Source organism: Agrobacterium sp. OT33 (genome assembly GCF_017313365.1).
Taxonomy (GTDB): Bacteria; Pseudomonadota; Alphaproteobacteria; order Rhizobiales; family Rhizobiaceae; genus Agrobacterium; species Agrobacterium rhizogenes_A.
In genome coordinates this window covers 458830-514657 of sequence record NZ_JAFLMZ010000004.1, presented here as the reverse complement: position 1 = coordinate 514657, position 55828 = coordinate 458830, and the positions used below count along the sequence as shown (strand labels likewise).

Annotated in this window: 55 protein-coding genes and 3 pseudogenes (1 of these 58 cut by a window edge); 30 read left to right on the top strand and 28 right to left on the bottom strand. The window is 58.7% G+C overall.

The annotated features are described in order from the left end of the window. From JZX88_RS12860 to JZX88_RS12830, 7 genes are all read left to right on the top strand, one after another. On the top strand, positions 1 to 803 hold the 3' portion of the coding sequence (locus JZX88_RS12860; protein ID WP_206913824.1) for a LysR family transcriptional regulator. Its footprint begins 151 nt before the window's first position; the window shows 803 of its 954 coding nt (coding positions 152-954); its start codon lies beyond the left edge, outside the window; the stop codon is at positions 801 to 803. 121 nt (positions 804 to 924) lie between these two features. Continuing rightward, a complete protein-coding gene (locus JZX88_RS12855) occupies positions 925 to 3267 on the top strand; it encodes a glycoside hydrolase family 3 C-terminal domain-containing protein (RefSeq protein WP_110760641.1) in 2343 nt (780 codons plus the stop codon). Then, positions 3264 to 4469, top strand: coding sequence for an acetylornithine deacetylase (gene argE / locus JZX88_RS12850; protein WP_206913803.1), 1206 nt, complete (start codon positions 3264 to 3266; stop codon positions 4467 to 4469). The genes JZX88_RS12855 and argE overlap by 4 nt, the downstream gene beginning before the upstream one ends. Positions 4470 to 4532: 63 nt before the next feature. Further along, complete coding sequence (locus JZX88_RS12845; RefSeq protein WP_206913802.1) at positions 4533 to 5603, top strand: ABC transporter substrate-binding protein; 1071 nt, start codon at positions 4533 to 4535, stop codon at positions 5601 to 5603. Positions 5604 to 5723: 120 nt separating this feature from the next. Then, positions 5724 to 7457: an ABC transporter permease subunit gene (locus JZX88_RS12840; protein WP_065116686.1), complete on the top strand. Its 1734-nt coding sequence runs from the start codon at positions 5724 to 5726 to the stop codon at positions 7455 to 7457. Positions 7458 to 7506: 49 nt separating this feature from the next. Further along, entirely contained in the window at positions 7507 to 8565 is a 1059-nt protein-coding gene (locus JZX88_RS12835; RefSeq protein ID WP_236771580.1) for an ABC transporter ATP-binding protein, read from the top strand. A gap of 8 nt (positions 8566 to 8573) precedes the next feature. After that, positions 8574 to 9491 carry a nucleoside hydrolase gene (locus JZX88_RS12830; protein ID WP_065116685.1) on the top strand — a complete coding sequence of 306 codons (918 nt, stop codon included), beginning with the start codon at positions 8574 to 8576 and terminating at the stop codon, positions 9489 to 9491. 459 nt (positions 9492 to 9950) lie between these two features. On the opposite strand, the gene JZX88_RS12825 is transcribed toward JZX88_RS12830, so the two are convergent. The 3 genes from JZX88_RS12825 to JZX88_RS12815 all read right to left on the bottom strand — a co-directional run bounded on the left by JZX88_RS12825 (position 9951) and on the right by JZX88_RS12815 (position 11188). Further along, a complete protein-coding gene (locus JZX88_RS12825; protein ID WP_206913801.1) occupies positions 9951 to 10124 on the bottom strand; it encodes a hypothetical protein in 174 nt (57 codons plus the stop codon). Positions 10125 to 10214: 90 nt separating this feature from the next. Next, on the bottom strand, positions 10215 to 10907 hold the full coding sequence (locus JZX88_RS12820; RefSeq protein ID WP_142856203.1) for a thioredoxin family protein: 693 nt from the start codon (positions 10905 to 10907) through the stop codon (positions 10215 to 10217). A 2-nt stretch (positions 10908 to 10909) separates the two neighbouring features. Further along, a complete protein-coding gene (locus JZX88_RS12815) occupies positions 10910 to 11188 on the bottom strand; it encodes a hypothetical protein (protein ID WP_246753470.1) in 279 nt (92 codons plus the stop codon). A gap of 115 nt (positions 11189 to 11303) precedes the next feature. On the opposite strand from JZX88_RS12815, the gene JZX88_RS12810 reads away from it, so the two are divergent. The 4 genes and pseudogenes from JZX88_RS12810 to JZX88_RS12795 all read left to right on the top strand — a co-directional run bounded on the left by JZX88_RS12810 (position 11304) and on the right by JZX88_RS12795 (position 14204). Beyond that, positions 11304 to 12524: a helix-turn-helix domain-containing protein gene (locus JZX88_RS12810; RefSeq protein ID WP_206913800.1), complete on the top strand. Its 1221-nt coding sequence runs from the start codon at positions 11304 to 11306 to the stop codon at positions 12522 to 12524. A gap of 9 nt (positions 12525 to 12533) precedes the next feature. Then, positions 12534 to 13184 (top strand): glutaminyl-peptide cyclotransferase, encoded by a 651-nt coding sequence (locus tag JZX88_RS12805; protein WP_206913799.1) that lies wholly within the window; start codon positions 12534 to 12536, stop codon positions 13182 to 13184. A gap of 350 nt (positions 13185 to 13534) precedes the next feature. After that, positions 13535 to 13789 carry a plasmid stabilization protein gene (locus JZX88_RS12800; RefSeq protein WP_142856673.1) on the top strand — a complete coding sequence of 85 codons (255 nt, stop codon included), beginning with the start codon at positions 13535 to 13537 and terminating at the stop codon, positions 13787 to 13789. Continuing rightward, positions 13786 to 14204 (top strand): annotated as a pseudogene (locus tag JZX88_RS12795) (PIN domain-containing protein). The gene JZX88_RS12800 and the pseudogene JZX88_RS12795 overlap by 4 nt, the downstream one beginning before the upstream one ends. Positions 14205 to 14301: 97 nt before the next feature. Here the strand turns inward: JZX88_RS12795 and JZX88_RS12790 are convergent. Further along, entirely contained in the window at positions 14302 to 14688 is a 387-nt protein-coding gene (locus JZX88_RS12790; RefSeq protein ID WP_077768067.1) for a GFA family protein, read from the bottom strand. Here JZX88_RS12790 and JZX88_RS12785 point away from each other — a divergent pair. From JZX88_RS12785 to JZX88_RS12775, 3 genes are all read left to right on the top strand, one after another. Further along, complete coding sequence (locus JZX88_RS12785) at positions 14598 to 14924, top strand: hypothetical protein (protein ID WP_206913826.1); 327 nt, start codon at positions 14598 to 14600, stop codon at positions 14922 to 14924. The two genes, JZX88_RS12790 and JZX88_RS12785, sit on opposite strands and share 91 nt — an antisense overlap. Positions 14925 to 15258: 334 nt before the next feature. Then, positions 15259 to 16656 carry a cache domain-containing protein gene (locus JZX88_RS12780; RefSeq protein WP_065116677.1) on the top strand — a complete coding sequence of 466 codons (1398 nt, stop codon included), beginning with the start codon at positions 15259 to 15261 and terminating at the stop codon, positions 16654 to 16656. Further along, a complete protein-coding gene (locus JZX88_RS12775) occupies positions 16653 to 17285 on the top strand; it encodes a response regulator transcription factor (RefSeq protein ID WP_065116676.1) in 633 nt (210 codons plus the stop codon). The genes JZX88_RS12780 and JZX88_RS12775 overlap by 4 nt, the downstream gene beginning before the upstream one ends. A 64-nt stretch (positions 17286 to 17349) precedes the next feature. Here JZX88_RS12775 and JZX88_RS12770 read toward each other — a convergent pair whose 3' ends face one another. The 4 genes from JZX88_RS12770 to JZX88_RS12755 all read right to left on the bottom strand — a co-directional run bounded on the left by JZX88_RS12770 (position 17350) and on the right by JZX88_RS12755 (position 21970). Then, positions 17350 to 18462, bottom strand: a complete 1113-nt coding sequence (locus JZX88_RS12770) for a TRAP transporter substrate-binding protein (RefSeq protein ID WP_065116675.1) — start codon at positions 18460 to 18462, stop codon at positions 17350 to 17352. A gap of 68 nt (positions 18463 to 18530) precedes the next feature. Next, a complete protein-coding gene (locus JZX88_RS12765) occupies positions 18531 to 20039 on the bottom strand; it encodes a TRAP transporter large permease subunit (protein ID WP_065116674.1) in 1509 nt (502 codons plus the stop codon). 15 nt (positions 20040 to 20054) lie between these two features. Continuing rightward, a complete protein-coding gene (locus JZX88_RS12760) occupies positions 20055 to 20603 on the bottom strand; it encodes a TRAP transporter small permease subunit (RefSeq protein ID WP_065116710.1) in 549 nt (182 codons plus the stop codon). Between the two features lie 356 nt (positions 20604 to 20959). Beyond that, the gene (locus JZX88_RS12755) at positions 20960 to 21970 is read right to left on the bottom strand and encodes a hypothetical protein (RefSeq protein WP_206913798.1); all 1011 of its coding nucleotides are present in this window, start codon (positions 21968 to 21970) and stop codon (positions 20960 to 20962) included. Positions 21971 to 22624: 654 nt separating this feature from the next. On the opposite strand from JZX88_RS12755, the gene JZX88_RS12750 reads away from it, so the two are divergent. Beyond that, the gene (locus tag JZX88_RS12750) at positions 22625 to 24271 is read left to right on the top strand and encodes a dihydroxyacetone kinase subunit DhaK (RefSeq protein WP_206913797.1); all 1647 of its coding nucleotides are present in this window, start codon (positions 22625 to 22627) and stop codon (positions 24269 to 24271) included. 145 nt (positions 24272 to 24416) lie between these two features. Here JZX88_RS12750 and JZX88_RS12745 read toward each other — a convergent pair. The 4 genes and pseudogenes from JZX88_RS12745 to JZX88_RS12730 form a co-directional block, all read right to left on the bottom strand. Beyond that, positions 24417 to 25570 (bottom strand): annotated as a pseudogene (locus tag JZX88_RS12745) (IS3 family transposase). Between the two features lie 134 nt (positions 25571 to 25704). Continuing rightward, a complete protein-coding gene (locus JZX88_RS12740; RefSeq protein WP_206913796.1) occupies positions 25705 to 26160 on the bottom strand; it encodes an ankyrin repeat domain-containing protein in 456 nt (151 codons plus the stop codon). 14 nt (positions 26161 to 26174) lie between these two features. Continuing rightward, positions 26175 to 26306: pseudogene (locus tag JZX88_RS26440) on the bottom strand (GH-E family nuclease); the annotation flags it as partial. 601 nt (positions 26307 to 26907) lie between these two features. Further along, complete coding sequence (locus tag JZX88_RS12730) at positions 26908 to 28071, bottom strand: M20 aminoacylase family protein (RefSeq protein WP_142856189.1); 1164 nt, start codon at positions 28069 to 28071, stop codon at positions 26908 to 26910. Between the two features lie 224 nt (positions 28072 to 28295). Here JZX88_RS12730 and JZX88_RS12725 point away from each other — a divergent pair, with 224 nt between their 5' ends. Both JZX88_RS12725 and JZX88_RS12720 read left to right on the top strand, forming a co-directional pair. Then, complete coding sequence (locus tag JZX88_RS12725; RefSeq protein WP_065118113.1) at positions 28296 to 29354, top strand: D-alanyl-D-alanine carboxypeptidase family protein; 1059 nt, start codon at positions 28296 to 28298, stop codon at positions 29352 to 29354. A gap of 409 nt (positions 29355 to 29763) precedes the next feature. Further along, positions 29764 to 30897 (top strand): GTP-binding protein, encoded by a 1134-nt coding sequence (locus tag JZX88_RS12720; protein WP_206913794.1) that lies wholly within the window; start codon positions 29764 to 29766, stop codon positions 30895 to 30897. A gap of 221 nt (positions 30898 to 31118) precedes the next feature. On the opposite strand, the gene JZX88_RS12715 is transcribed toward JZX88_RS12720, so the two are convergent. From JZX88_RS12715 to JZX88_RS12695, 5 genes are all read right to left on the bottom strand, one after another. After that, the gene (locus tag JZX88_RS12715) at positions 31119 to 31355 is read right to left on the bottom strand and encodes a sulfurtransferase TusA family protein (RefSeq protein WP_206913793.1); all 237 of its coding nucleotides are present in this window, start codon (positions 31353 to 31355) and stop codon (positions 31119 to 31121) included. Further along, entirely contained in the window at positions 31352 to 32653 is a 1302-nt protein-coding gene (locus tag JZX88_RS12710) for a L,D-transpeptidase family protein (RefSeq protein WP_206913792.1), read from the bottom strand. The genes JZX88_RS12715 and JZX88_RS12710 overlap by 4 nt, the downstream gene beginning before the upstream one ends. A gap of 190 nt (positions 32654 to 32843) precedes the next feature. Beyond that, entirely contained in the window at positions 32844 to 33797 is a 954-nt protein-coding gene (locus JZX88_RS12705) for an acetyl-CoA carboxylase carboxyltransferase subunit alpha (RefSeq protein WP_065117966.1), read from the bottom strand. 62 nt (positions 33798 to 33859) lie between these two features. Further along, the gene (gene xerD / locus JZX88_RS12700; RefSeq protein ID WP_206913791.1) at positions 33860 to 34855 is read right to left on the bottom strand and encodes a site-specific tyrosine recombinase XerD; all 996 of its coding nucleotides are present in this window, start codon (positions 34853 to 34855) and stop codon (positions 33860 to 33862) included. Beyond that, positions 34852 to 35025, bottom strand: coding sequence for a histidine kinase (locus tag JZX88_RS12695; RefSeq protein ID WP_065117968.1), 174 nt, complete (start codon positions 35023 to 35025; stop codon positions 34852 to 34854). The genes xerD and JZX88_RS12695 overlap by 4 nt, the downstream gene beginning before the upstream one ends. Positions 35026 to 35214: 189 nt before the next feature. Between JZX88_RS12695 and JZX88_RS12690 the strand changes: the two genes are divergently transcribed. Both JZX88_RS12690 and aroB read left to right on the top strand, forming a co-directional pair. Beyond that, on the top strand, positions 35215 to 35805 hold the full coding sequence (locus JZX88_RS12690) for a shikimate kinase (RefSeq protein WP_065117969.1): 591 nt from the start codon (positions 35215 to 35217) through the stop codon (positions 35803 to 35805). Next, on the top strand, positions 35802 to 36935 hold the full coding sequence (gene aroB, locus JZX88_RS12685; RefSeq protein WP_127755612.1) for a 3-dehydroquinate synthase: 1134 nt from the start codon (positions 35802 to 35804) through the stop codon (positions 36933 to 36935). Before JZX88_RS12690 ends, aroB begins: the two co-directional genes overlap by 4 nt. A gap of 242 nt (positions 36936 to 37177) precedes the next feature. Here the strand turns inward: aroB and JZX88_RS12680 are convergent, their stop codons facing one another. Beyond that, positions 37178 to 37459, bottom strand: coding sequence for a BolA family transcriptional regulator (locus tag JZX88_RS12680; RefSeq protein ID WP_065117970.1), 282 nt, complete (start codon positions 37457 to 37459; stop codon positions 37178 to 37180). A 114-nt stretch (positions 37460 to 37573) separates the two neighbouring features. Here JZX88_RS12680 and JZX88_RS12675 point away from each other — a divergent pair, with 114 nt between their 5' ends. From JZX88_RS12675 to JZX88_RS12660, 4 genes are all read left to right on the top strand, one after another. Then, a complete protein-coding gene (locus tag JZX88_RS12675) occupies positions 37574 to 38209 on the top strand; it encodes a J domain-containing protein (RefSeq protein ID WP_110757964.1) in 636 nt (211 codons plus the stop codon). Between the two features lie 68 nt (positions 38210 to 38277). Beyond that, entirely contained in the window at positions 38278 to 39267 is a 990-nt protein-coding gene (gene cobS / locus JZX88_RS12670; protein ID WP_003509875.1) for a cobaltochelatase subunit CobS, read from the top strand. A gap of 105 nt (positions 39268 to 39372) precedes the next feature. After that, complete coding sequence (gene cobT, locus JZX88_RS12665) at positions 39373 to 41277, top strand: cobaltochelatase subunit CobT (protein ID WP_206913790.1); 1905 nt, start codon at positions 39373 to 39375, stop codon at positions 41275 to 41277. Continuing rightward, on the top strand, positions 41267 to 42292 hold the full coding sequence (locus JZX88_RS12660) for an esterase-like activity of phytase family protein (RefSeq protein ID WP_206913789.1): 1026 nt from the start codon (positions 41267 to 41269) through the stop codon (positions 42290 to 42292). Before cobT ends, JZX88_RS12660 begins: the two co-directional genes overlap by 11 nt. A 4-nt stretch (positions 42293 to 42296) precedes the next feature. Here the strand turns inward: JZX88_RS12660 and JZX88_RS12655 are convergent, their stop codons facing one another. From JZX88_RS12655 to rpmB, 3 genes are all read right to left on the bottom strand, one after another. Further along, entirely contained in the window at positions 42297 to 42632 is a 336-nt protein-coding gene (locus tag JZX88_RS12655) for a pentapeptide repeat-containing protein (RefSeq protein ID WP_206913788.1), read from the bottom strand. Positions 42633 to 42742: 110 nt separating this feature from the next. After that, the gene (locus JZX88_RS12650; protein ID WP_206913787.1) at positions 42743 to 43381 is read right to left on the bottom strand and encodes a queuosine precursor transporter; all 639 of its coding nucleotides are present in this window, start codon (positions 43379 to 43381) and stop codon (positions 42743 to 42745) included. 155 nt (positions 43382 to 43536) lie between these two features. Then, positions 43537 to 43827, bottom strand: a complete 291-nt coding sequence (gene rpmB / locus JZX88_RS12645) for a 50S ribosomal protein L28 (RefSeq protein ID WP_003509888.1) — start codon at positions 43825 to 43827, stop codon at positions 43537 to 43539. 252 nt (positions 43828 to 44079) lie between these two features. On the opposite strand from rpmB, the gene JZX88_RS12640 reads away from it, so the two are divergent. Next, positions 44080 to 44853, top strand: a complete 774-nt coding sequence (locus JZX88_RS12640) for a DUF3108 domain-containing protein (protein WP_065117974.1) — start codon at positions 44080 to 44082, stop codon at positions 44851 to 44853. Positions 44854 to 44965: 112 nt separating this feature from the next. Here JZX88_RS12640 and JZX88_RS12635 read toward each other — a convergent pair whose 3' ends face one another. Further along, positions 44966 to 45406, bottom strand: coding sequence for a cupin domain-containing protein (locus JZX88_RS12635; protein ID WP_174034036.1), 441 nt, complete (start codon positions 45404 to 45406; stop codon positions 44966 to 44968). Further along, complete coding sequence (gloB, locus tag JZX88_RS12630) at positions 45406 to 46176, bottom strand: hydroxyacylglutathione hydrolase (protein ID WP_065118116.1); 771 nt, start codon at positions 46174 to 46176, stop codon at positions 45406 to 45408. Before gloB ends, JZX88_RS12635 begins: the two co-directional genes overlap by 1 nt. 119 nt (positions 46177 to 46295) lie before the next feature. Here gloB and JZX88_RS12625 point away from each other — a divergent pair, with 119 nt between their 5' ends. The 3 genes from JZX88_RS12625 (at position 46296) to JZX88_RS12615 (ending at position 49177) form a co-directional block, all read left to right on the top strand. Continuing rightward, positions 46296 to 47057 carry a class I SAM-dependent methyltransferase gene (locus JZX88_RS12625; RefSeq protein WP_110757668.1) on the top strand — a complete coding sequence of 254 codons (762 nt, stop codon included), beginning with the start codon at positions 46296 to 46298 and terminating at the stop codon, positions 47055 to 47057. 84 nt (positions 47058 to 47141) lie between these two features. Further along, the gene (hisC, locus tag JZX88_RS12620; protein ID WP_065117977.1) at positions 47142 to 48248 is read left to right on the top strand and encodes a histidinol-phosphate transaminase; all 1107 of its coding nucleotides are present in this window, start codon (positions 47142 to 47144) and stop codon (positions 48246 to 48248) included. Further along, positions 48248 to 49177 carry a prephenate/arogenate dehydrogenase family protein gene (locus JZX88_RS12615; RefSeq protein WP_110757672.1) on the top strand — a complete coding sequence of 310 codons (930 nt, stop codon included), beginning with the start codon at positions 48248 to 48250 and terminating at the stop codon, positions 49175 to 49177. The genes hisC and JZX88_RS12615 overlap by 1 nt, the downstream gene beginning before the upstream one ends. 160 nt (positions 49178 to 49337) lie before the next feature. Here the strand turns inward: JZX88_RS12615 and JZX88_RS12610 are convergent, their stop codons facing one another. Continuing rightward, complete coding sequence (locus tag JZX88_RS12610; RefSeq protein WP_206913786.1) at positions 49338 to 50339, bottom strand: DUF2125 domain-containing protein; 1002 nt, start codon at positions 50337 to 50339, stop codon at positions 49338 to 49340. 49 nt (positions 50340 to 50388) lie between these two features. Between JZX88_RS12610 and JZX88_RS12605 the strand changes: the two genes are divergently transcribed. Then, positions 50389 to 50940, top strand: a complete 552-nt coding sequence (locus JZX88_RS12605; protein WP_206913785.1) for a gamma-glutamylcyclotransferase — start codon at positions 50389 to 50391, stop codon at positions 50938 to 50940. Here JZX88_RS12605 and JZX88_RS12600 read toward each other — a convergent pair. The 4 genes from JZX88_RS12600 to ftsE all read right to left on the bottom strand — a co-directional run bounded on the left by JZX88_RS12600 (position 50913) and on the right by ftsE (position 54331). Beyond that, a complete protein-coding gene (locus tag JZX88_RS12600; RefSeq protein WP_110757674.1) occupies positions 50913 to 51710 on the bottom strand; it encodes a 1-acyl-sn-glycerol-3-phosphate acyltransferase in 798 nt (265 codons plus the stop codon). The genes JZX88_RS12605 and JZX88_RS12600 overlap by 28 nt on opposite strands. A 116-nt stretch (positions 51711 to 51826) precedes the next feature. Next, positions 51827 to 52543, bottom strand: coding sequence for a YdcF family protein (locus JZX88_RS12595; protein WP_065117982.1), 717 nt, complete (start codon positions 52541 to 52543; stop codon positions 51827 to 51829). A gap of 128 nt (positions 52544 to 52671) precedes the next feature. Then, positions 52672 to 53679, bottom strand: coding sequence for an ABC transporter permease (locus JZX88_RS12590; protein WP_110757676.1), 1008 nt, complete (start codon positions 53677 to 53679; stop codon positions 52672 to 52674). Beyond that, positions 53672 to 54331 (bottom strand): cell division ATP-binding protein FtsE, encoded by a 660-nt coding sequence (gene ftsE, locus JZX88_RS12585; RefSeq protein WP_003497447.1) that lies wholly within the window; start codon positions 54329 to 54331, stop codon positions 53672 to 53674. Before ftsE ends, JZX88_RS12590 begins: the two co-directional genes overlap by 8 nt. Positions 54332 to 54532: 201 nt before the next feature. Here ftsE and JZX88_RS12580 point away from each other — a divergent pair, with 201 nt between their 5' ends. Both JZX88_RS12580 and hpt read left to right on the top strand, forming a co-directional pair. After that, on the top strand, positions 54533 to 55204 hold the full coding sequence (locus tag JZX88_RS12580) for a DUF3426 domain-containing protein (protein ID WP_065117984.1): 672 nt from the start codon (positions 54533 to 54535) through the stop codon (positions 55202 to 55204). A 68-nt stretch (positions 55205 to 55272) separates the two neighbouring features. Then, positions 55273 to 55815, top strand: coding sequence for a hypoxanthine phosphoribosyltransferase (hpt, locus tag JZX88_RS12575; RefSeq protein ID WP_065117985.1), 543 nt, complete (start codon positions 55273 to 55275; stop codon positions 55813 to 55815). Positions 55816 to 55828: the final 13 nt, after the last annotated feature.

Here is a 55828-nt window from a genome sequence, read left to right as displayed (position 1 = left end):
TGCGCCGTCATGCCCAGGGGTTGTCGTTGACACCGGCCGGGCAAAAGCTTTTGCTGCAGGCAAAAGCCGTGATAGAACAGGTTCAGAACCTCTATACCGCTGCCTCCGAGGCGACCGAACAGATCCGCGGGACACTGTCGCTTGGATGCCTCTTGACCTTCGCGCCGATGTTGCTGCCGGAGGTGAGCCAGAGCTTCAAGACGGCCTATCCAAGCGTCACTATCAGGCCGACGGTTGCAGATCACCGAACCTTGCTGACGCGGCTTGAGCGTGCCGAACTCGATATCGCGCTCTCCTATGACCTTCTCGTTCCGGAAGGTTTCGAGTTTACACCGCTTGCAGAATTGCCCCCTTATGTGCAGGTCGCGGAAACGGACCCACTGGCACAGCGCTCGGCAATTTCGCTTTCCGAGCTTGAGGAACACGAGTTCATCCTGCTCGATCTGCCGCTTTCGCGGGATTATTTCCTGGGTTTGTTTGCCGCTGCCGGTGCCACGCCCAACATCGTCGCGCAGATCCAGCATCAGGAGGTCATCCGCACGATGGTGGGCAATCGTTATGGCTACACCCTTGCCAATGTCCGTCCGAAGAACAAGGCTGCATTGGATGGAAAGCGACTTGTTGGCCTTCGTCTGTCGGGGGAGCATAAACCCATGCGCATTGGTCTGATCCGCATAGGTCAGCAGGTATCTACCCGCCTTGTCCGCACCTTTGAGGACCATTGCCGCAATCTGATTTCCGACAATTATGTGCCGGGTATGGAGTCGCCGATCCTCAACCTCCGCCGCACGGACCAGAGCTAGGCTCGTTTTTTTCAAAGCACCAGTTCCGAATATCTTATTTTGTTTTTTTGTCGCTGGCTGACAGTGTGCGCGCCAAACACCGCACTGTCAGTTCGGTGATTGCCGCATTACGGAGCCCAGCATGCTAGACAAAAGCCAGTCCGCACACCAGACAATCCCATCAGTGGTCGAGGCGATGACCAATCAAGAAAAGGTCGATCTCCTCTCCGGTTTCGGTATGTGGAAGACTGCGGCTGTCCCGGCTTACGGGATCAAGCCGATCGTGATGACGGATGGCACCTACGGCGTACGCTACTCGATTCCGCAGATCGATAGTGACGAGCGCGGTGGAATGGATCTCGATGCTTTTCTTTCGGTCGTGAACCAGCGCGCCAGCGATGTTGCTATTGCGTGGGGCGAGATGAAGCCCGCAACCTGTTTTCCTAACGGCTCTGCCATGGGCAACAGCTGGGATGAAGTCCTGATGCAACGGTTGGGAGAGCTCCTTGGCAAGGAATGCCGTGCAATGGGCGTGCATCTGCTGCTTGGGCCCGGCATCAACCTGCGCCGCACGCCCCTTGCTGGCCGGTCCTATGAGTATTATTCGGAAGACCCGCTGGTTACAGGCAAGCTTTCGGCAGCCGTCATCGAAGGAATCCAGTCGCAAGGTGTCGGCACATCGCTCAAGCACTTTGCCTGCAACAATTCCGAAGTCGAACGCACAACGATGGACAGTGTCGTCGAGGAACGGGCTCTTCGGGAAATTTATCTCAAGGGTTTCGAGATCGCGATCAAGCAATCGAAGCCCTGGACAATCATGTCCTCCTATAACCGTCTGAATGGTGTCCAGGCATCCCAGGACCCCTGGCTTCTCGATCAGGTTCTTCGCAAGGAATGGGGTTTTGAAGGTGTCGTGGTTTCCGACTGGCATGGCATCAAGGATCGCGCAGTATCGCTGGTCGCTGGCGGTGATCTCGACATGCCGGAAAGCCCACGCCGCAAGGCCGACCTTCTCGCCGCACTCGATAGTGGAGCTGTTTCGGCCGATGTTGCCGACCTTTCTTGCCGGCGCATGCTCGAGCTGATCGAGCTTTGCAACGAGGGAGCAAAGGCTCCCGTACCTGTCTATACGGCTGAGGAGCATCATGCCGAAGCCCGTGCAATGGCTGCTGCCTCGATGGTGCTTGTGCGCAACAACGGTGCCCTGCCGGTCAACCCCGACATGAAAACCATCCTTGTTGTTGGCCGCGATGCCGGGACACCTGTCATCCAGGGCTCCGGTTGTGCAACCACCATCCCGACGATGGTCGATCAGCCATTGGACGAATTGCAGAAGGCCCTTGGTGTATCGCACACGCTGACATTCCGTGAAGAAGCTGACGCGGATACCCTCGCAATGGCAGGCAAGGCGGATTTGGTTCTCGTCTATACCTCGACGGAAGGAGCTTATGACGGAGAAGGTTCTGACAGAACGACACTTGCTCTCGGTCCGGGCCAGGACGAAATGATTGCTGCTCTTGCCGCGGTTTCAAAGAACGTGGCTGTGGTGATTGCGTGCCCGGATGCGGTTGAAATGCCGTGGATCGACCAGGTGAATGCCGTGCTCGTCACCTTCTATTCCGGCCAGGCGATGGGTGGTGCGGTTGCAGATATTCTGAGCGGCAAGGTCAATCCGTCCGGCAAGCTGTCGGTTACTTTTCCCAAGCGTCTCTCGGACGTTCCAGGCTTCCTGCATTATCCGGGTGAAAACGGTCGTCATGTTTATGGTGAAGGCATTCATGTCGGTTATCGTGCCTACGACCTGCGTGAGGTGGAGCCGCTTTTCCCGTTCGGTCACGGCCTGAGCTACACGACGTTTGCCTATTCCGATCTGACCGTCTCCGCTTCCAGCATCGGTCTCAAGGATGAGATTACCGTTGCTTTCACCGTTACCAATACCGGCGACCGCGCCGGTGGAGAAGTCGCGCAGCTTTATCTGCAGGCTCCGGGAAAGCGATTGAAGCGTTCGCTGCAGGAACTCAAGGGTTTCGCCAAGCCGGTGCTGGCGCCAGGCGCGAGCGAGCGTGTTGAAATCAACATCAAGGGCTCGGACCTGGCCGTCTGGGACCCGGCGCTCGGGCGTTGGGTGCTTGAAGGAGTTGAAGCGCGGATCATCGTTGGCGCATCCTCGCGCGATCCGAAGCTTTCTGCCGGTCTGACGATCAAGCCCTCGGTCCTGCCGTTCCGCCGGATTGCCTACGACACCCAGCCTGCCTATGTGCTTCCGAACGCAATCGCTTGCGAACATATCTGCGCCTATCTGACGAGCCGTTGCAATATCTCTGCGGAGGACGCAATGCGCATGCTCAACCATTGCTCGAACTCGTTTTTTGGTATCTTCACGTCGCTTGAACGGCGTCTTCGCCTTTCCATTCCTGAGGCCGAGGTTGCTGGTCTGATTGCTGAGATCAACGCGGCGATGGATGCTGCGGAGGCGAAACTGTGACATCGACGCTGGATTGGCTGGCAAGGCTGGTCGCTCATCCGACGGTCAGTTCGGACACCAATCTTCCGCTGATCGACGAGATTGAGACAGCGCTGTCGAATGCCGGTGCTGTGTGTGACCGATTTTATGATGACACCGGGTTGAAGGCAGCGCTTCTGGCCCGGCTGGGGCCGGATGTGCCGGGTGGTCTGATGTTATCCGGCCATGTCGACGTGGTTCCGGTGGTTGGGCAGGACTGGACCGTTCCGCCCTTCGCCGTCACTCAAAAAGACGGCAAGCTCTACGGACGCGGCACAACGGACATGAAGGGCTTCGTCGCGTCGACGCTGGCGCTTGTGGAAACGATTGACGTGAAGAGCCTTGCGGCCCCTCTTTGGCTGGCTATTTCCTACGACGAAGAGATTGGCTGTGTCGGCGTAAGGCCGATGCTCGAGGAGATCGCCGCACGGGATATCCTGCCCGATCTGATCGTGGTCGGGGAGCCGACATCGATGCAGCTAGGCCTTGGTCACAAGGGCAAGATGGCTTTCCAGGTCAAGGTTACCGGGGTTCCCCGCCATTCGGCCGAGGCGCCGCTGGCACTGAATGCATTACACATCGCGGCTGATTTCATCGTTGGCCTGCGCCGATTACAGGACGACATCGCGGCTCGCGGCCCGCGTGAGCAGGGTTATTCGGTGCCATACGCCACGGTTCACGTTGGGAAATTGTCCGGTGGCACTGCGGTCAATCTCGTGCCGGATCATGCCGAGCTTCTGATGGAGTGCAGGATGATGGCTGCGGACGATCCTCTCGCTTTGGCTGAGCAGATACGCAAAGTCGCCGCCGCTGCGATTGCACCCTACAAGGAGCGTTTCAGGGAAGCCGCGATCGATATCGAGATTACCGGAAACTATCCGGGTCACTCGATTGATGGAAATCATCCGATTGTGCAGGCCTTCGCGTCGTGCTTGCCGAAAGGAAGCCGGGATTGCCGGGTGAGTTTCGGAACCGAAGCCGGATTGTTCGCGCAGGCACTGGATGTTCCCGTCGTGATCTGCGGGCCGGGAAGCATGGATCAGGGGCATCGTCCCGATGAATTCATCAAGCAGACGCAACTCGATATCTGTGACGCTGTGCTGGCGGATGCCGTTATTCGGTTTTGTGCAAGCCGGCGCCCGCTTGCTTCGTATGTCCCAAAGCAGATGCACGGAAAAATGTAATTTACCGAAACCATGCGGACGGGAAAAGTAGTTGATGAAGGTCAAACAAACTCAGAGGGTAAAATGAACAATAACGTATCACGTCGCGGCTTCATGAAGACGACGACGGGGCTTGCAGCCATGGCGCTGGCCGCTCCTGTCCTTCTCAAGGGTAACCGTGTGTTTGCCGGCGAAACACTTGTCGTGCGCGACATGGGCGGTGCCTTCTATGAAGGTTTCAAGGTTGCTTTTTATGATACCTTTGCCGCGGAAACCGGTGTTACCATCCAGACCAACACCAACGAGCCCGATCCTATCCCGCAGTACAAGATGGCAATCGATACGGATACGAAGCTGTTCGATGTTGCCCTGATGACACCGGAACACGTGCTGCGTATCCGCCAGCTCGGCGATAATTATATGCTGCCGCTCAACATTGAGGTTGCGAACAAGGACGATTTTACGCCGCATACATTCGAGACGGATTTCGTTGGCGTCGCCATTTTTGCGTTGGCCATGGGCTATCGCAAGGATACGGTAAAAACCGTTCCGACCAGCTGGGCCGATTTCTGGAACACAGAAGTCTTCCAGGGTCGCCGCGGTTTGTGGCGCAGCCCGGTCACGACGCTTGAAATGGCGCTGCTTGCGGACGGAGTACCGCTCGACAAGCTTTACCCGCTCGACGTCGACCGCGCTTTCAAGAGCCTCGACAAGATCAAGTCGCACATCAACATCTGGTGGACGTCGGGGGCGCACGCGACCCAGCTCCTGAAGGATGGCGAGCTTGATCTCATGTCCACCTGGTCGACCCGCGCCCAGGCTGCGATCAACGCAGGCGCCCCGGCGGGTATCGTCTGGAACGGCGGTCTGTTCAACATCGACGGCTGGACGATTGCCGGTAATACCGAGAAGGCTGACCTCTCCCGCAAGTTCATCGAATGGTGCCTTGATGCCAAGCGTCAGGCCGCCTACACGGACATTCTGGCTTGCGGCCCGACCAACATGAAGGCTTATGAGCATCTGAGTGCGGAAAAGTCTGCGCTCCTGCCGACAGCGCCGGAAAACATCAAGGGGCTGACAGTCCTCAACGCTGCCTACTGGGCAGAGAACCAGGACGAGTTGACCCAGCGCTTCGAGCAGTGGATCCTGGGTTAATTTTTCGCGGACAAGACCATCCGAGCCTCGGGTTTCGCCTTTTGGCGAGATCCCAATCTGACTATGAGTGGCCCGGTTCTGTGATATGCGGAACGGGCCATTTCAACGAACGGGACCACCATGGCTGACCTTTCCGCCAACACATTTTCTCGGCAGCGCCTCAGGCTCGACAGCCTCTGGCTTTCCACGCCGGGGCTTGCTTACATGGCGCTGTTGCTGATCCTGCCTGCCGGCGCGCTCATCTGGCAATCTTTCGTCAATCCGAAGACAGGTGCCTTCGATCTGACGGTCTACGAACAGATGTTTTCGGCGGGCGTTTACGTAAAAGTTCTCGCCAACACATTTGCGATTTCTGCGCAGGTGACCATTGTCTGCCTTCTGGTTGGCTACCCGATTGCCGTGTGGCTTGCAGATATGCCGGAATATCGGCGGCGCATGGCCATGTGGCTCGTTCTTTTGCCGTTCTGGGTAAGCCCGCTTCTCAAAAACTTCGCCTGGATCGTGCTTCTTGCCCGAAAGGGTATCGTCGCACAGATGTTGACCGGCATGGGTTTTGATACCGAACTCAACCTGCTTTACGGTCGTGGCGCTGTTGTTTTCGGCATGGCGCATGCGATGTTGCCAATTGCCATTCTCACCATGTTGCCGACGATGCTGTCGATAGACGGACGGCTTATGCCGGCGGCGATGACGATGGGCGCAAGCCGGAGCCAGTCGTTCTGGCGCATTTTCCTGCCTCTCTCCATGCCGGGTGTTGCGGCAGCGGGCTTGTTGATCTTCGTCATGGGTCTGGGTTTCTTCATTACGCCAGCTCTGCTCGGCTCACCGAATGAAACGGTGATCGGCCAGATGATGATCACTCAGGTCCAGAAGCTTTTCAACATGCGGCTCGCCGGCGCACTGGCGGCACTGCTTCTCGCGGTTACCCTCATCACGATTGCCGTTTATGATCGCTTTTTCGGGATGTCTGCCGTATCGGGTAACGGTGCAGCAGCCAGGCGTGGCGGTGTGATCGGAACAATCGGCGGTGCGATCATCGAGGTCGGGGCTAACGTCAGCGATTTCGTTGCACGCCTTCTGCCTACCCGTCTTGGTCGCGGCGCATTTACGATCTTTGTCTGGTTGGTCATTGCAGTGATGATTGTGCCCGTGCTTGCATTTCCACCGATGGCATTTTCCGGTTCGACTTTCCTGGAGTTCCCACCAAAAAGCTTCTCCCTTCGTTGGTTCCAGGCCTATATGAGTTCCGATCAGTGGATGGGGGCTACCACGCGCTCGGCGGTTATTGCGATCGTTACCGGTATTCTTGCAACGATCATATCGGGTATGGCGGCTTACGGTCTTGCCCGCACGCAGCGCAAGGCTGGCGGCTTGATTTTCCTCTCATTCATGTTGCCGATGGTCGTTCCAAATATCGTCATTGGCGTTTCGCTGTTCTACGTTCTGGCCAAGGTCGGGCTTATTGCGACAGACACGGGGATCATCCTTGGCCATACGCTTTCGGCGATGCCGGTGGTGTTCGTCATCTTGCTGACGACTTTTCGCAGTGTTGACTGGCGTCTTTTGCAGGCCGCAGCAACGCTTGGAGCCAGTCGGTTTCAGCAGATCCGTCTGGTGCTTCTTCCTATCGTCAAAGGTGGTGCAGTTGCCGCTTTCCTTTTCGGCCTTCTGCATTCCTTCGAGGAACTCACCATCGCCCTGTTCGTTGGCGCGGGCGTCAAGCAGACGCTGCCCAAACAGATGTGGGACGATATCATTCTCAGCATTTCCCCGACCCTGGCAGCAGCCTCGGTCTTCATCGTGGCGGTGGTGACCGTACTTTTCGTCATCGCCGAAAAGGCAAGGCCGCGCTGACATGCGCGACGCTGCCTCTCCCATCATGACCATAGGAAACACATTCGACATGTCAGCCGCCTCTGCCAACACGCCCGAAATCAAGCTTCAGGTCCAGGGCCTTGCAAAACTTTACGGCCGGACCATCGCACTCGATCACGTCGATCTCGAGGTGCGCAAGGGTGAGCTCCTCACACTGCTGGGGCCTTCGGGATCCGGCAAGACCACGCTGCTGCAGCTCATCTGCGGCCTGCAGGACCCGACCTACGGCAACGTCATCATTGACGGCAAGGATCAGACCCATGCACCGGTCAACAAACGCGACATTGGAGTCGTTTTCCAGAACTACGCCCTGTTTCCGCATATGTCGGTCGCTGAAAATGTTGGCTTTGCGCTGAAGATGCGAAGCCTTCCAAAGGCCGAAATCGATGCAAAGGTTGGCAGGGCACTGGAAACCGTGGGGCTTGCCCACGCGGCCGATCGCTCCCCCTCGCAGCTTTCCGGCGGTCAGCAGCAACGTGTCGCACTTGCCCGCTGCCTCGTCTACGATCCCGCGATCATTCTCATGGATGAACCGCTTGGCGCCCTTGATGCGAAACTCCGCGAAGTGATGCAGATCGAAATCAAGCGTATTCACCGTGAAACGGGCGCGACAATCATTTTCGTCACTCACGACCAGCAGGAAGCTCTGGCGCTTTCCGATCGCATCTGCCTGATGAATAACGGCAAGATCGCCCAGCTCGGTACGCCGCGGCAAATGTATGATGAGCCCGAAAACCTGTTTGTTGCAGACTTTATCGGCGTTTCGTCGATCATTCGCGGTACGGTGAAGGCAGGCGCCCTTGAAACCGCGATCGGGACTTTACCAATTGCGGGTGAGGCACCTGCGGATGGAACAAAGGCTGCCTTGGTTGTCCGGCCAGAGGCCATTACGCTTGGCGAAGGTTTCTGTGAAGGCCGTGTGCGCGAAACTGTTTATGGCGGGTCGGAGTTGCGCGTCATTATCGATGCCGGAAAGCAGGAAATCATCGCTCGCGCCCCGGCTCAGGCCGGAGACGTCGCAGTTGGTTCGACCGTCCGTTTCGGGTGGGCACCGCAATCCGCCCGGCTTCTCGTTGACAGGGACTAATTCTCATCATGACAGCTTTGCGTTTCCTCTACGATTGCGATCCGGGTGCAGATGACGCACTGGCCATGCTTCTGGCACTCGGGCGACCTGATGCACTGGAGATGGTTGCCGTGACATGTGTTGCGGGCAATGTTGGGCTTGAGCCGGTTGTCTCAAACGCACGGCGTATTCTTGAGCTTTGTGGCCGGCAGGATATCCCGGTTTATTCGGGCGCGGCTCGTCCCATCATGGCATCGCGTGGTCGTGTCTCGATCATGCACGGCTCCGACGGGCTCGCCGGCAGCACACTACCGGCGCCGGTGACACCTGTTGCTACGGGCCATGCCGCCAATGAGATATCGCGGATCGCCAGGGCTGAGGGCAAGCTGCACATCTGTGCTACCGGGCCGCTGACCAATCTGGCGCTTGCGCTTCTTCTCGACCCGGAACTTCCCGATTTTGTCAGTGCCATCACCATCATGGGTGGTGCCGCATTTTGTCCCGGCAACACCACGCCGCTGGCCGAGTTCAATTTTACGGTCGATCCCCATGCGGCCGCGATCGTCTTCGACAGCGGGATTCCGATTACCATGCTTGGTCTGGATGTCACGCGTCAGGCAACCGTTACCACCGACATGATTGAGCAGGTGAAGGCCATCGATACGCCCGTTGCCAACGAAGCGGCGCATCTACTGATCAATTACGGTTCGAAGGATCCGTGCCTGCATGATCCAGCCGCAATCGCCTGGCTGCTGAAGCCGGACATGTTCGATACCGTGCAGTCGCACATCTCCATTTATACGGATAGCGGGCCTGCTGCGGGCCAGGTGATCGCCGCCGTAAGTGAGCGACATCTTGCGGGCCGCCTACCCAATTGCACATTGGTTACTGGTGTCGATGCGGAAGAGTTTAGAAAACTATTCGTCGATGCTGTTCAAGAAGGTTAGATGGAGAGCGTTGGAAGCTATGCGTGCCGTGCCCGACATCAGCTCTGGCAAAGCTCACAAGACATTGACCGGTCGGCAGTCGTCTACGGGTCTTGGGACATCAGGCTGCCGAGACTGCCGATCGAGTCCGTACGGATTTCCGTCCCGGCGAGAGACTTGTGCGACAAACGGCAGAGAGTCCTCGATGTGAAGGGATCACAGTCATTCCTTTCAGGACTCTCTTTAGAGATGGATATTCTGTCCAAATCCTCGGCGCTTCATCTGGCGGAATTCACGGGCCGATGGTTCTAATCCTTTCAAGAGCAGGACTTGTTCCGCTTCGAGGAACGTAGCAGTTCGAGGGCGGCCGAAGCCGCCCCAGCCAGCACTTGACCTATGCCTAGCCGCTATCGACAACCGGAACGCAGAGGGCCAGATGGATCAACTTGCGATCTAGGCGGGGGATGACGAGTGCTATTGTCAGCGCTGGATATAGGGAAGTAGAGCTGTAAGAGGTACCGCCTGACCGACCGCGCCTTCCGAGACACCGAGATAGGCGGTCATTGGCGTGAGCATTGCCATGGGCAGCAATTCGCTGCTGATCAGGGCAAAGCTGCCGAAGATCAGCGAGACGACCGACAGCCATGTCGACATCGACCAAGGGCTTTTCCGTGAACCTGTTTCGGACATTATATCCTCGCCAATGACCGCTCGCGGCAATTGCATAGGTAAACGTAGGGACTGCTATTCGTACCGATCGTGTCGGCGCACCCAGTCCATTCCTTCAGCTTCATTGCGCCCCTTCGGAGCGAGATCGAGCAGCTGATAGGTACCCATCATCGCCTCGACGCCGCGCCCATAGGTGGAGTAGGTGCGGAAGACCTGGCCGGTGTCGTCCTTGTAGAAGGCGCTGATGCCCGGCCATTCCTCGCCGAGCTCCGGCCACTCTCCGAAATTGTAGTCGATCTTGCCGGACGCGACTTCGTCAGGTGTGAAGCTGACACGGAAATCGTGATTGAAGTCATTTCCGAAGGACGACACCCATTTGAACTGCCAGCCCATCCGCTTACGATAACGCTCGAGGTCGGCGAGCGGTGCGCGCGATATGGCGATCATGGTAACGTCGTGATGCGAAAGATGATTGTTCATGCCATCGGTATGATCGGCCATGAAAGAGCAGCTCGGGCAACCCTCCTTCCATCCCGGCGCGAACATGAAATGCTGCACCAGAAGCTGCGATCGGCCATCGAAAAGATCGGCAAGCGTTCGTGGGCCATCTAGCGTATCGAACACATATTCCTTCTCGATCCGTACCCATGGCAGCGCCAGCCGCTTTTGGGCGATCTCGTCCCTGTGTCGACTAAGCTCTTTCTCCGCTTTCAGAAAATCCCGCCGGGCGGTGAGCCAGTCTTTGGCTGAAACGATTTTGTGGTTCATTGTCAGTCTCCTCGGGTTTTAGGGGATGGATATTGCCGCCAGTAAGCGGAAGCGAGCTTCAGCCAGGGCGACAGGTGAAAGAGGCTCATCAACAGGTACATGAAGGCCATGCCGCTGATGGGCAGCATTTCGGGTGGGGACGCGCAGATGCTCGCCTGCATGTCGTTCGCCGAAATCCAGGCCATCGACGCGAAGGTTGGCGAAGCTGCAAGAACGAGCCAGCCTATCACATCGCCTGATCGCAGGGTGTCCGAAGAGCGTTTTCTTGTCGGTTTGGACATTGTCATTTCTGGGTTCCCTTTTGAGGTTCGACATTCCGTCCCGCGACGCTTAACCTGACAAAAATCTATGTCCGAATGGCGGGAGAATGTGAGTAACAAGTGTGACGGGATTTGAATGGACTCTCTGATGACCTTCGCGGCGCGGGCACTTGCGGCGGGTGATCCGCTTGCAGCGCTCAAGCGCATCGCCTTACGTGACGATGCTCCTGCACTCGCCCTGCGCGGCATTGCCATGTCGCAACTCGGCGATCTTGCGCGCGCGAGGGAACTGCTGGGAAGCGCGGCGCGCGCTTTCGGCAACCGGGAGCCTATGGCCCGTGCGCGATGCAATGTCGCGGAGGCAGAGATCGCGTTGGTCTTGCGCGACCTTGGCCGTCCCATGGAGGGGCTCGCCGCCGCCCGGTCCACGCTGGAGGCATTGGGAGACTTCGCGAACGCCGCGCATGCCGGCTATCTCGAAGCAAGGCGCTTGCTGTTGATCGGCCGTCTCGACGAGGCGGAGCGGGTTCTGGACGGCTTCGATGCTGGTGCGTTGCCGATGACATCGCGGGTAGGCTACGAGTTGGTGGTTGCGGGCATCGCGATGCGCCGCATACGCGCGAAGCTGGCTCATGATGCGCTCGATCGCGCAGAAATCGCCGCAGCCGCCGTCGGCAATGCTGCATTGAAAGCCGAGGTCGATAGAGCCGTGCGGGCCTTCGAAGTGCCTGCCGTGCGGCTGGTCGTGCGCAATGGACAACGGCTTCTTCGGCTCGATGAGGTCGAGGCGCTCATTGCATCGGGGGCGCTCATCATCGATCTGTGCCGGAACGTCGTGCGAGTCAATAAAACCATGGTCTTTCTCGCCAGTCGTCCGGTCCTGTTCGCGCTCATGCGCGTGCTCGGTGAGGCTTGGCCGGAAGATGTCACGCGAAAGGAGCTTCTCGTCCGCGCCTTTCGTGCACGGGAGGCAGATGAATCGCATCGCGCTCGGCTGCGGGTTGAGATCGGGCGTCTGCGCGAGGCAATCAGGCCCTTGGCGGAGATACGCGCCACCGAGCAGGGGTTCGTATTGGAGCCACATGGCGCCGGCGCGGTCGGGGTGCTTGTGCCCCCGGTCGAAGACGCGCATGGCGACGTGCTGGCGCTTCTCGCCGATGGCGAAGCCTGGTCCAGCTCCGCGCTTGCGCTTGCGCTTGACGTCAGCCCGCGCACGGTGCAGCGGGCGCTCGATACTCTTGCGAAAAATGACAAGGTGGAATGGTTCGGCCACGGACGCGCCCGTCGCTGGATTGCGACGAGCGTTCCAGGGTTCCCGACAAGCTTGTTACTCCCAGCCGTTGGCGTTTTAGGCTAGGATGAGGGCATGAAACACACAGCCGCCGAAATTATGCGTGAATATGGCCCTTTTCCCGGAGTGGATCACGTTCATGGGGTCAGCTTTGACGGCCGCCGGGTCTGGATGGCGACAGGCGCAAAACTGCACGCGTTTGATCCGGAGAGTGGGGACGTGCTGACCTCGCTCAATATTGCCGCCGATGCCGGTACGGCATTCGACGGCGAGTACCTGTTCCAGATTGCAGAAGCGGTGATTCGGAAGGTCGATCCAAAGACCGGCGAGGTGCTCGCCACGATTCCCGCCCCGGGCAATGGAGGCGATTCCGGCCTTGCCTGGGCTGAAGGTTCGCTCTGGGTTGGGCAACATTACGGCCGCAAAATCCATCAAATCGATCCTGAGACGGGGAAGGTGCTGCGCACGATCGAAACCGATCGCTTCGTTACTGGGGTCACGTGGGTCGACGGCGAGCTCTGGCACGGTACGTGGGAGAACGACCAAAGCGATGTCCGCCGCATCGATCCTTCGACCGGTGAAGTGCTGGAGCGGTTGGATATGCCGGCGGAAATGGCAGTTTCGGGGCTTGAGTCCGACGGACGCGACCGGTTTTTCTGCGGGGCTGGCGATAGCCCCAAAGTTCGCGCAATACGCAGACCAAAGCGATCTGAAACCGCTATGTGAAACAAGAAGCAATTCGCCGGTTTGTGCGATCTTTATTCGATGGCCGTCTCGGCGATAACCGTCGGCCTGCGTGAAAGTGGTTGTCGCTTTGCAGCGTCAGCCCGAACGAGGTTGCCGGCTCAGGGCAATGACATGTACTGCCGTTCGGGTCGCCGACAGTCCGCACCCGCCGCGGCTCTGCCGTTTCGTGGTGCCGATCAAATGGCAGGTTTCGGGTGGCGGCAGTGCATTGAATAGCTGACATCACGTCGGGAGCCGTCAGAATGCTCAGCGCCAGAAGCGGTCATTGCAATGATCGTCATTCTGCACAGTTTGATATCAAAGCCATCATTTCTGTGGAGGTGATATCAATGCCGGCAGTCACTATTCGAAACCTTTCTGATGGAACACATCGCGCTCTGCGGGTGCGAGCGGCTCATCATGGGCGGAGCACCGAGGCTGATATCCGTGACATTATTGAAGTGGCTGTTCGTCCTCCTGAACGTGTCAAGCTTGGCTCCTTGCTGATGGCTATTGATCGCGCCGCCGAGCTTTCCGACAGCGACGTTGATGCCCTGCAGAAAAGTCGCGACAAGACACCTGCTGAACCGATGACCTTCAAATGATCTTGCTGGGCACCAACGTTATATCCGAACCTTGGAAACCGGTTTCTGATGAGGCGGTAATCGCCTGGTTGGACGCCCAAGCTATAGAAACGCTTTTCCTCTCTACAAAACGATTACTGAACTTCGTTTCGGGATTGCTGCTGTGCCTTCAGGGAAACGGCAAACTATCCTCCGCGGCCGCCTTGAAGGCGAAGTGCCGCCCCACTTTTCCGAGCGCATCCTTTCCTTCGATCTGGCTGCTTCTCAGTTTTATTCCGAACTGATGGCACGCGCTCGAGTATCTGGGAAAGCGATTGGCGCGGCTGATGGTTACATTGCGGCCACAGCGGCAGCAAACGCCCTAGTGGTCGCAACTCGCGACATTAGTCCTTTCGAGGCTGCGGGGCTGAAGGGGATCAATCCCTGGTCCAGATAACGATGGTGTGCATATAGGTGTCGTGAGTTCGGATCCCTTCATCTGCAATTGTATATAACCTCCTGAAAGCCTGTGCTGAAGCATTCGGCCTTCATCTCTATCCAGAATCTCGAAAAGATAGAGAAACCCATGTATGGCGGGTCGCTTCATACACGCTCTGAGTTGGTTCCATAGCATCTGGGTCTTCAAAACAGCCCAAGGCGATGGCGACGAGGTTAGGCCGAAATTCCGGTATCCAGTAGACAGTTGATCCACAAGCGGGGCAAAAACGGAACTCTAGGCTCTTCCCGCTATCGCCGGGTCGTATATAGGTTTGGTGCTTCCCCGACGCCTTGATTTGATCGGCAGCATAAAACACTGCGACACCGAATGCTGAACCGGTACGATGTTGGCATGCGCGACAGTGACAAACGGATATCTTATGGGGTTCGCCGTTTGTCACCACTGTTAGCTGATGACATGAGCAATGGGCCAGGCGCACAATGTTGCTCCCAATTTCCAAATTTTTCGATTCTGAATATGCGCGATGACGACGACGATATCGGAGCGGCAAGCTTTGATCAATTTGACATTTGGGATCAATATGGAACTTCACTGATGATTTTAGCCATTGCTTATTCCATGGAATCCTGGGGTAGCCACTTTGCTATCGACATTCGCAAGGTCGTACCGATCATGATCATCCTCGTGGTATCCTATACCCCTCCGTTGCCAGTGTAGTTACCGGCTTTATCGCTGGAGCGAGCCGCCCACCGCGGGCGCGATACGGCGATACCGTATAAGCGACCACACAGGGTGCGTAGCACGGACGAGGGTGGGAGCCTTTCGGTCAACTACCCCGGCGGGAGAGAATTGTTCTATCTCAGCGCGGTTGAGCTTAAGAGGCGGGTTAAGTGCCGTGACACTATTCAGAGGGCGCCATACCGTTCCTCGCTGCACAGATTTACCCGCCCCCTTTCATCTCGCCTTAGGATCGTGTTCCGACACGCTCGACTTGCCGTATGAAGTATTGTTAGCTGACGGTAAGTGAGAGCGAATGTGTCGGAGGGGCCGCATGAGACTCAGGAACCAGATTCTTGCATTGGCCATAGGGCCCCTTGTTCTTGCCATTATCGTCATCACTGCACTCATCACCTCGCAGTCAATGACGCTGGCGCGTACGAGCATCGACGCCTTCGAACGGAACATGCTTGCCGCAAAGGAAGCTGAACTCCTCAACCTCACCAATTTGGCCCTTTCGGCGATCCGTTCGGTCTATGACAGGGCGGGACCTGATGACGAGGCTGCGAAGGAGGAGGTCAAGCGCATTCTGACTGACCTCGATTATGGCACGGACGGCTATTTCTTTGTCTATGACTATGACGGCATGAACGTGGTTCATCCGCGACAAAGCTTTCGTCCAGGGAATAATTGGCTGGATCTTTATGATCCCGACGGTAACCGCGTCATCTATGACCTGATAGTCAAGGCGAAAGGAGGAGGAGGTCTCGTCCAGTATAAGTGGGAGAAGCCCTCGACCGGGAAGATGGCTGATAAGCTTTCTTTTGCAGCTGGCCTCAACAAATGGCGCTGGATGATCGGTACAGGGGTTTATCTGGATGATGTTTTTGCCGCGACAGCGGCGGCGAAGGAGGAAATGCGCCGTTCCATTACATGGAATTTCCTGATTGTTGCACTGTTTGCGGTTCCTGCCGTGTTGCTGGTGTTCGCCACCTGCATGCTGCTCAATCTGCGTCAGCAGAGGCTGGCAGACGGACGGCTCAAGGAACTGATGCAGAGGGTTATCGATACCCAGGAAGAGGAGCGCCTGCGCATTGCCAGAGAATTGCATGACGGCATTTCTCAAAATCTCGTCGGGGTGCGCTTTGCGATTGATCTCGCGCGGCGCAAGGTGGCGCCGGAGAATGTCGGGGCCGCCGAGGCCATCGGCAAGGGCGCCGTCGCATTAAATGAGGCGATCAAGGAGGTACGTCGTATTTCCCACGATCTGCGCCCCCGTGTCCTCGATGATTTAGGACTGACTGCAGCTCTTGAATCCCTGATTTCAAGTTTTTCAGAGCGCACGGGGATCGCGGCGACGCTTGAATCCGTGGGTTTCAAGAATATACTTGTTCCGGAGGCGCGTGTTGCCCTTTACCGCGTCGCACAGGAGGCCTTGACCAATATCGAGCGTCACGCCGGTGCGACCCGGGTTGCTATCAGATTCTCCAGTCGTGATGAGCGCATACTGATGGATGTCAGTGACAATGGCCGTGGTTTTCCGGTTGCGCGAACGGAGAATGGCAAGCCGGCCAACAAGGGGCTTGGCTTGAGAAACATGCAGGAACGCATGACGCATTTCGGAGGCCGGCTGGATGTCGAAAGCTCCGCCAGGGGAACTGTCCTGCGGGCGGTGCTGCCCATTACCGCCATGAAGGATCGCGATAGCCGGTTACAGGAGGCCGCCGAGTGACCGTTCATCCGATCCGTGTGCTGCTGATAGACAACCATCCTCTGGTTCTGGACGGATTGAAGGCCGTGCTTGAGACTTACGATCATATCGCTGTCGTTGGGACTGCTGTGTCCGCCATGGCCGGTATCGACGCCGCCGTCGCCACACGACCCCATGTGGTGCTGATGGACATCAACATGCCCCAGATCAACGGCATCGATGCCTTGGAGCTGTTTAAGGAAAAGCGGCTCCCCACCCGGGTGTTGATGCTGTCGATGCATGACAGTCGCGAATATATCTCGATGTCGGTCATGTATGGTGCTGCCGGCTATATTCTGAAAGACGTCGCGACTGAAGAAATAGTGGCCGCAATCGACGCCGTCGCAGCCGGTGGCACTTATTTTTCCTCCGGCGTTCGAGATGTGCTGATGGAAGGCTCGTCCGGCAGGCTGAAGGCGCTGACGACACGTGAACAGGACGTTTTGCTGCTGATCGCTCGGGGAAAAAGCAATCGTGACGCAGCACTGGCGCTCGACATCGCCGAGCGTACGATGGAAACGCATCGCAAGAATATCAAGCGGAAACTGGATATTGCCACGACGGCTGGTCTCATTCGCTATGCGATAGACAACGGGCTTATCAAGGAGTAGCGGCAAGAGAGCGAGGCCCCGCGAATGTATTGTCATCCGGGGCCTCGATATAAGTCATATCGGCTTACTTGCCTGCGGTCTGCATCGCATAGCCATAGCTGTCATAGGTATATTCGGCGACGCGGAACCATTCATAGCTCTCGTCGCGGAATTTCTTCCAGCCCGGATAGATTTTGGCCCATGCGGGATGCTTTTGCGTGTACTCGTCATAAAGCTCGAAGGTTGCCTTGTAGGCGGCGTCGAGCACATCGCGGGGCAGCGGGCGAAGCTGTGTGCCCTTGGAAACCAGCGAGCGGATCGCATCCTTGTTCTTGACGTCGTAAAGCGCCTGCATGTTGATGTTGGCGGCCTTGCAGGCGGTGTCGAGCGCTGCCTTGTATTCATCAGGCAATGCCGCATATTGGTCCTTGTTGACGAAGAAGTGGATCGTCAGCCCACCCTCCCAGAACGCGGGATAATAGTAGTATGGCGCGATCTGGTAGAAGCCGAGCTTTTCGTCATCATAGGGACCGACCCACTCTGCAGCGTCAATGGTACCACGTTCCAGCGCCGGATAAATGTCACCGCCGGGAAGCTGCTGCGGCACCGCGCCAAGCCTGGCGAGCACCTGTCCGGCGACGCCGGCAATACGCATCTTCAGGCCCTTGATATCCTCGACGCTCTTGATTTCCTTGCGATACCAGCCGCCCATCTGGGCGCCCGTCGCTCCACCGGGAATGCCGATGACGCCGTAGTCGGAAAGGAATTCGTTATAAGCCTCGTTGCCGCCGCCATGGTAGAGCCATGCGTTCTGCTGGCGGGCGTTCAGACCGAAGGGGATGGTCGAGCCAATGGCGAATGTCGGATCTTTCCCGGTGAAATAGTAGCCGCAGGTATGGGAAATCTCGACGGTATTGGCTTTTACGGCGTCGATCGCCTGGGCGCCGGGAACGATCTCGCCGGCTTGAAAAACCTGGATATCGAACTTGCCGCCTGTAATGGCTCTCAGAGCGTTGGCCATGACGACGGCGCCGCCATAGATCGTGTCCAGATTGTTGGGGAAACCCGACGTCAAACGCCAGCGAACGCTCGGCGATGACTGGGCTATGGCCGGTGTTGCAAGCGTCGAAGCGGCTGCTGCCGCTCCTGCAAGTACGCCGCCTGACAAGAGTTGTCTGCGACCTGGATTGACCTTCATAGATTACCTCCTCCTATTGAACGTCAGCGATTTTTATTGCGGCGGGCGCTTTTGCGCCCGGCCGAGTGTCAGGGGGTGGCCGGCTTTCCGAAGCTCGGTGCGCTGTTGCCGGGCGCCAGGAAAGGATTGGCGAAGGGATCGGCGTCCGTGCCGATGCTCGGCATCGGTACATTGATATGGACGGCGGAAGGATCGACCTGCTTGGCGCCTGACTTGTAGTGCATCACGATGCCGGGGAAGGCGATGATGATGACGACCATGGTCAGCTGGATGAACAGATAGGGGATGGCGCCGAGATAGATCTGGGACGAGGTGACCGGCTGGATGGTCTGTCCCGTGATCCGGTCCTTGTAGGCACGCGTCGGAGCGACGGACCGCAGGAAGAACAGCGAAAAACCGAAGGGCGGGTGCATGAACGACGTCTGCATGTTGACCGCCAGCATCACGCCAAACCAGATCAGGTCGATGCCAAGCGCATCGGCGACCGGCGCCAGCAGCGGGATGATGATGAAGGCCAGCTCGAAATAATCGAGGAAGAAGGCCAGGAAAAAGACCAGCAGGTTGGCGACGATCAGGAAGCCGATCTCGCCGCCCGGGATCGACGTCATCAGATGCTCGACCCAGACGTGGCCGTTCACGCCATAGAAGGTCAGGGAAAAGACGCGCGCGCCGAGCAGGATGAGCAGCACGAAGGACGACAGTTTTGCCGTGGCGTGCAGCGACTGCTGGATCAGGCCGAAATTGAGCTTGCGGTTGGCAAGCGCAAGGGCGAGCGCGCCGACAGCACCCATGGCTCCGCCTTCCGTGGGGGTGGCGATCCCGAGGAAGATCGTGCCGAGCACGAGGAATATCAAAACGAGCGGCGGCACCAGCGAGGTGATGACCTTGAGCAGCAGTTTGGTGCCGCGCAGGGTCCGCGCCTCCAGCGGCAGGGCCGGGACTTTCGTGGGGCTGATGATCGAGGTCACGATGATATAAAGCGCATAGGCCGCCACGAGCATGAGACCCGGAACGAGTGCGCCCTTGTACATGTCGCCCACCGAACGGCCGAGCTGGTCGGCCAGCACGATCAATACGAGGCTGGGCGGGATGATCTGCGCCAGCGTGCCGGACGCCGCGATCGTGCCGGCGGCGACCTTGCGGTCATAACCATAGCGCAACATGATGGGAAGCGAGATGAGGCCCATCGAGATAACCGAGGCGGCGACGACGCCGGTGGTGGCGGCCAGAATTGCTCCGACGAAGATGACGGCAAACGCAATGCCGCCGCGGACCGGTCCAAACAGCTGGCCGATCGTGTCCAGCAAATCCTCCGCCATGCCGCTCTTTTCAAGAATGAGCCCCATGAAGGTGAAGAACGGTATCGCCAGCAGCGTTTCGTTCGACATCTGGCCGAATATGCGATCGGGAATGGCCTGGAACAGCGTGGCTGGCAGCAGTCCGAGTTCTATTCCGATAAAGCCGAAGAAAAAGCCGACAAAGGCCAGGGCGAAGGCCACGGGATAACCGAGCAGCAGCACGATGATGAGCGCCGCAAACATGATGGGTGCGAGATTTTCCGCAATGAATGCCATTATTGTTTTTTCCTTCGATCAGAGCAGTGCCGCTGCGGCATCGGCCGCTGCAACCGGATCGGGGATATCGCCGCGCAGGATCGCGATACGTTTGATGAGTTCCGAAACACCCTGAATGGCGAGAAGGCTGAAGCCAATCGGTATCAGCGCCCAGACGGGCCATTGAATGAGGCCGCCCGTGTTGTTTGAAACCTCACCGGAAGCAAGTTTCTGCAGAAACACCGGCCAGGAGAGATAGACCGTGATGAGGCAGAAGGGCATGAGAAAGAAGATGGTCCCGAGAATGTCGACCCAGAGCTGCCCTTTGCGCGGAAGATTTCCGTAGACCAGATCGACCTTCACGTGCTCGTTGTTAAGAAGCGTGTAGGCGGCGGCGATCAGAAACACGGCGGAAAACAAATACCACTGCGATTCGAGCCAGGCGTTGGAGCTCATCGAAAACGCCTTGCGCATGGCGGCATTGATGGCGCTGATAAAAATGGCCGCGAGAAGCAGCCAGGAAATACCTTTGCCAATGGCTGAATTGGCAGCATCAATGGCGCGCGAAACGGCCAATAAAAATTTCATGATATCCTCCCCGGAAGCGGCCACGTACTCCTCAATACGCGTGCTGCCGCTATAGTGCGGGCACGATATCAATGGCGGCTTCACGCTCAAGGGCCGCTGCCGGCGAATTTCTTCAGACGTACCGAGAACTGGGTATGTAAGGGGCAACTTCAGTCGGACGGCAAAGGACAATGAAATGAAAGAGCGTGTTTGGCACCTCATACTTCGTCGCGCTGGACATCAACCCGGAGGGCAAGCGGGATACTCCTGGTCAACTGGTCCGGTTTGAAGGATTCAGATCGATCCTCGGTGTCGGAGCGAGCTTCCTTTTGATTCCGGCATGGTCATGGAAAGAGATTTGACAGCTCATCCTGCCGTCAGTTCACCTTCACGCCCCGTTCTTCCAGCTTATCGAGAATCTCACTCGTCGCGTGGCTCGCTTTAAAGCGGCCCGCTTTCTTGAGTGATGGCATATCCAGCAATGCACTGAGGTTTTCCGAGGGAACGTTGATGCTCACCCACTCAAGTTTTGGCAGCGGCACCAGCGTACGAAGATCGAAACGATCAATCATCGAAATCACCGAAATACCTCTAAGATTGACGCACAGGTGAATATCCGATGTATCGCGGATGTCGAAAACGCCTTCTTCGCCACTCCAGAAGTACCACGCATATGGATAGATTTCCTCGCCGCCATCGAACTGAACCCAGTCAACGGCTGCAAGCTGCTCGTCAGTCAGTGGGTAGCGGACCAGATAATCCAGTGCTTGCGGGATCAAATCATAGCCGTCCTGTTCCAGATCAACGGGTCGCCCCAGAACGTGGGTGGCAAGTTGTTCGGGAGTACCGAGATCAAGCATCTTGAACCGTAAAAGTGCCGACATGACAGCCAGCTTCAGGTTCGGGTCTGAGAATGGTGCGCCGGGAGCACCGCTTGCAGCGGGATAAGGCGGCGCCGTTGGCTCAGCATATTCGGCATCGGGATTCGAGGTGATGATCTCGGAAACCGAGTCATAGCTGATGCGGGCGGTCAACATACCCTCTGCCAAGCGCATCGTGCCGAAGCGGGTGTTCCTTTGAAGCTTGCTTTCCTCGCCAATCTGCATATCGGGCAAGCTATTGCGGAGATCGGCGAGCTCCATCTCCATCGGAACGCCGGCGATGGTGTGCTTGAAGCGGGAGTTGAAGTCGATACGTCCGACAAGCCCGTTACGGTCAATTCGAACAACGACACCATAGGTGTTTTGCAAAATATCGATCACACCACCTTTATGTGGGGCGGGAGCACGCCAACTCGATCCCATGGCTTTCTCGACTGCTGCGACCGGCATTCCTGGCCGTAAGGCTGCCAGAGCCGCAGCATCAACCGGTTGACTTGATGCTGCCATGCATTTTCCTCCCATCCCTGGAGATATCGCCAGCGAAGCCACTCCCACCAAGAACTCTCGCTTACGCATAAGCTATTCCTCACATCAACGCAGGCTTTCGCCACTTGGAGCTGAAGAACTTTATATGAGACAGGACATCGAAACTGCAATCATGGACCGGTCCTTAATCTGCCTAAAAAAGGTTCAGCGAAAAATCGCGTCTTGGCTGTTCATCTCTAAAACGGCCGGTTCGCCACGTTCGCCATTCCACTGCTACGCAAAATTGTTATGGTGGTCGAGGAAGGGCAGGGGAGCTTATCGCTTCTGCAATGTCTGAAACGCATTCCTGAGCGTCCTGACCACAATCTCGATCTCCGTGGCATTGTCGTTCGCCGATGTGACCCGTGATTTGACCCATTCGGGACGATGCTTTGGGCAAGTACAGGCAAAAGTCGAGCTGTTCGGCGTGGATGCCGCGTATAGTGCGGGCGTCTGCGTCAAGGGATGTCGGGCAGTCACGGTTCTTTTACTGCCTGTTGGAAAAGCGTAATGAATTCCACATAAGAGTGTGTTTGGTGGCTCCCTCATTTCAAAAGCTGTTGGAGCGGGAGGGCGGGGAAGCGCAGCATGCGGTGTGGGCATGGGAGTGGCTGCCGTGCAATGGAGGATGAGCAATTGAAACATTTCATCGGAGATAGGGATCGGATCGTCCAACAGGCCATTTCGGGTATCCTTGCATCGTCCCATGGCAGGCTTACCCGTCTCGACGGCTATCCGGAAATCAAGGTACTGCTTCGTGCGGGCTGGGATGGATCGAAGGTCTCCGTAATCTCGGGTGGCGGTTCTGGGCACGAGCCGGCGCATGCCGGATTTGTCGGCGAGGGCATGCTCACTGCGGCTGTGTGTGGGGATATTTTTGCCTCCCCAAGCGTGGACGCCGTGCTCTCCGCAATCATTGCAACGACTGGTCCCTCGGGTTGCCTGTTGATCGTCAAGAATTACACCGGGGATCGCCTTAACTTCGGACTTGCCGCCACTCAGGCAAGAGCACTCGGCTATAAAGTAGAGGTTGTGGTCGTGGGCGACGATGTTGCAACGTCGGCAACAAAACAGCCTCGCGGTGTGGCCGGAACCCTGTTTGTGCACAAGATTGCCGGATATCTGGCGAGTCAAGGCGAGACATTAACGACCGTTGCAAAAGTGGCGGGGGACGTGGCGGCCTCCATCATGACTATCGGCATGGCAATTGAGACTTGCTCTGTTCCTGGCCGGGGAAAAGAACAGCGCCTTGCCGCAGATGAGGCGGAACTGGGTCTTGGTATTCACGGTGAGCCTGGTGTCCAGCGATTGAAATTTGCTTCAGTGGAGGCGTTGGTTGATACAGCGGCTGTACAGTTAAGTAATAAGTTATCGACAAGCTCCGCCCGGCACGCCCTGCTTGTGAACAATCTTGGCGGGGCCACACCGCTTGAAATGTCCATCGTGATGGATGCGCTCACGAAAACACCTCTGTTCCAAAAAATCGATTATGTGGTCGGTCCGGCCCCACTGATGACCGCGCTCGATATGAAGGGCTTTTCCCTCTCCCTCCTGCCATTGGACGATCAGGTTCTACCCGCGCTTCTTGCCCCGTGCGAGGGTGCTTGGCCCGCTCCGTCTCGGGCCGGAAGCCCCGTGTTGACACCAATGCCCAAGCTTCCTGCGGCGAACTGGGCGCACTCGTCAAATCCCGCCGCAGAGGCTTTGGTGAGGCAGGCTTGTGCGGTTTTCATCGAGAACGAAGATTATCTGAACGCTCTCGATGCAAAGGTCGGTGACGGCGATACGGGTTCGACCTTTGCAACTGCGGCGCGCGGGGTGCTTGGCCGTTTCGACGGTCTTCCATTCGGTGACGTGGCCGCGTTGCTGGCGGCCATCAGCCAGATCCTTTCAAGAACGATGGGCGGTTCCAGTGGCATACTCTTGGCCATCCTTCTGAGTGCGGCGTCGAAAAGTTCGTCCGATGGACACGGTCCAGTGCGGGCGCTGCGGGACGGCTTGCTTGAAATGCAGCGTTTCGGAGGGGCACAGAAGGGTGATCGCACCATGATCGATGCCCTTTCGCCTGCGCTGGACATCTTTGTGGCAGGCGGAAATCTCGAAGACGCCGCAAAGGCGGCACGAAAGGGAGCGGACTCGACCAGAGAGATGGGCTACGCTACGGCGGGACGATCATCCTACCTCGCAGAAGGGGATCTGCTCGGAAATGTCGACCCCGGAGCAGAAGCTGCAGCGCGGCTGTTTGAGCGTTTGGTGGAACGATCAACCCCGGAGCGTGGGTGATCTGCCCTCCCAGGCACGGCCAAGATATCACCCGGCGTCTATTTCGCGCACTTTCCACGGCTTGCTGGGGTGTTGATTGCCACTGAGAGCTTCCTTCATGGATGCTCTCTCTGAATAGCCCCGAGTTTGGTAGACACCCCTCGGGTTAAATTTTCTGCTGCTTCTCGAACTCGACGGGCGACAGCATCCCGTTTCTGACGTGCTTGCGTTTCGGGTTGTAGAACATCTCGATGTAGTCGAACACATCCTGGCGTGCTTTATCGCGTGAACGGTAAACCCTGCGACGTATCCGTTCACGCTTTAGAAGATTGAAGAAGCTCTCGGCCACCGCATTGTCATGGCAGTTGCCGCGTCGGCTCATCGAGTGAACCAGATTGTGGTGCCTGAGGAACGAGGCCCAGTCCATGCTGGTGAACTGCGAACCCTGATCCGAGTGGATCAGCACCTTGTTCTTCGGCTTGCGCCGCCACACCGCCATGAGCAGAGCCTGCAACACGACGTCGGTGGTTTGGCGGCTCTGCATTGCCCGGCCGATTACCCGGCGCGAATAGAGATCGATGACAACAGCGCAAATGCGAAGCATTTGTCGCGTGGGCCAGATAGGCGAAGCCCTCGCAGGTCCGGATGTAGGTGATATCCGTCACCCAAGTCGTGTCTTGAGCCGCCACATCAAATTGTCGGTCGAGCGTGTTGTCGATGGCGACTGCAGGCTTGCCTCCATAGATGCCGGGACGGCGTTTGTAGCCGATCTGCGCCTTGATCCCGGCAAGGCGGGTCAGACGCGCAATCCGGTTCGGGCAACACATCTCACCCTGATCGAGAAGATCGTCGTGCAGCTTGCGATAACCGTAAACCTTGCCGCTTTCTTCCCATGCCTTCAGGAGCAGATCGGTCTGTCGCTTGTCCTCGCTGGCTCGCCTGCTCAGCGGGTTATTCAGCCATGTGTAAAATCCACTCGGATGAACCCACAAAAGGCGGCACATCGTCCGCACAGAGAACTGCAAGCGATGCAGGGCAATGAATGCGTATTTCACTTTGCATCCCTGGCGAAATACGCGGCCGCTTTTTTTAGGATGTCTCGCTCCTCGATAACGCGAGCCAATTCCCTCTTCAGCCGTCTGATCTCTTCGGCTTCGTCGTTGCCCTTGGCGTTCGAGACCGCAAACTTCTTTTTCCACTCGTACAAAGAATGCTGCCTCACCCCACCCGCTGAGAAACCTCCGCAACGGGATAGCCTCGCCCCGTGATCTGACGCACCGCGTCACGCTTAAACTCTTCGCTGAAATTCGATTTGCTCATGAGACGCTTCTTGCCTCAAAATTAGGAAAGAAGGCGTCTACAAATCTCGGGGCTATTCAACTTGACCTTGCTATATGCTACGTGTGGTGCAAGGGATTTGTTCATGACCGAGGCTCTCATTTCAAATTAGATCATTACTGTTCGCCAAAAATATCGAGCATCGCTTTATTGTTTTTTGTGCGCGCCATATCGAGAGAAGATCGCCCCGCCAAATTTTTTCTAGTTGGATTAGCACCGAGCTCGACAAGGACCTTTATCAATTTTATGTTGGGGCGAGGATTCAAAACCGATGTCCAAAGAGCGTCATTTCCATACTTGTCAATTAAACTAATTGAGGCTCCTTTTTTAAGAAGATCCTCGGCAAATCCAAACATGGATCTGGAAATCATATATTGCAAAGCAGTCTGATCATTATCATCTTGATGGTCTATATTCTTGCTTTTTGATATGAAGTACGGAACAAACTCCGGTCTATATGCTATAGATTCTTGCAAATAGCTATGATTTTCTTCGCTTATTAATTCTAGGTCTTCGATGTCATTCGGATCGAAATTTTGGTCATTTCTGAGCTCTGCGAAGTAATTTGGCATATTATTCGTCCTGCTTACTGTTGCTCGTATCTATGGCTGCGGTTACCATTGATTGATTCAGGCTGATAATTATTGGGGTCTCTATATTTCTGCAAGAATTCATCTTTTGAAATTCGACCGTCCATATAGTCACGATGGAGAGTCCTATACTCATGAGACCGCCCCGGATTGTTCCAGACATAGTCAGCAGTATTGGCAGGTGTTCGATGAAGACGCCATTTTTAGGAAAAGGGCAAACCTATCGGAGCATTTCGACCCGACCAAGTGAAATAGCAACAAACCTACGGAGCACAATCATCAGCAGGGCCTGCGTCTTCACGGCGGATAAAACAGGAAAATGGTGTCCACGAGAGGATTCGAACCTCCGACCCCAGGATTCATACCACTTCGGCTTTAACCGCCGCCCGGTCGCCAATGGACAGGACGTTCGTGGTCTGGACTGTCCCTTCACCATGGGCCTTGCGGCCTTTAGGTGCTGCCCATCCAGTCTCTACACCTTCACCGGATTTCTCCGGAGCTTGGCTCGGGATTGGCATGCTGGAAGACCAGCGAAGCTTTCCCCGACTTTGAGCAGATCGATTGCGTCGTTTCCGGGCGCAACCCCCAATTTGTCTTAGGAATCCTGTGCTCTATCCTGCTGAGCTACGTGGACACTGAACTGCTCTTTAACCCGGCGATGCCTGCGGATCAACCGCGTTCTTCATTGCGGTCGATCTCTTCCTCGGCTTTCTTCGCTTTGGCCGGCAATCAGCTCGTCAGGCGCTGTTCGGCCAGTTTCACCCAGTAGGAAATGCCGTAGGCGATGGCCTCGTCGTTGAAATCGTAACCGGGATTGTGGAGGCCTGCCGAATCGCCGTTGCCGATGAAGATGAAACAGCCCGGCCTTTCCTTCAGCATGAAGGAGAAATCTTCTCCCGCCATGGAAGGATCGACATCGGGGTCGACATTCGGTTCCCCTGCCACATCACGGGCCACGCGGATGGCATGGTCGGTTTCGGCGGCGTGGTTGAAGGTTACGGGGCAATAACGCTCGTAGATAACTTCCGCTTCCGCTCCGTTGGCAACAGCAATACCTTCCGCCATCTGCTTGATGCGGTCCTGCGCGAGATCACGCACCGTTTCGTCGAGGCTGCGCACCGTACCGGCAATCAGCGCCTCATTGGGGATGATGTTGTGGCTGGAGCCGGCCTGAAAACGGGTGACGGAGACGACGACGGAACGGATCGGATCGGCATTGCGCGAGGCGATCATCTGCAGGTTGCCGACAATCTGTGCGCCGATGGTGATCGGGTCGATAGTGCGGTGCGGTTGCGCCGCGTGGCCGCCACGACCCTTGACGGTGATCGAGAATTTGTCCGGTGCCGCCATGATGCCGCCCTTGCGGATGGCGAAGGCGCCGAGCGGAATTCCCGGCATGTTGTGCATGCCATAGACCTCGTCGATGCCGAAACGTTCCATCAGCCCATCCTCCACCATGGCGAGCGCGCCAGCACCACCTTCTTCGGCAGGCTGGAAGATGACAGCGATCGAGCCGGCGAAATTGCGGGTCTCGGTGAGATATTTGGCCGCGCCGAGCAGCATGGCTGTGTGGCCGTCATGGCCGCAGGCATGCATCGCGCCTGCCGTTTTTGATGCCCAGGGCTTGCCGGTTTCTTCCAGAATGGGCAGCGCGTCCATATCCGCGCGAAAGCCGATAGTGCGATTGCCCGGAAGATTGCCCTTGATAATGCCCACCACCCCGGTGCGACCGAGCCCGGTCACGATTTCGTCAACGCCAAAGGATTTCAGCTTGTCGGCAACGAAGGCCGCAGTGTTGTCGACATCATACAAAATCTCGGGATTTTCATGCAGGTGATGCCGCCATTCGCTGACTTCCTGCTGAAGTTCGGCGGCTCTGTTCAAAATCGGCATTCGTTCATTCCTGGGTTCATCGGCACGGCGTGTCTTAAAATCCTATCCTCCGTGGTGGATAGTGCGCCGCATAATTGACGTAATCAATGTACTTTGCCATTGCTAGGACATATATGGTGAATATTGCCATTCCCCGACCGAAGACGGGAATTCGAGGACAAGCCTTGCCACAGACTTTCAAATCGCCAAACGCCGCCCGGCGGCTCTCCGCTGCTATTGCCATCATGACCGCAGGTCTCGTTGCCGCGGCACCCGTGGCCAATGCCAATCCGAAAATGGTGGTGGATGTCAAAACCGGCAAGGTGATTGCCCATCAGGAAGCCTTCCGCAAGTGGTATCCCGCCTCGCTGACCAAGCTGATGACCGCCTATATCGCCTTTTCGCAGATGAAGGCCGGCAAGATCAGCCCGCAGACGGAAGTGGTGATGAGCAAGAAGGCGGCCGATCAGCCGGCCTCGAAAATGTATTTCAAGCCCGGCCAGAAGCTGACGATGGACAGCGCGCTGAAGCTGCTGCTTATCAAATCCGCCAATGATATTGCGGTGGCGATTGCCGAGACGATCGGCGGCACCAGCGACAATTTCGTGGCGCAGATGAATGCGCAGGCGCAGCGGCTGGGCATGAGCTCCACCCGTTATGTGAACCCCAACGGCCTGCCCGGCAAGGGACAATACACGACGGCCCGGGATCTGGCGCTGCTGGCGCTGATCATCAAGCGCGAGTTCCCGGAATATGCCGGCTATTTCTCGCTGGAAGGCGTCACCACCGGCAAGAAGAACTACGCCAATTTCAACATGCTGGTCGGCCGTTTTGATGGTGCCGATGGCATGAAGACCGGCTTCATCTGTGCCTCCGGCTTCAACCAGGTCTCGTCCGCCGTGCGCAATGGCCGCTCCGTCATCACCGTGGTGCTGGGCGCGGACAGCCTTGCTGGACGAACCGACCAGTCGGCCGATCTGCTGCAGATGGGGCTGACGGCGCCTTCCGGTCAGGGCGTTTCGCTCGCTTCGCTGGCGCCCTATGGCGATACCGGCGATGTGAACGATGTCAGCGCGGAAATCTGCAATCCGAAGGCTGCCAAGGTTCGCAGCGAAAGCCGCGATGAAGCCGGCCGTATGGTCATCCATTCGCCCTATGTGACGGAGATGACGCGACCTCCGGAATATTCCTTCGCCGGTCTTATCCCTGGCAGCGAGACCGTGGCTGTCAACACGACCAAGGGAGCTGCGGCCAAGGGTGAACTGGCCAACGTGCCGATCCCGATCCCACGCCCGACATTCTGATTTGTAAGGGATTATGCCTCCAGGGGCCGCCCCGTCGCCCATGAGGCGAGAGGGTATGTCTTTCGCCTTCTCCCCGAGGGGGAGAAGGTCGTGGCAGCGGGATGAGGGGCAAGCTCTCCGAAATCCGGTAACGTCGCCCCCTCATCCGACCCTTCGGGCCACCTTCTCCCCGTCGGGGGAGAAGAAACGAGTTGCAATGCCGCCTCTATCCGATTGCCTGTTGCGCTTGAGAGCGAGCGGCTTCTCCCGGAGAGCTTTGCGGATTGGCTATTCGCAGCTCTGATCTGTTATGATATTACAGTCTCGCCCGTGGCTTCAGGCCTTGGGCGATTTCTGTTTTACCGCGCGGTTCCGGCTCGAACATCGTTCAACGATCTGCCGGAGCGGCCCTCAACCATACAGGCAAGGCATGTCTCGCGAGCGTATACCGGTCTCCATCATCACCGGATTTCTCGGCGCCGGAAAATCGACGCTGCTCAACCGGCTTCTCAAAGACCCCGAGATGAGCGACGCCGCAATCATCATCAATGAATTTGGTGACGTCAGCATCGATCACATGCTGGTTGAAAGCGCCGGCGAAGGCATCATCGAACTGGCGGAAGGCTGCCTGTGCTGCACAGTGCGCGGCGAACTGGTGGATACGCTGGCCGAACTGATGGACGGTATCCAGACCGGCAAGCTGAAGCCGGTAAAGCGGGTGGTGATCGAGACCACGGGTCTTGCCGATCCTGCCCCGGTCATGCAATCGATCATGGGCAATCCGGTGATCGCGCAGAATTTCATGCTCAACGGCATGATTACCGTGGTGGATGCCGTAAACGGCCTGTCCACGCTCGACAATCATCAGGAATCCGTGAAGCAGGTGGCGGTGGCCGACCGTCTGGTCATGACCAAGCGCATGCTTGCCGACGCTTCCATGATTTCAGCGCTGACGGCACGCCTGCAGGCGCTCAATCCGCGGGCGACGATCGAGGATGGCGACAGCGCCGACTGGAGTGCTGCGGAACTTCTCGACAACGGCCTTTACGATGCCGGCAGCAAAAATGCCGATGTCGGCCGCTGGCTGGGCGAAGAGGCGGTACACGATCATGACCACGACCATGCGCATGATCACCATCACGGTGATGATCACCACCATCACCATCATCACGATGTGAACCGGCACGATGCATCGATCCGTTCCTTCTCGATCATTCACGATCAGCCGATCCAGCCGATGGCGGTCGAAATGTTCGTGGATTTGCTGCGCTCGGCGCACGGGGAGCGACTGTTGCGCATGAAGGCCATCGTCAAGCTGTCGGACAATCCGGACCGGCCTTTGGTGTTGCATGGGGTGCAGAGCATTTTCCACACGCCTGAACGTCTTTCGGCCTGGCCTGACCCGTCTGATCAGCGTACGCGCATGGTGCTGATCACGAAGGATTTGCCGGAGGCTTTCGTGCAGGACCTGTTCGCGGCCTTCACCGGCGTACCGGGTATCGACCGGCCGGACAGGCAGGCGATGACGGATAATCCGCTGGCGGTTTCGGGGTTGCGGTTTTAGGGCGGCGCCGTGATGGTCTAGGTCGGTGGGTGTGATTCACCCCCCTCTGTCCTGCCGGGCATCTCCCCCTCAAGGGGGGAGATCGACAAGCGGCAGGGTCTCGGTCATCTCGACGTTTGAGAATGAAGTGACGTTAGTGCTTCCTGCCGATCTCCCCCCTTGAGGGGGAGATGTCCGGCAGGACAGAGGGGGTAACCACAGCCGGCGCCGTTGAACGTCGGTTACCCGCCCTTCACGATCCGGAACCGATGCCCCTTATCCACCGCAACCGTCTCGAGCAGGCTATGCCCATCCTCATTGCACATATGGGTAATATCGATCACCGCCAGCGGATCGGTCGTCTCGACGGTTAGAATATCGCCCGCCTTCATGGTTGCGAGTTTCTTGCGGCTTCTCAAAACTGGAAGGGGGCATTTAAGCCCCCTCAAATCGTAAATCGTCTCGGCCGTGTCGCTCATTCCTTGGCCCAGAACTTCCAGAATGGCTTCTTTTCCGGCGCTTCCGGTGCAGGCGCTGCCGAATAGGCGAGGGGGTTGAGGGCTGGAACGGGAATGCCCTGTGCCGTTGCGCCACCCTGGCCATTTGCCGCGGATGCGGGGGCAGCCGTGGCAACCATGGTCGGGGCCGCGGGTGCGGGGTTCGATTGTGGTGCAGTGGGCTGGACAGCCGAAGGACGCGGGCCGCGCAGGGCCGAGGCGGTTGCGGTCGTCGCCGGTGAGGACGAGGTTACTTGCTGCGCCTTTTTCTCCATCAGCGCGGCATATTCCGTTTCCTTCATCAGCTTGCCGGCCTTCAGCGCCGAGCCGGTCGGGGCATAGGCGGGCTCGCGGCCCTTGCGCTTTTCGGCAACCAGCGCCTTGCGTTCGGCTTCGCTCGGGTCGTACCAGGCCATGCCGTCATATTTCTTCATCGCCTTTTCATAGGCGAGATCATAGGTCTTCTCGTAGCTCGAAAGCGCGCTGACGAGCGCCGGCGGCGTGCTCATGGCCGGGCATTGGGCTGACGCGTTGAAGCTGCCGCCTTCCGTCTGCTGGTTGAAGACATATTTCTTCTCGCAGACATTCACTTCCGGCGGGCGCTTCGTCACTTCGAAATTGTCGTAACCCACCTTCAGCATCTTCCAGAATTCGAGATGTTCGCTCTGGCGATGGCGGGCCATGTTTTCCGCCGTCATGCGGAAAGGGAATGCCTGCAGCTGCACGGTCTTCTGGCCGCCCTTGAAGGCGTCACGGGCGAAACCGTAGATTTCAAGAATCTGCGCATCCGTCATCGAATAGCAGCCGGAGGACGAACAGGCGCCATGGATCATCAGATTGGTGCCGTTACGGCCATTGGCGGCATCGTAGCGGTTCGGAAAGCCGGTATTGATGGCGAGATAATATTTCGAGTTCGGATTGAGATGCGCGGGCGTCAGGTTGTAGAAACCTTCCGGCGCCTGCCGGTCGCCTTCCTTCACCTTCGGGCCGAGTTTGCCGGACCATGCGCAAATCTCGTAGCCGGCGATCTTCTCGAAACGGTTGTCGCGCCTGGCCTTCCAGATTTCCAGCGCACCTTCTTCCTTGAAGATGCGGATCATGATCGGCGAGGTGCGATCCATGCCCCGCTTGTCGATCTCGGCCAGAATGGACGGAGACAGCGGATAATCAACCTTGTTCTTGACGTGGGAGACGTCGCGTTCGACGGTTTCGAGCGTATCATTGCAGCCGGCGAGAACGAGCGTGGTGCAGGCAAGAAGGGCAAAATGTGTCAAACGCATGATCTGATCCGAAAGACGATGGCACGAAGCGGCGGAGTTCTACACCGTCCCGCGTGTATTTTAAATACGGTATTAACCGTTTACATCTTCTTAACTCAAATCGGATCCGCCCCCGCGGCCGCCGATACATCTGTTGATGTGACCGGACTATGGCCGAGTTGGGGCGATATTCAAGGAAAATAAGGCCGGGTTAGAGGTTCCGGCCGATATCCAGGAATTTCTGGCGGCGTTCGGCGCGCAGCTGCGTGCCCGAACGCTGTGAAAGATCGGCCAGCGCCTTGGCGATCACGTCACCGGTCGCGTCGATCACGGTCGCCGGATCGCGATGAGCGCCGCCGATCGGTTCGGGAATGATTCCATCGATGACGCCGAGCGACTTCAGGTCTTCGGAGGTGATCTTCATGTTGGTGGCCGCTTCCTTGGCGCGGGTCGAATCACGCCAGAGAATGGAGGCAGCACCTTCCGGTGAAATCACCGAATAGATCGAATGTTCGAGCATATAAACGCGGTTGCCGGTGGCGATGGCGATCGCGCCGCCCGAGCCGCCTTCACCGATGACGACCGAGACGATCGGCACCTTCACGTTGAGGCACATTTCCGTCGAACGGGCGATGGCTTCCGCCTGGCCGCGCTCTTCAGCGCCAACGCCGGGATAGGCGCCTGCGGTATCGATGAGGGTGACGACCGGCAGCGAGAAACGGTCGGCCAGTTCGAGCACGCGGATCGCCTTGCGGTAACCTTCCGGGCGCGCACTGCCGAAATTATGCTTCAGGCGGCTCTTGGTGTCGTTGCCCTTTTCCTGGCCGATGATGGCGACGGGCTGGCCGTTGAAACGCGCAAGGCCCGCCTGAATGGCGGCGTCTTCGGAAAATTTGCGGTCGCCGGCAAGCGGCGTGAAATCGGTGAACAGCGCCTTGGCGTAGTCGACGAAATGCGGGCGCTGCGGATGGCGCGCGACCTGCGTTTTCTGCCAGGCGTTCAGTTTCGAATAGATGTCCTGCATCGCATCGTTGACGCGAACTTCAAGACGGCTGATCTCCTCCGAGGTGTCTATGCTCTCGTCTTCGGTGGCAAGCTTCTTCAGCTCGATGATCTTGCCTTCAAGGTCCGAGATAGGTTTTTCGAAGTCGAGATAATTGTGCATGAGATCCGTTTCCGATCGTTTTGCGCAAGGTTTGACCGGATTATCCGGCGGTTCCGGTCGCTCTAATCAAGGTTTTTGCCCTGTTTGGCAAGGGGGTGATGTGTTTGTACCAGTTCTTGCAAGCGTTCTTCCAGCACATGTGTATAGATTTGTGTCGTGGAAATGTCGGAATGACCGAGAAGCTCCTGCACCGCGCGCAGATCCGCGCCGTTCTGCAGGAGGTGGCTGGCAAAGGCATGGCGCAGGACGTGTGGCGACACCGCCGAGGCGGTCAGGCCAGCGCGGATGGCAATATCCTTCAGGTCACGGGCGAAGACCTGGCGGGGCAGGTGGCCTTCCTTGCTGTTCGAAGGAAACAGCCAGGGGCTCTCCGCCGTCTCCGTTTTTTTGGGGGAAATGGCTGCCTTGCTTTTCTCCGGCAGAAGCGCCTTTCTGGCGGCGTCGTATTTTTCCATCGCCTCGATGGCTGTGCGTGACAGAAGCACCATACGGTCCTTGTTGCCCTTGCCCCGTATCATCAGGAAGCGCCCTTCCTGACGTAATACCTTGACCGGCAGGGAGACGAGTTCGCTGACGCGCATGCCGGTGGCATAAAGCAGCTCGAGCAGCAGATGCATGCGGATGCGGCCAAGCTGGCCGGGGCCCGGGGCCGCGGCCTCTTCCGCTGCGATGCGGAGAAGTTTCGTCACGTCGGCAACGCTCATCGTTTTCGGCAGGCTGAGCCCCTTCTTCGGCGTGTCGATGATGCCGGTCGGGTCGTCACCGCGCAGCCCTTCCGAATAAAGGAAGCGATAAAATTGCCGCATGGAGGAGAGGCGCCGCGCCTGTGAGGTGGCGGCGAAGCCCTGCGTGGAAAGATCGGTCAGATAGGCGGACAGGTCGGGTGTCTGCGCTCCCGTCAGGGACTGGCCCCGCCCGGCGAGGAATTCGCGCAGGTCCGTCAGGTCGCGCTCATAGGAGGACAGCGTATTGGCCGCCGCACCCCGCTCGGCGCTCATCATCTCCAGAAAACTTTCAAGCCGTGCGCCGTCGCGCCCTCCTGCCTGTTGTCCGCTCATGGCGCGCGCCTTGCCGGTTCCGCCACCGGCGGGTTCAGCCGCTCGGAGGGGATGCGCACCGTCACCTCGCGGTCGCGCGGTTTGACGACCATGACGAGCAGCACCATGCCGCCATAGATCAACCCCGCAATGGTCGCCAGTATCATCGTGAAGCGGAAGAGGGTGGGCATGGCGGCTCCATGAAGGTGGCGGTCGAAATGTATATGCGGTGCGGCGAAAGCGGCGGCAAGATCAAAAAGCCGGCTTCCGCCCCGTGCCGCATGCGGCGATGATTGTGATTCAACGCAATTCAGTCAGCAATTTGGCTTGACGCTTCGTAAACATTTGCAGATATCCATGCCAAACGGGCTTTCAAATTTATGAATGAAACGAATTTATCCGTCCCGGCCACACTCGGGGAGCAAGCACGGGCAAAGCTCGGACGGCGCAACGTCGTCTTTGTCGGGCTGATGGGGGCTGGAAAGTCCGCAATAGGCCGCATGGTCGCCCAGCAGCTCAAAGTCTCGTTCATCGATACGGATGTCGAAATCGAGCGTGTATCGCGCATGACGATATCGGAACTCTTCGCCACCTATGGCGAGGAGGAATTCCGGGCGCTGGAAACGCGGGTCATCAAGCGGCTTTTGCGCGGCGGGCCCAAGGTCATTTCCACCGGTGGCGGCGCGTTCATCAACGACAATACCCGCCGGCATATCACGCGCGGCGGCATTTCATTATGGCTGAAGGCCGATCTCGAGGTGTTGTGGGAGAGGGTCAACAAGCGCGACCACCGCCCGCTTCTGAAGACCGAAAACCCCAAGGCCACGCTGGCGGCCCTGATGGAGAAGCGCTATCCGATCTATGCGGAAGCGGATTTGACCATCGAATCCCGCGATGTCCGCAAGGAAATCATCGTGACAGAAGTGCTGGCCGCCATAGCCGGCATTGAACAGAAAGACAGATCCCCATGACGCCTTCCGAAATCCACGCCGATGAACGTCTCGTCCATGTGCCGCTCGGCGAGCGCGCCTATGACATTCTGATCGGGCCGGGGCTGATCGGCCGGGCGGGCGGCGAGATTTCGGCGCGGCTGAAGGGCCGGCGCGCGGCGATCATTACCGATGAGCATGTGGCACCGCTTTACCTCGAAGGCCTGATGGATGGCCTGCAGACGGATGGCATCGAGGCGGTTTCGTTGACCCTGCCGGCCGGTGAAAAGACCAAGAGCTTCGAACATCTGGTCACCGTCTGCGATGCGGTTCTGGCCGCAAGGGTGGAGCGCAACGATGCGGTGATCGCGCTCGGCGGCGGCGTGATCGGCGATCTCGCCGGTTTTGCAGCGGGCATCGTGCGCCGGGGCGTGCGCTTTGTGCAGATACCGACCTCGCTTCTGGCGCAGGTCGATTCCTCCGTCGGCGGCAAGACCGGCATCAACAGCCGCCACGGCAAGAACCTCGTCGGCGTTTTCCACCAGCCCGATCTGGTGCTGGCGGATACGGCGGTGCTCGATACGCTGAGCCCGCGTGAATTCCGCGCCGGTTATGCCGAAGTGGTGAAGTACGGGCTGATCGACAAGCCGGATTTCTTCTTCTGGCTGGAAAAGAACTGGGACGAAATCCGCACCGGCGGCCCGGCCCGCATTCAGGCGATTGCGACCAGCTGCCAGGCCAAGGCCGACGTGGTGGTGGCCGACGAGAAGGAAAACGGCGTGCGCGCCCTCCTCAATCTCGGCCATACATTCGGCCACGCGCTGGAGGCGGCGACCAACTACGACAGCAAACGGCTGGTGCATGGCGAAGGCGTTGCCATCGGCATGGTGCTGGCGCACCAGTTCTCCGCCCGTCTCAACCTCGCCAGCCCGGATGATGCCGCGCGCGTCGAAGCGCATCTGAAGGCGGTTGGCCTGCCGACGACGATGAAGGATATTCCCGGTGAGTTGCCGCCGGTCGAGACGCTGATGACGGCAATTGCGCAGGACAAGAAGGTCAAGGGCGGCAAGCTCACCTTCATCCTCACCCATGGCATCGGCCAGTCCTTCGTGGCCGATGATGTTGCGGCGTCCGAGGTGCAGTCCTTCCTGTCGGAAAAGCATCCGGGGTGAAATGTTGAGCGATATGGTGAGGGTTGCCCCCTCATCGCCTCGCTTCGCTCCGGCACTTCTCCCCGACCGGGGAGAAGAACAGGCCGCTTTGGCAATGCCCTACGAAGCAGCATTGCTGCAGCTACGTTGACGTCATACCGTTGAGTGAGGCGCTGCCGCCCGGTTTCTTCCCTCTGCCGGGGAGAAGGTGGCCCGAAGGACCGGATGAGGGGGCTTGCTCTCGGTTTTGATGACAGCCTTAATCAGAACCGCACTGGTTCCCCCGGTGCAGCCGCCTCTATGGCCAGCGCATGCAGCCCGGCATCGAGTTCCGGCTTCAAAAGCGCATTGATCGCCCGGTGGCGCTCGACGCGAGACTTGCCGGAAAAGCTTTCCGATACTATCTGAACACGCATATGCGTCTCGCCCGTGCCGGTCATATCCGGCTGGTGGCCCGCATGCATCCGGCTTTCATCGACGACCTTCAGTCGCTCCGGTGAAAAGCTCTCCCGAAGCTTCGTTTCTATGCGTTCTCGCAGGGACATGCGAAGGGCTCCATTCCTGTTGGCTGGTCTTGAAGGGGGCTCCCTAAAAGCCTGTAACATTCCACTTTGTCAATTCTTGTTGTGCGGCTTTTCGCACCCCATAATCAGGGCATCATGAAACTGGATTCGAAATATTTCGATCGCATCCGCACGCGCCGGAAAAGGGAGAGGGAACCTGAGGTTCAGGCCCCCACCTGCCAGTGGGACGGATGCGACAAGCCGGGCGTTCACCGGGCACCTGTCGGCCGCAATGCCGAGGGGCAATTCTTCCTGTTCTGCTTCGAGCACGTGAAGGAATACAACAAGGGCTATAATTATTTTTCCGGCCTGTCCGACAGCGAGATCGCCCGTTACCAGAAGGAAGCGATCACCGGCCATCGCCCCACCTGGACGGTGGGCGTCAACAAGACGGCGCGCGACAGCCCGCTGCATTCCACGCTGCGCTCGGGCACGGCCAGCGGCAATGCCCGCATCCGCGATCCTTTCGGCTTTGCCGGCGGTTTTGCAGGTGGCTCCAGGGCAGGCGGCACGCGCATGCAGCAGGACCGCAAATTGAAGACGCTGGAGGCAAAAGCCTTCGATACGCTCGGTCTTTCTGCCAGTGCGAAGCAGGAAGACATAAAAAGGCGCTATAAGGAGCTTGTCAAAAAGCACCATCCTGATGCTAATGGTGGCGATCGTGGTTCGGAAGAGCGTTTTCGGGCTGTTGTTCAAGCATATCAATTGTTAAAGCAGTCAGGTTTCTGCTAAGCCAACTTATGTGTTTACCGCCTGATTGATGATGTGGCCGGGTGGCTGCCGCCCGCCTTGGAGACGTGATGAGCAAAATCGACCTTGATATTTCCAACCTGCCTGACACAACGGTGTCCGTGCGGGAGGTTTTCGGCATTGATACGGATCTGCGGGTTCCCGCCTATTCCCAGGGCGACGCCTATGTGCCGGACCTCGATCCCGACTATCTTTTCGACCGCGATACGACGCTTGCGATCCTAGCCGGTTTTGCTCACAACCGACGTGTCATGGTTTCCGGTTTCCACGGTACGGGTAAATCCACCCATATCGAGCAGGTCGCTGCCCGCCTCAACTGGCCCTGCGTGCGCGTCAACCTCGACAGCCATGTCAGCCGTATCGACCTCGTCGGCAAGGACGCCATCGTCCTGAAGGACGGCAAGCAGGTCACCGAATTCAAGGACGGCATTCTGCCCTGGGCTTACCAGCACAATGTCGCGCTCGTCTTCGACGAATATGACGCCGGCCGTCCGGACGTGATGTTCGTCATTCAGCGCGTGCTGGAATCCTCCGGTCGCCTGACCCTGCTCGACCAGAGCCGCGTCATCCGTCCTCACCCGGCCTTCCGTATTTTCGCGACCGCCAACACGGTCGGGCTTGGCGATACGACCGGCCTTTACCATGGCACGCAGCAGATCAACCAGGCGCAGATGGACCGCTGGTCCATCGTTACCACGCTGAACTACCTGCCGCATGAGCAGGAAGTGAACATCATCGCCGCCAAGGTGAAGAGCCTCGACAATCCGAAGGGTCGCGAAACCGTTTCCAAGATGGTGCGCGTGGCCGACCTTACCCGTTCGGCCTTCGTCAACGGCGACCTTTCCACGGTCATGAGCCCGCGTACCGTCATCACCTGGGCGGAAAATGCGGAAATCTTCGGCGATCTCGCCTTTGCCTTCCGCGTGACCTTCCTCAACAAGTGCGACGAGCTTGAGCGTACCCTGGTGGCCGAGCAATATCAGCGCGCCTTTGGTGTCGAGCTGAAAGAAAGCGCCGCGAACATCGTTCTCAGCGCCTGATCATCCCCGGTTTTCCGGAGAAGATCACCGATGACTTGAAGACGCCGGTGGCCGCGCATCCTCTGATGGGCGCGCCGCAGGCGTCGGCAACTGACAGGAAAGACAATGGCAGGGCGCGGCGACAATTCCAGAGCGAAACCGGGTACGGCGGTCGATACGGAGCCGTTGCGTCAGGCGATTGCCGGATGCGTGCGATCCGTTGCCGGCGACGCCGAGGTGGAGGTCGTCTTCGCCAACGAGCGACCGGGTCTTGCCGGCGAGCGCATGCGCCTGCCGGAAATTTCCAAGAAACCGACCGCTCAGGAAATCGCCATCACCCGTGGTCTCGGCGATTCCATGGCGTTGCGCCTCGCCTGCCATGATGCCGACACCCATGCGGTGATGTCGCCGCAGGGTGCCGAGGCGCGGCTGATCTTCGATGCGGTGGAACAGGCGCGCGTGGAATCCATCGGCGCGCTGCGTATGCCGGGCATGGCCTCCAACATCCAAGCCATGAACACGGAAAAATATGCCAAGGCCAACTTCGCCGGCATCAACAACAAGGACGATGCACCGCTTGCGGAAGCCGTTGCGCTTCTGGTGCGCGAGAAGCTGACCGGTGAGAAGCCACCGGAAAGCGCTGGCAAGGTTGTCGACCTGTGGCGCGATTTCATCGAGGACAAGGCGGCCGGCGACCTCAAGGATCTCTCCAGCGTCATCACCGACCAGAAGGCGTTTTCGCGGCTGGTGCGCAAGATGCTGACCTCCATGCAGATGGCGGAGGATTTCGGCGACGAGGATAACGAGCCTGAGAGCCAGGAGGCGGAATCCAACGAGGACCAGCCGCGCACCAACGAGACCGAAGAAGAGCAGGTCGAGGAGGAGGCCGGTTCGGACGCGACGCCCGCCGATGAAAACGAGGCCTCGCAGGAGGAAATGGAAGAAGGCGAGATGGACGGCGCCGAGATGTCGGACGAGGAAATGTCCGACGATCTCGACGAGGATTCCGAAACGCCCGGCGAGACCCGCCGTCCCAACAGCCCCTTCGACGATTTTAACGAGAAGGTCGATTACCGTATCTTCACCCAGGAATTCGACGAGGAAATCCACGCCGAGGAACTGTGCGACGAGGCCGAGCTCGACCGTCTGCGTGCCTTCCTCGACAAGCAGCTTGCACATCTTCAGGGTGCCGTCGGGCGGCTGGCGAACCGGCTGCAGCGCCGCCTGATGGCGCAGCAGAACCGTTCCTGGGATTTCGATCTGGAAGAGGGTTATCTCGATCCGGCCCGTCTGGTCAGGCTCATCATCGATCCCATGCAGCCGCTGTCCTTCAAGAAGGAACGCGACACCAAGTTCCGCGATACCGTCGTGTCGCTCGTCATCGACAATTCCGGTTCGATGCGCGGCCGTCCCATTACCGTGGCTGCCACCTGCGCCGACATTCTGGCGCGCACGCTGGAGCGGTCGGGCGTGAAGGTCGAAATTCTCGGCTTCACCACCAAGGCGTGGAAGGGCGGGCAATCGCGTGAACAGTGGCTCGCCAATGGCAAGCCCGCTTCGCCGGGCCGTCTCAATGATCTGCGCCACATCATCTACAAGTCGGCGGATGCCCCGTGGCGGCGCGCCCGGCGCAATCTCGGCCTGATGATGCGCGAGGGTCTGCTGAAGGAAAATATCGACGGTGAAGCGCTGATGTGGGCGCATAACCGCCTGATCGGCCGTCCCGAGCAGCGCAAGATCATGATGATGATCTCGGACGGCGCGCCGGTGGATGATTCGACCCTGTCGGTCAATCCGGGCAACTATCTGGAGCGGCACCTGCGCGCCGTCATCGAGCAGATCGAAACACGGTCGCCGGTGGAACTTCTGGCAATCGGTATCGGCCATGACGTGACGCGTTATTACCGCCGCGCCGTAACCATCGTCGATGCGGATGAACTGGCCGGCGCGATGACCGAGCAGCTCGCGGCTCTCTTTGAGGATACGAGCAGTGTCTCCGGTTCGTCTCGCAGGGTCCGCCGTGCCGGATAAGCGGGGCCGGGCTTCCTTTTCCTGCAAGTCTCTCGCTTTGGCGGCCATTCTTGCGGCGGGTTCGCTTTTTCCGGCTTCCATCGGCGCGTCGACCATCGATGTGCCGGTAAGCGTTCGATTGCTGTCCGGCTTTGAGGTCGGCACCAGCGAAAAACGTTTCGGCAAGCTGGAATTTGTCGGCGGCATGGTGATGAGCGCGCCGGAAAAGCTGTTCGGGGCGATGTCCTCCATCCGTTTCCGCCCGGACGGGCAGGAATTCGTGGCCGTTCTGGATACCGGTCACTGGCTGACGGGCCGCATCACCCGTGGTCAATCCGGGGCGCTTGCCGGGCTGGATGACGTTCGTATTACGCCCATGCTGGATGCCAGCGGCCGTGAACCGACCCGCAAGATGGAAATGGATGCGGAAGGGCTGGCGTTGCGCGACGGCAAGGTTTTCGTCAGCTACGAGCAACGGCACAGGATCGATATCTATCCCGATCCGGGCTTTGCCACCTCCAAGCCGCTCGGGCGCCTGCCGCATCTCATCCCCAACAATGAATTGCGCCACAATGGCGGCATGGAGGCTCTGGCGGTATCGCCGGCCGATTCGCCGCTTGCCGGTGCGCTGGTCGTGGTGGCCGAAAAAAGCATCGACACGGACGGTAATCTTCTGGCCGCTATACTGGAAGGCCCGCTGAAAGGCACATTCGCCGTCACCCATCATCCGTCATTCGATGTTACGGACGGTGCCTTTCTTCCGAATGGCGATCTGCTGCTTCTGGAGCGGCGTTTCAATTTCGCCGAAGGTGTAGGTATGCGCATTCGCCGCATCCGCGGGGGCGATATCCGGCCGGGGGCGGTCGTGGATGGCGAAATCCTCATGGAAGCCGGCATGGCCTACCAGATCGATAATATGGAAGGCATGGATGTGGTGAAGGGGCCGGATGGCTCCACGCGCCTCATCATCGTTTCCGATGATAATCACTCGTTCCTCCAGCGCAACCTGATGCTGGAATTCAAGCTGGTGGAATGAAATATCAGGCCTGCTCCTGTGCCGCCTTGTAGGCGGCCACCAAATCCTCGACGGGAATGCCGTCGATCTTCACGCCGGTCATTCTGCATCCTGTTATCTGCGCGCCGGACAGGTTGGAGTTGCTCAGTTTCAGACCGGAAAAATTGACGTCATCGATCGACCAGCCGGACATGTTGCTGTCCGTGAACGACGCGCCAGAGAAGTTGATGTCGTTGAAGCGTGTGCCGGCCAGATTGACATTGTTGAAGACCGTTCCCGACAGATTGACGTCATCGAAGCTGGAACCCGAAAGCGTGGCGCTGGTGGCATCCACAATGTCGATGACGTCCTTGATCTGCATGTCGTCCTGCCCCGCGCTGTGCCACGGACGGCAGACTGCAACGCCGCTGGCTGGTTGGCAAGCGTGATTTGATCCACGCTTGCCCGCCGCAAATATGACTGGCGATATTCTCAGCCCGATTTGACGGCGCCCGGCATCGGCTTCAGCGTGCTCATCAGCGCGCCGTAAGGCAGCAGCATGACGAGGCCGACGAGAACCTTTACCGAGAGATCACCCAGCGCCCAGGAAATCCACCGGGGTGCTTCCAGGGCAAAGACACCGAGAATGGGAGCGTTTCCGATGGCGAAGGCATCGTTGGGGCCGACAAAGGAGAAGCTTGCGGCAAAGGCGATGGAGAAGAACAGTGCGGTATCCAGCACCGAACCCAGCATCGAGCCGGCAAGCGGCGCGTGCCACCAGCGCTGGCGGCGCAGGCGGTTGAAAACGGAAATATCCAGCAGCTGGCCGATCAGATAGGCGGTGCCGGAAGCGACCGCGATGCGCGGGATCGATGTCCAGAAGGACAGAGTGACCCCGACGACGAAGCCGGCAAGCACGACGCGGCGCGCGATGGAGGGGCCGAACTGGCGGTTGGTCAGGTCGGTGACGAGGAAGGCGATGGGATAGGTGAAGGCGCCCCAGGTCAGAAGGTCGCCGAGATTGACGCCGAACAACGAGCCGGAAAGCGGATATTGCACCAGAATGTTGGAGGCGACGACCACCAGTGTCATCAGCAGGACATAGATAAGCGTAAAGCGCAGATAGGGCATTTTTTTTATCCTGGGTGATGCCACCAGTTGAAGCCAAACATCGGCCGAAACATTTTCGGAAACTCCGACGCAATTAAAATCTGAAACAAACAAAAGGCTTGAGCGGCAAAAAGCCATTCAAGCCTTCTGAATATCAGATGATGTCGAAACCGCTATTAAGCAGCTTCGGCCGTCTTCTTGGCGATCTGGCGGCGCAGGAGACGAGCGCGCATGCTCAGTTCATTTTCGCCGGACTTCAGAAGGAAGGCATCGAGGCCGCCACGGTGTTCAACGGAGCGCAGAGCAGCTGCGGAAACACGCAGGCGGAAACGCTGGCCGAGAGCATCGGAGATCAACGTGACCTGGCAGAGGTTCGGAAGGAACCGGCGCTTGGTCTTGTTGTTGGCGTGGCTGACGTTGTTGCCCGTCTGGACGCCCTTGCCGGTCAATTCGCATACACGGGACATGGGTACACCTATTTCGTTTCGTCTGTTTCACCACTGGCTCGCCACCGGCAAAACCGGGGTGGCAATCCAACTGGCCATGATTGGAAAGTTGCGGTTCTATAGTCAGACGAGACTTAACAGTCAAGCCGCTCGCGATCAAATGAAAGGAAATTCCGGCGTTTTCAACCGTCGTCCGCTTTTTTATTGCCACAAGTCAGCGTATATGATCGCCCGATAAGGCCGCTTCCGCGCCTCTTTTAAGGTGATATCGAAATGATTGCCAGAGGAAAAAGCATTTTCGTGGCCGCGACAATGGCGTTAGCGGGCGTCTCCCCCTCGCTCGCCGCCGAAGCGCGCCACACAAGCGAATACAGCATCAATCTCGGCATTTTGCCGATTGCCAGGGCCAGTTTTTCGACTCGCATGGATGGGCCGAATTATTCGATCTCCGGTTCCTTCAGCGCCGCCGGCCTTGCCAGCATCCTCAAGGATATTTCCGGCAAGACGACCGTTTCCGGCGCCAAGCGTGGCCACCGGCTGCAGGCCAACGAATATTCGCTGGTCTACAAGGATGGCAAGCGGGTGCGGACCTATGACGTTGTCTATCGCAACGGCAATGTCACATCGACGACGGTGAAGCCTGAGCCGAAAGCCCGGCCGGATAACTGGGTGGATGTGAAGGACCGCGATCTGCGCTCGGTTCTCGATCCGATTTCCGGCCTCATCATTCCCTCGGGCGGCCGCATCTGCCCGACTCGCCTGCCGATCTATGACGGCGAATCGCGACTCGATCTGGTTTTGAGCTCCAGCGGCACCAAGCCGTTCAAGACCAACGGTTTCAGCGGCGATGCCGTGGTCTGCAAGGCGCGGTATGTGCCGAAGTCGGGTTACCGGCAGGGGCGCAAGGATATCGAATACCTGAAATCCATCTCGATGGAGATCTGGTTCGCCAAATCCAACAACATGGATGTCTATGCGCCTGTTTATGCGATCATTCCGACGCGGGTAGGGCAGGTCTATATCACCGCTACGAAATACGGCGGCTGACCGGGATCGATAGCAGGGCAAGTGACGCTCGGCGTTGCTGCTGGGTTTCTTCTCCCCGGCGGGGAGAAGAAACATGCGGCATCCGCTCACCCCACCGATATGACTCAGGCAATTACGGCGCGTCGCCCGGCGACCAGCCGGGCTCTGCCATAACGAAGCTCGAAAAGGCGAAGCCCGGCGAGACGGTGCAGCCGACAAGGGTGAAATCGCCAAGGCTTTCGGCCGATTGCCAGCAATTGGCGGGAACGATGACCTGTGGGCGCTCGCCCTCAAGAATGGCGGGGCCGAGTGTGAAGGTCTGCATTTCCTGGCCGTCCTGCGAAAGATGCAGCGCGATGGGCGCGCCGGCATAATAGTGCCAGACCTCCACCGCGTCGGTGACCCGGTGCCAGTGCGAGCGGTCGCCCTTTTCCAGAAGATAATAGATCGCCGTCGAATGACCGCGCTCCCCGCCTGCCCTGTCGCGGAACGTCTGGTGGTAAAAACCGCCCTCGGGATGCGGCTCCAGCCCCAGTTCGCGAATGATCGCCTGCGCCGATATATCCGTTCCCATCAGAAATTGTCCTTGCGTGTGCGGATTTCCGCGAAGACATCAGCATCGGTGGCACTTTCAAGGCCAAGATATTTGCGAATACCGGCATCGGCCACCCGCATATAGGGATTGGTCTGTTTTTCGAGCCCGATGGTGGTGGGAATGGTGAATTCATTCGCCTGCCGCGCCTTCTCGATGTGGGCCGCGCGCTCGCTCAGCACAGCGTTCTCCGGGTCGACGGTCAGCGCAAAACGGGCATTCGTCAGTGTATATTCATGACCGAAATAAACCTTGGTCTCATCCGGTAGCGCCATCAGCTTCTGGAAGGAATGCCACATATCCGCCGCCGGGCGTTCGAAAAGACGGCCGCAGCCCATGGCAAACAGCGTATCGGCGGCAAACAGCAGGCCGTCATCGGGCAGATAATAACAGATATGCCCCGCCGTATGGCCGGGTGTGGCAATGATCTGAACCCGGCGCCCGGCGAATTCGAACTCGTCGCCATCGGCCTGCGAACGGTCAAGGCCCGGTATGGCAACCGCCTCGTCATAGGGGCCGTGCACCTCGCAGCGGAACTTGTCCTTCAGCGCCAGATTGGCTTCCACATGGTCCTGATGGTGGTGGGTGGTGAAGATATGGGTGAGCTTCCAGCCGTGGCCGTCGAGAGCGTGCAGGATCGGCCCTTCTTCCGGCGCGTCGATGGCGGCTGTCGCTCCGCTTTCGGGATCGTGCAGGAGCACCCCGAAATTGTCGCTACGGCAAAGAAAGACGTCTATTTCCAAAGGTTTCATCGTATCCTCTCCGTTTGCCGGCCAAAACCGGCGCATTCACCCGCCTGACTTTCCCAACTGATTTCCAATGTAGGGGCAGACGCCTTGAAGTCCAACCGCCTGATGCTACATTCTCGACCATGAATACCGATATCGTCGATCTGCGCGAATTCTATCATTCCCCGCTTGGCCGCTCCGCCGAGCAGGCGATTACCATGGCGCTTTCGACGCTGTGGCCGCCCTTGCCGGAAGAGCGGCTGGTTGGTCTCGGTTATGCCGTGCCGTTTCTGGAGCGATTCCGCCGCGATACGGAGCGCACCTTCGCCTTCATGCCGGCGGGGCAGGGGGCGGTAAACTGGCCGGCGGGCGAATTTTCCTCCACCGCGCTGGTGTTCGACGAGGAATTGCCCCTGCCCGATTCGTCGATAGACCGGGTCCTCATGGTGCATGCGCTGGAATTTGCCGAAAATCCGCGTGAGAGTTTAAAGGAACTGTGGCGGGTGCTGGCGCCGGGCGGGCGTCTGGTCATCGTGGTGCCGAACCGGCGCGGTGTGTGGGCGCGCATGGAACACACGCCCTTCGGCTCCGGCCGCCCCTATTCACGCGGGCAGCTGACGGCGCTTTTGCGCGAAACCAATTTCACGCCGGGCGCCACCGCCGAGGCGCTGTTTTTCCCGCCCACCACAAGCCGGCCGGTGCTGAAGTTCCGCCGTTATCTCGAACATACCGGCCGTCGCCTCTGGCCGCTGTTTTCCGGCGTCATCGTGGTGGAAGCCCAGAAACGTCTCTATCAGGGATTGCCCGTCACACAGCGCGCCTCGCGCCGGGTGTTCGTGCCCGTGCTTGCGCCACAGGGGGTGCCCACCACCCGCGCTGCCGCAAGCCAGGGAAAGCCGCGCTGACCCTCGACAAAGCGCCCATTCCGGTCTAATGCCTCCGGCATTGCTTTTGCCGGGTTCTCCGGCGCTTTTCCAAAGGTCGATCAAATGAGTGCAGAGCTTAGCCAACCTGTTCCGCGTCCGGGTATTCTGGATATCGCCGCTTATGTTCCGGGCAAGGAACATGTGGATGGCGTTGCGAAGGTTTATAAGCTCTCCTCCAACGAGACGCCGCTTGGGCCGAGCCCGAAGGCGATAGAGGCTTTCAGCACGGTTGCCAGCCATCTGGAAATCTATCCGGACGGTCAGGCCATTGCGCTGCGTCAGGCGATTGCCGACGTGCACGGTCTCAACATCGCGAATATCCTGTGCGGCAACGGTTCGGACGAGCTTCTCGGTCTGCTTTGCCACGTCTATCTGGGCGCTGGCGATGAGGCGATCATCACCGAACACGGTTTCCTCGTTTACAAGATCCAGATCATGGGCGCGGGCGCGACCCCGGTGACGGTGAAGGAAAAGGATTGCGCGGTGGACGTGGATGCGATCCTCGCCGCCGTGACACCGAAGACCAAGATGGTTTTCGTCGCCAATCCCGGCAATCCCACCGGCACCTATGTTCCCGTCGCGGAAATCCGCCGCCTGCAGGCCGGGCTGCCGAAACATGTCGTGCTGGTGCTGGACGCGGCCTATGCCGAATATGTCCGCAAGAACGACTATGAGGCCGGTCTCGAGCTGGTCTCCGGCAACCGCAACGTGGTGATGACCCGCACCTTCTCCAAGGTTTATGGTCTGGCGGCCCTGCGCGTCGGCTGGATGTATGGCCCTGCCGCTGTCATCGATGCACTGAACCGCGTGCGCGGCCCGTTCAACATGAGCGCGCCGGCTATCGCGGCGGGTGCTGCGGCAATCCGCGATCAGGCCTTCGTAGAGAAGGCCGTGGCGCATAACACGCTGTGGATGGAAAAGCTGGTCACGAGCTTTACCGGCCTCGGCCTCACCGTCACGCCTTCGGTCACCAACTTCATCCTCATCCATTTCCCGGATCAGGACGGCAAGCGTGCGGCGGATGCGGATGAGTTCCTGAGCCGCCGTGGCTACATCCTGCGTGCGGTGCGCGGTTACGGCTTCCCGAATGCGCTGAGAATGACCGTTGGCTCCGAAGAGGCCAATCTCGGCGTCATCGCGGCCCTTACCGAGTTCATGGGGCAGGCGTGATGGCTGAGATCATGTTTGAACGCATCGCGCTGATCGGCATCGGCCTGATCGGCTCGTCGATTGCCCGTGATGTCAAAGAGCTTGGGCTTGCCCGCCACGTGACGATTTCCACCCGCAGCGAAGCCACGCTGAAACGGGCGGAAGAACTGGAACTTGGCACGGATTACACGGTTTCGGCGGCGGAGGCGGTAAAGGATGCCGATCTCGTTATCGTCTCGGTGCCGGTGGGGGCTTCGGAAAGCGTGGCGCAGCAGATCGCGCCGCATCTGAAACCTGGCGCCATCGTTACCGATGTCGGCTCCACCAAGGCTTCGGTCATCGCGCAGATGGCGCCGCATATGCCCGACAATGTGCATTTCATTCCCGGCCATCCGCTGGCGGGTACGGAAAAATCCGGCCCGGATGCCGGTTTTGCCGGCCTCTTCCGCGACCGTTGGTGCATTTTCACGCCTTTGCCGGGGACCGATGCCGAAGCTCTGGAAAAGCTCAAGGATTTCTGGCGGGCGCTCGGTTCGCGCGTGGACGAGATGGATGCCGAGCACCACGACAAGGTTCTGGCGATCGTTTCGCATCTGCCGCACATCATCGCCTATAATATCGTCGGCACGGCGGATGATCTGGAGACGGTGACCGAATCGGAGGTCATCAAATATTCCGCCTCCGGTTTCCGTGACTTCACCCGTCTGGCGGCTTCAGATCCTACCATGTGGCGCGATGTCTGCCTGCATAACAAGGATGCCATCCTTGAGATGCTGGCACGGTTTTCCGAAGACCTCGCCTCCCTGCAAAGGGCGATACGCTGGGGAGAGGGCGACAAGCTGTTCGAGCTGTTTTCCCGCACCCGCGCTATCCGCCGCTCCATCGTTGAGGCCGGTCAGGATGTCGACGCACCGGACTTCGGCCGTCACGCGCTGGACCAGAAGAAGTAGGGCAGGGGACAAAGCCTGCAAATATCTCTCCCGTCATGCCGGATTGAATCCGGTATCCAGCCACGGCGCGTCTGCGCCGTGGGGAGAGTTTTTTGCGGTCAATGACTTGATCGTGCTGGACCCGGATCAAGCCCGGCGGTGACGGAGAAGATTCGGGCGCTCAGATCGGCGGAATCTTGCCCAGCGGGATGAAGCCGCTGACGGTGGCGCGGCCGCGATCCACCACGAGATCGACGGATGCCCTGTCGCCACCGCCGGCAAGCGCGCCGAGCAGTTTGCGGGCCGTATCGATGGTGGATTGCAGCTGCGGAAACGCCTGCTTGGCATTGTCCGACCATGCGCCGAGCTTTTCGATCTCCAGCTTGAACTGGCCGGAAAGATACCCCTCATTGTCGAAGGAGAAGGGACCGCTGATGCGCATGGTGCGGCCTTCGCCAATATCGGCCACCAGCCGGCGAAGTTCGCCGCTTGTGCCATAAAGGCCTGACGTGTCGCTGCCGTCCACCATGCCCGCCTTGCCTGCGAGCGTGACATCAACGATGGCGTCGAGGCGCGGAAGAACCTGCGGCCAGTCCTTGATGACGGTGGCCGAGTCGGTGAGCGTGACCGCACCGTCGAGATCGGCACCGTTCTGGCGAAGATGCATTTCCGTCTTGACGGCATCAAAATCGATCGTCTGGCCGGTAACGGAGGAGACCGCCTGCGCCTTCAGCCCGTCAATGACGAGCGAGCTGCGGTCGATGCCCTTCAGCTTGGTGACGATGCTCGACTGCATGTTCTGCCAGGTGGCCGAGACTGTCAGGCCATGGGCGGAGCGGATTTCCGCAGGGGAATCCAGTTCCCAGACGATATGGCCGGGATTATAGACCTGCGCCGCCGAGCGTAATTGCCCGAAAGAAGCGGAAACGCCGTTGCCGCTGTCATCCACCGTCACTTTGGAGCAGAAGAGGCCGATGCGGAAGGGGTAACCCTTGAAGGCGATATCGCCGCATTCGCCGCTGACGCTGCGGGCCTGCGAGGGGGCAATGACGTTCAGAACCGTCTGCTTCAGCCTGTCGGCGGCATAAAACCATCCGGCGGTATAAAGTCCGATGACCACGAGGATGGCGATGGCGAGCCAGAGGAATTTCCTGGCGGTGCCGGATTGGCTTGACGCTGCCATATTGATCTCCGATGAACAGACTTCAGATAATTTCGATTTGGCTTGGGATATGGACGATTTTTGGGTCTTTGGCTACGGTTCGTTGATGTGGAACCCCGGCTTCGCCTTCGAGGAGAGGCAGCAGGCACGGCTGCACGGTTATCGGCGCTCGCTCTGCATCAGTTCCAACTTTTATAGAGGCACCGAAGAAAAGCCCGGTCTCGTCCTTGGTCTGGAGCGCGGCGGCTCCTGCCTTGGCGTTGCCTTCCGCGTGCGGGCGCAGGACCACGATCCCGTCATGGCCTATCTGCGGGAGCGCGAGCTGGTGACGAATGTCTACAAGGAGCGCGTGGTTTCCGTCGCGCTCGCCAATGGCCGGCGCAGCAGCGCCGTGACCTATGTGGCCGATCCCGCGCATGAGCAATATATCGGCGGCCTCGGCGTTGCCGAATCGGCGACCATCATCGCGGCCGCATCGGGTCGCTCCGGGCCGAATACGGATTATGTCTTCAATACCGTGCAGCATCTGCAGGAAATGGGCATTCGCGACTCCCTGCTGGAGAGCATCGCCAAAAATGTCGGTACGCTCGCCGCTCAGCCGGCGGCGGTTTCCTTGCCCTGAAGTTCGGCGATCCGCTTCACGGCGGTCGGCGGCAACGGCAAATGCGGGTTGTTGCGCACGGTTTCCAGCAGCAATTCATCGCTCGCCTTTTCCGTCACCTCGATCAGGCGCTTGAAGAACACGTCGGGGTCCAGCCCCGGCTCGATGGCCGGCAGGATGCGCACCTTGAAATGGCCGGGATAACGCATGGTGGAACGGCGCGGCCAGAAAAGGCCGGGATGCATGGCGACGGGAATGACCGGAACCTGCAGATCGCGGTAAAGCCGGGCAATGCCATAACGATATTCGGGTTCGGCGCCGGGTGGGCGGCGCGTGCCTTCGGGATAGATGATGAGTTCGCGGCCGGCGGCCATTTCCTCGCGCGCCCGCTCCATCACCTTCAGCATCACCTTGCCGCGCGCGGCGCGGTTGACCGGGATCATGCGCTGTTTCATGGCGTACCAGCCGAATAGCGGAATCCACAAAAGCTCGCGTTTCAGAATATAGACCGGATCGGGAAGATTGGGCAGCAGCGCATAGGTATCCCAGAAGGATTGGTGCTTGGGCGCAAAGATGCAGCCGGTTTCGGGAATGTTTTCCAGCCCTTCGATCTCGAAGGTGGTGCCGACGATGGTCTTCATCAGCCAATGGTTGGACCGCGCCCAGTTCTTGGGGATTTCATAGGCGATCTTGCGGGGCAGGATGAAATAGATCGGCGTCAGCACGATCATGCGGACAATCAGGTTGAGATAAAACAGCGTATTGAAAAGAAAAGAGCGCAGCTTGAGCATCAACAGCCTTCCCGGAGCGCAGCCGTTCCGAAGCCTTGGACAGGCCTCGATGCCGGATGCCGATGCCAGACGCCTACACGAAAACAAGGCCTCGCATCAAGCGCGTTTCTCGCCGGTCATGGAGAAGCGGTCGCCACCTTGGGTGCGGAATGATCGGCGGCCGCCTTGCGCAGACCGTCGCCCTTGCCGAAGCCGGTGAGGTCGCGTCCCGCCGCCGCCACGAACTTCAGATATTCGTAGAGCATGGTTCGGACCACATCCGGCTCCACGAACCAGTTCGTGCGGGCGAGATCCGCGCTGATGACGGGATAGGCGATGAATTCCGTCTGCGGGCTGGCGCTGCGCAATTCATGCAGGCTGCGATGCATGTGATAATTGTTGGTGACGACGACAATGGAGGAATAATTGTGGTCGCGTATCCAGCTGGCCGCCTCATTGGCGTTGCCGATCGTATCGATCGCCTTGTAGCCCATATCCACGCAGCAGGTGAACATGTCGGATGACCCTTGCGTCATCTTGCGGATCTGCGAACGGGTGGTGGCGGGGTTGACGCCCGATATCAACAGCCGCTTGCCCACACCATCCCGGAGCAGGCCCACCGCCTGTTCGATGCGCTGATAACCGCCGGTGAGAACGATGATGGCATCGCCTCTTGCCCCCTCCGGCGGGCGCATGGAGGCGACCGAATCGGCAAACCACAGGAAACCGCCGGAAAAAGCGCCGAGTGCGATGACACAAAGCAGGATGAGGCCGCGAATAAAACGGCGCAGAGGACCACGCCGCGACAACAGGCCCTTTCTGGCCGGCCGCGTCGTCGTCTGATCCTGGTCCATCCGACTCACAAACATTCCTCCTGAATACTCGCCGATTAAGGCAAGGAACAGGCATTTTTGTCCACCGTCCGCAGGTTACATCCGGCTTGTGACGGTTTCAGTTTTCCCGCGGAATTTCGGGGATGATCTCACGATGCAAGGCCGTCGCTTTTTGACGGATCGGACCGGACGCGGTCAATATCGTCAATGGTGCGGATGACGGTCATGCGCGCCGTGATGGTGGTGAGAAGCGCGATGATGATCATCGTCATGGCGATACCGAAATAACCGCCGAGACCGACCGAAAACGAGCCAAAAAGCGCGCTTGCCTGGTCGCTCTGTGGTGTCGCGACCGTGCTCGACTGCCAGAAACCGGCGACGAGGAACACGGCGGCGGCAAGCGCGCTGCCCGCCGCTGCCCCCTTGAGGCTGATCTTCAGGAAGTGCTTCTGGAATTCGCGCGCCACAAAACTGCTTTCGGCGCCGACGAAATGCAGCACCTCGACAATGTGCCGGTTGCCGGAAAGCGCGCCGCGCGTGGCAAACACCACCGTCAGCACCATGGCGGTGAAGACGAGGATGAGGACACCGACGCCGATCATGACGGTGGTTCTGGCCATGGAGACCAGCCTGTCGACCCAGGTGCGGTGGTCGTCCAGAAATGCCTGCGGAATCTCGGCTTTCAGCATATCCCGCATCGCCTGGAAATCGGGCGGATTGTTTTCGTCGATGGTGATGACGACGAGACGCGGCACCGGCAATTCGGAAAGATCGAGACCGCTGCCGAGCCACGGCTCCAGCAGGCGCGATGTCGCCGCATCGTCGAGGATCGTACCGTCGCGCGTGCCGACGAAGGTGAGCGCCAGATTGCGTGCCTTGGAGAGCGCCGCATCCATGTCCAGCCCGTCCTCGGGCTTGATCTGGATGGTGATCTCGCGGGAAATCTGGCTCTGCCAGGTGGCGGCGGTGGCGCGCACCATGGAGACGGCACCAAGGGTGAGGCAGGCGAGAAAGGCCATGATGGCGATCACCACCATCAGCGCATTACCCTGAATATTGGAGGGCGGCAGGATGGGCGCCATCGGGCGGATGCGCATGGGCGGGCGCTTCGGCTGCGCCGCTTCCGGTTTCAATGGTTTGCGGTTGATCTCATTCATAGATGTCGAGCCGCCCTTCGGTCAGGATCATCCGGCGCGCATCGATCTGGTCCATCAGGCCAAAATCATGGGTGGCGATGACGACGGCCGTGCCCAGCCGGTTGAGCTCCAGGAAAAGGTTGAGAAGGCGCTTGGCCATCGGCGGATCGACGTTGCCGGTCGGCTCGTCGGCCAGCAATATTTCCGGCTGGTCCATCAGCGCGCGGGCGATGGCGGCGCGCTGCTTTTCCCCGCCGGAAAGAATGGCCGGCAGCACGTTGATACGCTCGCCGAGCCCGACCCATTTCAGAAGCTCGATCACGTCGTTGCGATAGGCACTTTCTTCCTTGCCGCGCACGCGCAGCGGCAGGGCGACATTCTCATAGGTCGTCAGATGATCGAGCAGCCGGAAATCCTGAAACACGATGCCGACGCGGCGGCGCAGCATCGGCAACTCGCTGCGCGGAATACGCGACACATCCCGGTTGAACATGCGGATATTGCCACGGGTCGGCTGCAGCGACATCAAAAGCAGGCGGAGCAGCGTGGTCTTGCCCGCACCCGAAGGGCCGGTCAGAAACTGGAACGAACCCTTGGGAATGTCGAAGGTCATGTCCCTCAGGATCTCGGGTCCCATGCCGTAACGCAACCCGACATTTTCGAAATGGATCAACGGACTTCCAGTCTCTTCGTTTCGTGGTGGTTCGCAAGCCGCTGGCGCGTGGGGTTCGGATGTCGGGGTTTAACCCGGATCCGGCGGCCTGCGCGAGCCGTTTTTGCGAAGCATTAACCAATTAAATTTAAAACTTGGCAGGATTCGTTGCAATGCCCAGTTTTGCGGGCCGGAAAACCTCACCCAGGGAATTCTATGGCTATGTTCCGTTCATCTCGCCGGCAAGCGGCATTCGATTTCGACCTCCTGATGCCGGAAACGCCGGTGCGCCGCACGTCGCGGGCGGCAAATCCCGACCGCGACGTGGTAGACGCGGAATTTGTCACCATCAAGGAAAACCGTGCGCGTCAGCCCGGAAACGACAATCGCGGCGCAGCGCGCCGGCAGGTGAAAAAACCGCCCGTCACCCTCGCCATTCTTTGCCTCGCTTTCATCGGCTGGGTGGATCGCAGATTGTCTCGCCTGTCGGCGGATGCCTATTCGGCGCTGGTGGCCGGCCTCGCCATTTTTGTCTTCGTATGTTCGGGCGGCCTCTCGGTCGTGGTGCCGGAAAAGACGGCGGTCGCGGCCTCGGTCAATCCTCTCGCCATTTCCCATGTCACCGTAACCCCGCAGGAAGCGGGCGGCATGGATATCCTGCTCATCAACGGCATCGTGGAAAACAATGGCGGCAATCTGGAAGAGGTGCCGGCCCTTCGCGCCGATCTCTTCGCCGCCAAGGGACAATTGGTGGCGAGCATGGTTATCGAGCCGCCGGTGAAAGAGATGCAGCCCGGTTTCAGCCACGGTTTCTCGGCAAAACTGCGCCATCCCGGTGGAAAAACGCCTGAGATCAAGCTTTCCTTCGTCGAGGCGGGTGCGTCCGAACGCTGACTGTGCTAACGCGTGTCTTCTATTTTTACTGAAAGGTAAAATCGGCAAGGCGCAGCACAGGAGTAAGAATGCCCGTCGTCCGTGGAAAAAATATCGAGCCGCTTTATACCGCCGAGCAGATCGCCGAGCGCAATCGCGATATGGCCAAGCACATTGCCGGTGGCCCGACCAAGGATTTGCTGGTCATTGCCGTGCTCAAGGGATCGTTCATTTTCGCGGCCGATCTTATCCGCGCACTGCATGACAGCGGCCTTGCTCCCGAAGTCGAGTTCATCACGCTGTCGAGCTATGGCAGCGGCACGGTTTCGCAAGGGGTCAGGATCGTCAAGGATATCGACAGCGACGTGAAAGACCGCGATGTCCTGTTGATCGACGATATTCTCGAATCCGGCCGCACGCTGCGTTTCGCCAAGGAACTGCTCTACGAGCGCGGCGCCCGCAACGTCACCATCGCCGTGCTGCTCGACAAGAAGGTGAAGCGCAAGGAAGATCTGGAGGCCGATTATGTCGGTTTCGAATGTCCTGACTATTTCGTCGTGGGCTACGGCATGGATGTCGCTTATGCCTTCCGCGAACTGCCCTTTGTCGGTGTCGTGACCGGCGACGCCTGAGCCTATTTACCGT

What these genes read in the sequence shown, in the direction of transcription:
- JZX88_RS12855 (WP_110760641.1), top strand. Translation starts at nt 925, where the DNA reads ATGCTAGACAAAAGCCAGTCCGCACACCAGACAATCCCATCAGTGGTC.
- JZX88_RS12845 (WP_206913802.1), top strand. Translation starts at nt 4,533, where the DNA reads ATGAACAATAACGTATCACGTCGCGGCTTCATGAAGACGACGACGGGG.
- JZX88_RS12840 (WP_065116686.1), top strand. Translation starts at nt 5,724, where the DNA reads ATGGCTGACCTTTCCGCCAACACATTTTCTCGGCAGCGCCTCAGGCTC.
- JZX88_RS12835 (WP_236771580.1), top strand. Translation starts at nt 7,507, where the DNA reads ATGTCAGCCGCCTCTGCCAACACGCCCGAAATCAAGCTTCAGGTCCAG.
- JZX88_RS12830 (WP_065116685.1), top strand. Translation starts at nt 8,574, where the DNA reads ATGACAGCTTTGCGTTTCCTCTACGATTGCGATCCGGGTGCAGATGAC.
- JZX88_RS12825 (WP_206913801.1), bottom strand. Translation starts at nt 10,124, where the DNA reads ATGTCGACATGGCTGTCGGTCGTCTCGCTGATCTTCGGCAGCTTTGCC.
- JZX88_RS12820 (WP_142856203.1), bottom strand. Translation starts at nt 10,907, where the DNA reads ATGAACCACAAAATCGTTTCAGCCAAAGACTGGCTCACCGCCCGGCGG.
- JZX88_RS12815 (WP_246753470.1), bottom strand. Translation starts at nt 11,188, where the DNA reads ATGTCCAAACCGACAAGAAAACGCTCTTCGGACACCCTGCGATCAGGC.
- JZX88_RS12810 (WP_206913800.1), top strand. Translation starts at nt 11,304, where the DNA reads ATGGACTCTCTGATGACCTTCGCGGCGCGGGCACTTGCGGCGGGTGAT.
- JZX88_RS12805 (WP_206913799.1), top strand. Translation starts at nt 12,534, where the DNA reads ATGAAACACACAGCCGCCGAAATTATGCGTGAATATGGCCCTTTTCCC.
- JZX88_RS12800 (WP_142856673.1), top strand. Translation starts at nt 13,535, where the DNA reads ATGCCGGCAGTCACTATTCGAAACCTTTCTGATGGAACACATCGCGCT.
- JZX88_RS12785 (WP_206913826.1), top strand. Translation starts at nt 14,598, where the DNA reads ATGCGCGACAGTGACAAACGGATATCTTATGGGGTTCGCCGTTTGTCA.
- JZX88_RS12780 (WP_065116677.1), top strand. Translation starts at nt 15,259, where the DNA reads ATGAGACTCAGGAACCAGATTCTTGCATTGGCCATAGGGCCCCTTGTT.
- JZX88_RS12770 (WP_065116675.1), bottom strand. Translation starts at nt 18,462, where the DNA reads ATGAAGGTCAATCCAGGTCGCAGACAACTCTTGTCAGGCGGCGTACTT.
- JZX88_RS12760 (WP_065116710.1), bottom strand. Translation starts at nt 20,603, where the DNA reads ATGAAATTTTTATTGGCCGTTTCGCGCGCCATTGATGCTGCCAATTCA.
- JZX88_RS12755 (WP_206913798.1), bottom strand. Translation starts at nt 21,970, where the DNA reads ATGGCAGCATCAAGTCAACCGGTTGATGCTGCGGCTCTGGCAGCCTTA.
- JZX88_RS12740 (WP_206913796.1), bottom strand. Translation starts at nt 26,160, where the DNA reads ATGCCAAATTACTTCGCAGAGCTCAGAAATGACCAAAATTTCGATCCG.
- JZX88_RS12730 (WP_142856189.1), bottom strand. Translation starts at nt 28,071, where the DNA reads ATGCCGATTTTGAACAGAGCCGCCGAACTTCAGCAGGAAGTCAGCGAA.
- JZX88_RS12725 (WP_065118113.1), top strand. Translation starts at nt 28,296, where the DNA reads ATGACCGCAGGTCTCGTTGCCGCGGCACCCGTGGCCAATGCCAATCCG.
- JZX88_RS12720 (WP_206913794.1), top strand. Translation starts at nt 29,764, where the DNA reads ATGTCTCGCGAGCGTATACCGGTCTCCATCATCACCGGATTTCTCGGC.
- JZX88_RS12715 (WP_206913793.1), bottom strand. Translation starts at nt 31,355, where the DNA reads ATGAGCGACACGGCCGAGACGATTTACGATTTGAGGGGGCTTAAATGC.
- JZX88_RS12710 (WP_206913792.1), bottom strand. Translation starts at nt 32,653, where the DNA reads ATGCGTTTGACACATTTTGCCCTTCTTGCCTGCACCACGCTCGTTCTC.
- JZX88_RS12705 (WP_065117966.1), bottom strand. Translation starts at nt 33,797, where the DNA reads ATGCACAATTATCTCGACTTCGAAAAACCTATCTCGGACCTTGAAGGC.
- xerD (WP_206913791.1), bottom strand. Translation starts at nt 34,855, where the DNA reads ATGAGCGGACAACAGGCAGGAGGGCGCGACGGCGCACGGCTTGAAAGT.
- JZX88_RS12695 (WP_065117968.1), bottom strand. Translation starts at nt 35,025, where the DNA reads ATGCCCACCCTCTTCCGCTTCACGATGATACTGGCGACCATTGCGGGG.
- JZX88_RS12690 (WP_065117969.1), top strand. Translation starts at nt 35,215, where the DNA reads ATGAATGAAACGAATTTATCCGTCCCGGCCACACTCGGGGAGCAAGCA.
- aroB (WP_127755612.1), top strand. Translation starts at nt 35,802, where the DNA reads ATGACGCCTTCCGAAATCCACGCCGATGAACGTCTCGTCCATGTGCCG.
- JZX88_RS12680 (WP_065117970.1), bottom strand. Translation starts at nt 37,459, where the DNA reads ATGTCCCTGCGAGAACGCATAGAAACGAAGCTTCGGGAGAGCTTTTCA.
- JZX88_RS12675 (WP_110757964.1), top strand. Translation starts at nt 37,574, where the DNA reads ATGAAACTGGATTCGAAATATTTCGATCGCATCCGCACGCGCCGGAAA.
- cobS (WP_003509875.1), top strand. Translation starts at nt 38,278, where the DNA reads ATGAGCAAAATCGACCTTGATATTTCCAACCTGCCTGACACAACGGTG.
- cobT (WP_206913790.1), top strand. Translation starts at nt 39,373, where the DNA reads ATGGCAGGGCGCGGCGACAATTCCAGAGCGAAACCGGGTACGGCGGTC.
- JZX88_RS12655 (WP_206913788.1), bottom strand. Translation starts at nt 42,632, where the DNA reads ATGCAGATCAAGGACGTCATCGACATTGTGGATGCCACCAGCGCCACG.
- JZX88_RS12650 (WP_206913787.1), bottom strand. Translation starts at nt 43,381, where the DNA reads ATGCCCTATCTGCGCTTTACGCTTATCTATGTCCTGCTGATGACACTG.
- rpmB (WP_003509888.1), bottom strand. Translation starts at nt 43,827, where the DNA reads ATGTCCCGTGTATGCGAATTGACCGGCAAGGGCGTCCAGACGGGCAAC.
- JZX88_RS12640 (WP_065117974.1), top strand. Translation starts at nt 44,080, where the DNA reads ATGATTGCCAGAGGAAAAAGCATTTTCGTGGCCGCGACAATGGCGTTA.
- JZX88_RS12635 (WP_174034036.1), bottom strand. Translation starts at nt 45,406, where the DNA reads ATGGGAACGGATATATCGGCGCAGGCGATCATTCGCGAACTGGGGCTG.
- gloB (WP_065118116.1), bottom strand. Translation starts at nt 46,176, where the DNA reads ATGAAACCTTTGGAAATAGACGTCTTTCTTTGCCGTAGCGACAATTTC.
- JZX88_RS12625 (WP_110757668.1), top strand. Translation starts at nt 46,296, where the DNA reads ATGAATACCGATATCGTCGATCTGCGCGAATTCTATCATTCCCCGCTT.
- hisC (WP_065117977.1), top strand. Translation starts at nt 47,142, where the DNA reads ATGAGTGCAGAGCTTAGCCAACCTGTTCCGCGTCCGGGTATTCTGGAT.
- JZX88_RS12615 (WP_110757672.1), top strand. Translation starts at nt 48,248, where the DNA reads ATGGCTGAGATCATGTTTGAACGCATCGCGCTGATCGGCATCGGCCTG.
- JZX88_RS12610 (WP_206913786.1), bottom strand. Translation starts at nt 50,339, where the DNA reads ATGGCAGCGTCAAGCCAATCCGGCACCGCCAGGAAATTCCTCTGGCTC.
- JZX88_RS12605 (WP_206913785.1), top strand. Translation starts at nt 50,389, where the DNA reads ATGGACGATTTTTGGGTCTTTGGCTACGGTTCGTTGATGTGGAACCCC.
- JZX88_RS12600 (WP_110757674.1), bottom strand. Translation starts at nt 51,710, where the DNA reads ATGCTCAAGCTGCGCTCTTTTCTTTTCAATACGCTGTTTTATCTCAAC.
- JZX88_RS12595 (WP_065117982.1), bottom strand. Translation starts at nt 52,543, where the DNA reads ATGGACCAGGATCAGACGACGACGCGGCCGGCCAGAAAGGGCCTGTTG.
- JZX88_RS12590 (WP_110757676.1), bottom strand. Translation starts at nt 53,679, where the DNA reads ATGAATGAGATCAACCGCAAACCATTGAAACCGGAAGCGGCGCAGCCG.
- JZX88_RS12580 (WP_065117984.1), top strand. Translation starts at nt 54,533, where the DNA reads ATGTTCCGTTCATCTCGCCGGCAAGCGGCATTCGATTTCGACCTCCTG.
- hpt (WP_065117985.1), top strand. Translation starts at nt 55,273, where the DNA reads ATGCCCGTCGTCCGTGGAAAAAATATCGAGCCGCTTTATACCGCCGAG.